The 54,967-nt window shown below is 74.0% G+C and carries 51 protein-coding genes; 31 read left to right on the top strand and 20 right to left on the bottom strand.

The window, feature by feature from the left end; translation table 11 throughout:
• Positions 1 to 88: 88 nt before the first annotated feature.
• A complete protein-coding gene (locus AB0L40_RS04560) occupies positions 89 to 1,075 on the bottom strand; it encodes an NADPH:quinone oxidoreductase family protein (RefSeq protein ID WP_364349848.1) in 987 nt (328 codons plus the stop codon).
• Positions 1,076 to 1,348: 273 nt separating this feature from the next.
• Between AB0L40_RS04560 and AB0L40_RS04555 the strand changes: the two genes are divergently transcribed.
• Positions 1,349 to 1,672, top strand: a complete 324-nt coding sequence (locus tag AB0L40_RS04555; RefSeq protein ID WP_364349845.1) for a hypothetical protein — start codon at positions 1,349 to 1,351, stop codon at positions 1,670 to 1,672.
• A gap of 74 nt (positions 1,673 to 1,746) precedes the next feature.
• Here the strand turns inward: AB0L40_RS04555 and AB0L40_RS04550 are convergent, their stop codons facing one another.
• Positions 1,747 to 3,288: a PQQ-dependent sugar dehydrogenase gene (locus AB0L40_RS04550; RefSeq protein ID WP_364349842.1), complete on the bottom strand. Its 1,542-nt coding sequence runs from the start codon at positions 3,286 to 3,288 to the stop codon at positions 1,747 to 1,749.
• Between the two features lie 119 nt (positions 3,289 to 3,407).
• Positions 3,408 to 3,899 carry a MarR family transcriptional regulator gene (locus tag AB0L40_RS04545; RefSeq protein WP_364349839.1) on the bottom strand — a complete coding sequence of 164 codons (492 nt, stop codon included), beginning with the start codon at positions 3,897 to 3,899 and terminating at the stop codon, positions 3,408 to 3,410.
• 61 nt (positions 3,900 to 3,960) lie between these two features.
• Between AB0L40_RS04545 and AB0L40_RS04540 the strand changes: the two genes are divergently transcribed.
• The 9 genes from AB0L40_RS04540 (at position 3,961) to AB0L40_RS04500 (ending at position 12,315) form a co-directional block, all read left to right on the top strand.
• Entirely contained in the window at positions 3,961 to 4,332 is a 372-nt protein-coding gene (locus AB0L40_RS04540; RefSeq protein WP_364349836.1) for a cupin, read from the top strand.
• 66 nt (positions 4,333 to 4,398) lie between these two features.
• A complete protein-coding gene (locus tag AB0L40_RS04535; RefSeq protein WP_364349833.1) occupies positions 4,399 to 5,142 on the top strand; it encodes an MFS transporter in 744 nt (247 codons plus the stop codon).
• Positions 5,143 to 5,401: 259 nt separating this feature from the next.
• The gene (locus AB0L40_RS04530; protein ID WP_364349830.1) at positions 5,402 to 6,334 is read left to right on the top strand and encodes an ABC transporter ATP-binding protein; all 933 of its coding nucleotides are present in this window, start codon (positions 5,402 to 5,404) and stop codon (positions 6,332 to 6,334) included.
• Between the two features lie 105 nt (positions 6,335 to 6,439).
• Positions 6,440 to 7,213, top strand: a complete 774-nt coding sequence (locus AB0L40_RS04525) for an ABC transporter permease (protein ID WP_364349827.1) — start codon at positions 6,440 to 6,442, stop codon at positions 7,211 to 7,213.
• A 17-nt stretch (positions 7,214 to 7,230) separates the two neighbouring features.
• Entirely contained in the window at positions 7,231 to 8,490 is a 1,260-nt protein-coding gene (locus AB0L40_RS04520) for a histidine kinase (protein ID WP_364349824.1), read from the top strand.
• A complete protein-coding gene (locus tag AB0L40_RS04515) occupies positions 8,487 to 9,092 on the top strand; it encodes a response regulator transcription factor (RefSeq protein WP_364349821.1) in 606 nt (201 codons plus the stop codon). The genes AB0L40_RS04520 and AB0L40_RS04515 overlap by 4 nt, the downstream gene beginning before the upstream one ends.
• A gap of 161 nt (positions 9,093 to 9,253) precedes the next feature.
• Positions 9,254 to 10,579 carry a sensor domain-containing protein gene (locus AB0L40_RS04510; protein ID WP_364349818.1) on the top strand — a complete coding sequence of 442 codons (1,326 nt, stop codon included), beginning with the start codon at positions 9,254 to 9,256 and terminating at the stop codon, positions 10,577 to 10,579.
• 67 nt (positions 10,580 to 10,646) lie between these two features.
• Complete coding sequence (locus tag AB0L40_RS04505; protein ID WP_364349815.1) at positions 10,647 to 11,306, top strand: response regulator transcription factor; 660 nt, start codon at positions 10,647 to 10,649, stop codon at positions 11,304 to 11,306.
• Between the two features lie 52 nt (positions 11,307 to 11,358).
• Positions 11,359 to 12,315 carry a PhnD/SsuA/transferrin family substrate-binding protein gene (locus tag AB0L40_RS04500; RefSeq protein ID WP_364349812.1) on the top strand — a complete coding sequence of 319 codons (957 nt, stop codon included), beginning with the start codon at positions 11,359 to 11,361 and terminating at the stop codon, positions 12,313 to 12,315.
• Between the two features lie 41 nt (positions 12,316 to 12,356).
• Here the strand turns inward: AB0L40_RS04500 and AB0L40_RS04495 are convergent, their stop codons facing one another.
• The 9 genes from AB0L40_RS04495 to AB0L40_RS04455 all read right to left on the bottom strand — a co-directional run bounded on the left by AB0L40_RS04495 (position 12,357) and on the right by AB0L40_RS04455 (position 23,468).
• Complete coding sequence (locus AB0L40_RS04495) at positions 12,357 to 14,669, bottom strand: histidine kinase (protein WP_364349809.1); 2,313 nt, start codon at positions 14,667 to 14,669, stop codon at positions 12,357 to 12,359.
• Positions 14,670 to 14,679: 10 nt separating this feature from the next.
• Complete coding sequence (locus tag AB0L40_RS04490; protein WP_364349806.1) at positions 14,680 to 15,375, bottom strand: response regulator transcription factor; 696 nt, start codon at positions 15,373 to 15,375, stop codon at positions 14,680 to 14,682.
• A 74-nt stretch (positions 15,376 to 15,449) separates the two neighbouring features.
• Positions 15,450 to 16,166 (bottom strand): hypothetical protein, encoded by a 717-nt coding sequence (locus tag AB0L40_RS04485; RefSeq protein ID WP_364349803.1) that lies wholly within the window; start codon positions 16,164 to 16,166, stop codon positions 15,450 to 15,452.
• Positions 16,163 to 17,593 carry a calcium-binding protein gene (locus AB0L40_RS04480; RefSeq protein ID WP_364349800.1) on the bottom strand — a complete coding sequence of 477 codons (1,431 nt, stop codon included), beginning with the start codon at positions 17,591 to 17,593 and terminating at the stop codon, positions 16,163 to 16,165. Before AB0L40_RS04480 ends, AB0L40_RS04485 begins: the two co-directional genes overlap by 4 nt.
• A 77-nt stretch (positions 17,594 to 17,670) precedes the next feature.
• Positions 17,671 to 17,928, bottom strand: coding sequence for a hypothetical protein (locus AB0L40_RS04475; protein WP_364349798.1), 258 nt, complete (start codon positions 17,926 to 17,928; stop codon positions 17,671 to 17,673).
• Positions 17,929 to 18,207: 279 nt separating this feature from the next.
• Positions 18,208 to 19,410 (bottom strand): SGNH/GDSL hydrolase family protein, encoded by a 1,203-nt coding sequence (locus AB0L40_RS04470; protein WP_364349795.1) that lies wholly within the window; start codon positions 19,408 to 19,410, stop codon positions 18,208 to 18,210.
• A gap of 244 nt (positions 19,411 to 19,654) precedes the next feature.
• Positions 19,655 to 20,566 carry a CoB--CoM heterodisulfide reductase iron-sulfur subunit B family protein gene (locus tag AB0L40_RS04465; protein ID WP_364349792.1) on the bottom strand — a complete coding sequence of 304 codons (912 nt, stop codon included), beginning with the start codon at positions 20,564 to 20,566 and terminating at the stop codon, positions 19,655 to 19,657.
• A 2-nt stretch (positions 20,567 to 20,568) separates the two neighbouring features.
• Complete coding sequence (locus AB0L40_RS04460; RefSeq protein WP_364349789.1) at positions 20,569 to 21,765, bottom strand: succinate dehydrogenase/fumarate reductase iron-sulfur subunit; 1,197 nt, start codon at positions 21,763 to 21,765, stop codon at positions 20,569 to 20,571.
• Entirely contained in the window at positions 21,765 to 23,468 is a 1,704-nt protein-coding gene (locus AB0L40_RS04455; protein ID WP_364349786.1) for an FAD-binding protein, read from the bottom strand. The genes AB0L40_RS04460 and AB0L40_RS04455 overlap by 1 nt, the downstream gene beginning before the upstream one ends.
• 687 nt (positions 23,469 to 24,155) lie before the next feature.
• On the opposite strand from AB0L40_RS04455, the gene AB0L40_RS04450 reads away from it, so the two are divergent.
• From AB0L40_RS04450 to AB0L40_RS04440, 3 genes are read left to right on the top strand one after another with little or no spacing between them, the layout of a single operon-like run.
• Positions 24,156 to 24,926, top strand: a complete 771-nt coding sequence (locus AB0L40_RS04450) for a succinate dehydrogenase cytochrome b subunit (protein WP_364349783.1) — start codon at positions 24,156 to 24,158, stop codon at positions 24,924 to 24,926.
• On the top strand, positions 24,923 to 26,848 hold the full coding sequence (locus AB0L40_RS04445; protein WP_364349775.1) for a fumarate reductase/succinate dehydrogenase flavoprotein subunit: 1,926 nt from the start codon (positions 24,923 to 24,925) through the stop codon (positions 26,846 to 26,848). The genes AB0L40_RS04450 and AB0L40_RS04445 overlap by 4 nt, the downstream gene beginning before the upstream one ends.
• Positions 26,845 to 27,618, top strand: coding sequence for a succinate dehydrogenase/fumarate reductase iron-sulfur subunit (locus AB0L40_RS04440; protein WP_364349772.1), 774 nt, complete (start codon positions 26,845 to 26,847; stop codon positions 27,616 to 27,618). The genes AB0L40_RS04445 and AB0L40_RS04440 overlap by 4 nt, the downstream gene beginning before the upstream one ends.
• 109 nt (positions 27,619 to 27,727) lie before the next feature.
• Here AB0L40_RS04440 and AB0L40_RS04435 read toward each other — a convergent pair whose 3' ends face one another.
• A complete protein-coding gene (locus AB0L40_RS04435) occupies positions 27,728 to 28,906 on the bottom strand; it encodes a site-2 protease family protein (RefSeq protein ID WP_364349769.1) in 1,179 nt (392 codons plus the stop codon).
• A gap of 156 nt (positions 28,907 to 29,062) precedes the next feature.
• On the opposite strand from AB0L40_RS04435, the gene AB0L40_RS04430 reads away from it, so the two are divergent.
• Positions 29,063 to 30,052 (top strand): malate dehydrogenase, encoded by a 990-nt coding sequence (locus AB0L40_RS04430; protein WP_364349766.1) that lies wholly within the window; start codon positions 29,063 to 29,065, stop codon positions 30,050 to 30,052.
• A gap of 95 nt (positions 30,053 to 30,147) precedes the next feature.
• Here the strand turns inward: AB0L40_RS04430 and AB0L40_RS04425 are convergent, their stop codons facing one another.
• The 3 genes from AB0L40_RS04425 to AB0L40_RS04415 all read right to left on the bottom strand — a co-directional run bounded on the left by AB0L40_RS04425 (position 30,148) and on the right by AB0L40_RS04415 (position 32,472).
• Entirely contained in the window at positions 30,148 to 30,516 is a 369-nt protein-coding gene (locus AB0L40_RS04425; protein ID WP_364349763.1) for a helix-turn-helix domain-containing protein, read from the bottom strand.
• A 472-nt stretch (positions 30,517 to 30,988) separates the two neighbouring features.
• Positions 30,989 to 31,441 carry an SRPBCC family protein gene (locus tag AB0L40_RS04420; protein ID WP_364349761.1) on the bottom strand — a complete coding sequence of 151 codons (453 nt, stop codon included), beginning with the start codon at positions 31,439 to 31,441 and terminating at the stop codon, positions 30,989 to 30,991.
• A gap of 110 nt (positions 31,442 to 31,551) precedes the next feature.
• On the bottom strand, positions 31,552 to 32,472 hold the full coding sequence (locus tag AB0L40_RS04415) for an NAD(P)H-binding protein (protein ID WP_364349758.1): 921 nt from the start codon (positions 32,470 to 32,472) through the stop codon (positions 31,552 to 31,554).
• A gap of 565 nt (positions 32,473 to 33,037) precedes the next feature.
• Between AB0L40_RS04415 and AB0L40_RS04410 the strand changes: the two genes are divergently transcribed.
• The 8 genes from AB0L40_RS04410 (at position 33,038) to AB0L40_RS04375 (ending at position 42,441) form a co-directional block, all read left to right on the top strand.
• On the top strand, positions 33,038 to 33,292 hold the full coding sequence (locus AB0L40_RS04410) for a hypothetical protein (protein WP_364349755.1): 255 nt from the start codon (positions 33,038 to 33,040) through the stop codon (positions 33,290 to 33,292).
• Between the two features lie 302 nt (positions 33,293 to 33,594).
• Positions 33,595 to 34,812 carry an acetyl-CoA C-acetyltransferase gene (locus AB0L40_RS04405; protein WP_364349752.1) on the top strand — a complete coding sequence of 406 codons (1,218 nt, stop codon included), beginning with the start codon at positions 33,595 to 33,597 and terminating at the stop codon, positions 34,810 to 34,812.
• Positions 34,813 to 34,854: 42 nt separating this feature from the next.
• The gene (locus AB0L40_RS04400) at positions 34,855 to 37,083 is read left to right on the top strand and encodes a 3-hydroxyacyl-CoA dehydrogenase NAD-binding domain-containing protein (protein ID WP_364349749.1); all 2,229 of its coding nucleotides are present in this window, start codon (positions 34,855 to 34,857) and stop codon (positions 37,081 to 37,083) included.
• Between the two features lie 169 nt (positions 37,084 to 37,252).
• Entirely contained in the window at positions 37,253 to 38,044 is a 792-nt protein-coding gene (locus AB0L40_RS04395) for an MBL fold metallo-hydrolase (protein WP_364349746.1), read from the top strand.
• Between the two features lie 34 nt (positions 38,045 to 38,078).
• Positions 38,079 to 38,555 carry an Hsp20/alpha crystallin family protein gene (locus AB0L40_RS04390; protein WP_364349743.1) on the top strand — a complete coding sequence of 159 codons (477 nt, stop codon included), beginning with the start codon at positions 38,079 to 38,081 and terminating at the stop codon, positions 38,553 to 38,555.
• The gene (gene lon / locus AB0L40_RS04385) at positions 38,552 to 41,050 is read left to right on the top strand and encodes an endopeptidase La (RefSeq protein WP_364349740.1); all 2,499 of its coding nucleotides are present in this window, start codon (positions 38,552 to 38,554) and stop codon (positions 41,048 to 41,050) included. Before AB0L40_RS04390 ends, lon begins: the two co-directional genes overlap by 4 nt.
• A gap of 117 nt (positions 41,051 to 41,167) precedes the next feature.
• Positions 41,168 to 41,707, top strand: coding sequence for a hypothetical protein (locus tag AB0L40_RS04380; RefSeq protein ID WP_364349737.1), 540 nt, complete (start codon positions 41,168 to 41,170; stop codon positions 41,705 to 41,707).
• Between the two features lie 125 nt (positions 41,708 to 41,832).
• Positions 41,833 to 42,441: a helix-turn-helix domain-containing protein gene (locus AB0L40_RS04375; RefSeq protein WP_364349734.1), complete on the top strand. Its 609-nt coding sequence runs from the start codon at positions 41,833 to 41,835 to the stop codon at positions 42,439 to 42,441.
• Positions 42,442 to 42,530: 89 nt separating this feature from the next.
• Here the strand turns inward: AB0L40_RS04375 and AB0L40_RS04370 are convergent, their stop codons facing one another.
• Positions 42,531 to 43,181, bottom strand: a complete 651-nt coding sequence (locus AB0L40_RS04370) for a class I SAM-dependent methyltransferase (RefSeq protein ID WP_364349731.1) — start codon at positions 43,179 to 43,181, stop codon at positions 42,531 to 42,533.
• Between the two features lie 150 nt (positions 43,182 to 43,331).
• On the opposite strand from AB0L40_RS04370, the gene AB0L40_RS04365 reads away from it, so the two are divergent.
• Positions 43,332 to 43,787, top strand: a complete 456-nt coding sequence (locus tag AB0L40_RS04365) for a hypothetical protein (protein ID WP_364349728.1) — start codon at positions 43,332 to 43,334, stop codon at positions 43,785 to 43,787.
• 53 nt (positions 43,788 to 43,840) lie between these two features.
• On the opposite strand, the gene AB0L40_RS04360 is transcribed toward AB0L40_RS04365, so the two are convergent.
• Positions 43,841 to 45,211 (bottom strand): glycine--tRNA ligase, encoded by a 1,371-nt coding sequence (locus AB0L40_RS04360; protein ID WP_364349725.1) that lies wholly within the window; start codon positions 45,209 to 45,211, stop codon positions 43,841 to 43,843.
• A gap of 160 nt (positions 45,212 to 45,371) precedes the next feature.
• Between AB0L40_RS04360 and AB0L40_RS04355 the strand changes: the two genes are divergently transcribed.
• The 3 genes from AB0L40_RS04355 to AB0L40_RS04345 all read left to right on the top strand — a co-directional run bounded on the left by AB0L40_RS04355 (position 45,372) and on the right by AB0L40_RS04345 (position 47,427).
• Positions 45,372 to 46,577, top strand: a complete 1,206-nt coding sequence (locus tag AB0L40_RS04355; protein ID WP_364349722.1) for an alpha/beta hydrolase — start codon at positions 45,372 to 45,374, stop codon at positions 46,575 to 46,577.
• Positions 46,578 to 46,669: 92 nt separating this feature from the next.
• Positions 46,670 to 47,101: an FmdB family zinc ribbon protein gene (locus tag AB0L40_RS04350; protein WP_364349719.1), complete on the top strand. Its 432-nt coding sequence runs from the start codon at positions 46,670 to 46,672 to the stop codon at positions 47,099 to 47,101.
• 11 nt (positions 47,102 to 47,112) lie between these two features.
• Positions 47,113 to 47,427 carry a zinc ribbon domain-containing protein gene (locus AB0L40_RS04345; RefSeq protein ID WP_364349716.1) on the top strand — a complete coding sequence of 105 codons (315 nt, stop codon included), beginning with the start codon at positions 47,113 to 47,115 and terminating at the stop codon, positions 47,425 to 47,427.
• Positions 47,428 to 47,511: 84 nt separating this feature from the next.
• Here AB0L40_RS04345 and AB0L40_RS04340 read toward each other — a convergent pair whose 3' ends face one another.
• Entirely contained in the window at positions 47,512 to 48,816 is a 1,305-nt protein-coding gene (locus tag AB0L40_RS04340) for an LCP family protein (RefSeq protein WP_364349713.1), read from the bottom strand.
• 20 nt (positions 48,817 to 48,836) lie between these two features.
• Here AB0L40_RS04340 and AB0L40_RS04335 point away from each other — a divergent pair, with 20 nt between their 5' ends.
• Complete coding sequence (locus AB0L40_RS04335) at positions 48,837 to 49,802, top strand: ROK family protein (RefSeq protein WP_364349710.1); 966 nt, start codon at positions 48,837 to 48,839, stop codon at positions 49,800 to 49,802.
• Positions 49,799 to 50,626: a 16S rRNA (cytidine(1402)-2'-O)-methyltransferase gene (gene rsmI / locus AB0L40_RS04330; protein WP_364349707.1), complete on the top strand. Its 828-nt coding sequence runs from the start codon at positions 49,799 to 49,801 to the stop codon at positions 50,624 to 50,626. Before AB0L40_RS04335 ends, rsmI begins: the two co-directional genes overlap by 4 nt.
• 70 nt (positions 50,627 to 50,696) lie before the next feature.
• Here the strand turns inward: rsmI and AB0L40_RS04325 are convergent, their stop codons facing one another.
• Complete coding sequence (locus AB0L40_RS04325) at positions 50,697 to 51,632, bottom strand: hypothetical protein (protein WP_364349704.1); 936 nt, start codon at positions 51,630 to 51,632, stop codon at positions 50,697 to 50,699.
• Positions 51,633 to 52,064: 432 nt separating this feature from the next.
• On the opposite strand from AB0L40_RS04325, the gene AB0L40_RS04320 reads away from it, so the two are divergent.
• The 3 genes from AB0L40_RS04320 to AB0L40_RS04310 all read left to right on the top strand — a co-directional run bounded on the left by AB0L40_RS04320 (position 52,065) and on the right by AB0L40_RS04310 (position 54,893).
• Positions 52,065 to 52,643, top strand: a complete 579-nt coding sequence (locus tag AB0L40_RS04320) for a TetR/AcrR family transcriptional regulator (protein WP_364349701.1) — start codon at positions 52,065 to 52,067, stop codon at positions 52,641 to 52,643.
• Positions 52,644 to 52,743: 100 nt separating this feature from the next.
• A complete protein-coding gene (locus tag AB0L40_RS04315; protein WP_364349698.1) occupies positions 52,744 to 53,646 on the top strand; it encodes a class I SAM-dependent methyltransferase in 903 nt (300 codons plus the stop codon).
• Between the two features lie 128 nt (positions 53,647 to 53,774).
• Positions 53,775 to 54,893, top strand: coding sequence for a hypothetical protein (locus tag AB0L40_RS04310; protein WP_364349695.1), 1,119 nt, complete (start codon positions 53,775 to 53,777; stop codon positions 54,891 to 54,893).
• Positions 54,894 to 54,967 lie beyond the last annotated feature (74 nt).

Below are 54,967 nucleotides of genomic sequence, written 5' to 3'. Positions count from 1 at the left end.
ACCGAGAGAACCCAGCCCACACACCCCCGACCACGACCGCCACGCGGACGCGACCACCCACGACCTGCTTGACAAACCGACCCCCATATCAGCGCACGTCCAGGACGACCTTGCCGACCGCCCGGCGCTCGTCGAGCGTGATCAGCGCCTGCGCCGCCTGCTCGAGCGGGTAGCGCGGGCCGACGATCGGGCGGACGGCTCCGGACGCGATCAGCGGCTCGATGGCCGCGCCGATCTCGCGGTTGAGGTCGGGGTCCGACAGCGCGGCCTCGCCCCAGCCGGCGCCGACGACCTCGGTGTTCTTCAGCAGCAGGCGGTTGACCTTGACCGTTGGGATGCTGCCGCCGGTGAAGCCGACGACCACGACGCGGCCGCCGCGGCGCAGCGAGCGCAGGCTGTCGGTGAAGCGGTCGCCGCCGACCGGGTCGATGACGACGTCGACGCCGCCGCCGGAGCGCTCGAGGACCTCGTCCTTCCACGCTCCGGTCGAGCGCACGACCTCGTCGGCGCCGGCGTCGCGGGCGACCTGCTCCTTCTCGTCGGTGGAGACGACGGCGATCGTCCGCGCGCCGAGCCCCTTGGCGACCTGCAGGACCGCGGTGCCGACGCCGCCGGCGGCGCCGTGGACGAGGACGGTCTCGCCCGCCGCCAGCCGCCCGCGCGTGACCAGCGAGAAGTAGGCCGTGTGGTAGTTCAGGACGAGCCCGGCGCCCTGCGCGAAGTCGAGCTCGTCGGGCAGCTTGAAGGTGAAGAACGCGGGCGCGACGGCGACCTCGGCCCAGCCGCCGAGCAGGCAGAACCCCGCGACGCGGTCGCCCGCGACGACGGACGCGCCGGCCGGCGCGCTGCGGACGATCCCGCCGACCTCGCTGCCGGGGACGAACGGCAGCGGCGGCTTCATCTGGTACTCGCCGCGGGTCTGCAGCAGCTCCGGGTACGAGACGCCGGCGGCGTGCACGTCGATGACGACGCCCTCGCCGGGGGTCAGCGGGTGCGACGCCTCGGGCTCGGGCAGGTCGACCAGCTGGAGCGCCGTCTCCGGTCCGCTGGTCTCGGTGATCTGGAGCGCCTTCATGGGCACGACGCTACCGGCCGCTCGTCGGGGGGTCGACCTGCGTGCGTGGACGCCGGGGCCGTCGCGTCCCGGTGGGGCTCCTGGTCGTCCTCCGCACGGCGTCGTGCCGGGCCGGGAACGACGGCGCGCGGCTGACCGCGCCCGCGCGTCACTGGACCGCTGCACCACGCGAGGGGCCGCGCGTGCTCCCGCGGGCTCGCGACGCGACCAGACGCCGGGCCTAGGCGCCTCGCGGATCAGCGCCACCGACGAGGTCCGGCTCTTCCACCGCCTGTGGAGCATCCCCCGGCGCGCCACCGGACGTTCGCCCTGGGCCTCCTGCGCTCGATCGTCCCGGCGCAGCGATGGGGGATGCCGAGGGCCGCGCCCCGCGGCTGGCGCGTGACGTTCAAGAGCGGCTGGAACGGCAGCGGCCGCGTCAACCAGGCGATCCGTCTGAACTGCAAGGGCCGCGTGGTCACGGCCTCGGTGCTCGTCGACGGCTCGAGCCACGAGGGATCGATCGCGCTCGTCGAAGGCGCCGGTCGCCGGCTGTTCGCGCCGCTGCGTGCCCGCGGGGCGAAGGCCTGCTCGTCGGTGGTGCGGACCGGCGGCTGACCTGACGAGCGCGGCGGCTGGATCCGGCCCGGCGTCCGGTCGACACCGGGCGGCGGGCCGCCGCGTCCTGCCGCTCAGCGCCGCCGGGCGATCCGTGTCCCGAACGACGTCGTGAACGCCCTCCCGGAGGCCGGCTGGTGCTTGACGACGAGGATCAGCGTCCCGCTCCGGACGGCCCGCAGCCGGCGCCTGCCGGTCGGACCCAGACGCAGCTCGTACCGCTGTTTCGCGACCGACGCCGTCTGCACCTTCGTGCGCACGAGCAGCGTCCCGCGCGGGGAGCGCAGCCGCAGCTCGAACGTCGTGCGGCCGGTCGACGGCCCCGCGAGCCGGACCGACGCGGTGCGGCCGGCCTGCAGGCGCGTGCGGCCGAGCCTCTTGAGCTGCCCCCGCAGCGCCAGGGCGAGCGCACGGGTCCGCGAACGCATCTTGGCGGCGTCCGCGGCCGTGCCGTTGCCGGTGCCCGGACCGGTCCCCGGCAGCGGTGTCGCCGCGTCGCTGCCCCCGGGCGTCGGATCGCTCAGCGGCAGGCGGAAGATCTTCGCGTCGGTCCCGCTGTCCTGGACGACGAGCAGATCCTTGCCGCGGGGCACCGCGAGCCGCAGCCGGCCGAGGTTCGTGAGGTACGTGCCCTGATCGACGACCTTCCCGTCTCGCACGTCGAACCGGTGCAGCTGCTGCCCGATGAGGAAGGGCGCGTAGAGCGAGCCGTCCGCGCCGACGGCGAGGTCGCCCGGTGCCCACGCGGGGGCGTCGCCCGCGACGGCCTTGGGCGGGATCAGGCCCGGACCGGTGTCGGGACCGGACACCAGTGGCCAGCCGTAGTTGCCGCCCTTGACGATGAGGTTCAGCTCGTCGCGGCCGGTCTTGCCGTTGCCGCCCGGATACGTCGGGCCGTGCTGCTCGCCCGTCGGGCCGTGCTCGGTCTCCCAGAGGCGGCCGGCGGCGTCGAAGGCGAGGCCCTGCGGGTGGCGGTGCCCGAGCGACCAGACGTCCTTGGCGCCGCCGCCCTTCGCGACGAACGGGTTGTCCGCGGGCGCGGTCAGGTCGCCGGTCGCCGGCGCCCGGAGGCGCAGGATCTTGCCGTCGAGGTTCGTCGGGTCCTGCGGGCGCGACGGCTGGTGGATGTCGCCGGTCGTGACGTAGAGGTCGCCGTCGGGGCCGAAGATCATCCGGCCGCCGTCGTGGTCGCCGTCGGAGTCGATCCCCCCGAAGACCTTGCCGAGCACCGTCAGCGTGCCGCCGGTCGCCTTCAGCCGCCAGATGCCGTTCTGCCCGGTGGCGGGCCCGGCGCCGTCGGGATCCTGGTCCTGGGCGACGTACAGGTAGGCCAGCCCGCTCTTCGCGAAGTCCGGGGCCAGGGCGAACCCGAGCAGCTTGCGGACGTTCGGGATCGCGCTGCGTGCCATCGCGGGCGTCGCCTGGAGCTGGTCCTGGGCGTTGAGGTAGACGACGTCCCCGTCCCGCTCGACGACGAACGACCCGCCGCCGGGCACGACCGCGAGCTCCCACGGCGTCTTCGTCAGCGAGGCGATCTGCACCGGGTCGCCGGTCGGGACGGCCCGTGCTGGGGGTACGACCGCGAGACCGGCGGCGACGGACGCGAGCGCGGTCACGGCGACGCTCGCGGAGGCGACAGGGCGGCGGCGGGCATGACGGGTGAAGGACCGACGGCGTCGGGCGTGCGACATGCCGCATGCTCTCACGATGGTGCGGCGCCGCAGCCGGGCCCGGATCACCACGCCGGCCGGAACGGCGGGATGTCGTCGGGCGCGAGCTGACGGACCAGTCGGGCGAGGCTGAGCCGCAGGCGCTGGAGCTCCCCGTCGTCGAGGCCCGCGGCGATCTCTGCCTCGAGTGCGGCGAGCGTCTGTCCCGCCACGCCCAGGTGGGCCGCGGCCTGCTCCGTCAGCACGACGAGCTTGCGCCGGCCGCCCTCGGGGTGCGGGCGGCGCTCGACGTATCCGCGGCCCTCGAGGTACTCGACGATCTGGCCCGACGCCTGCTTGGTCACCCCGAGCTGCTCGCCGAGCTCCGTCGAGGTCAGGCCCCCGTTCATCAGGGCCTGGAAGACGAGGCCGTGGATCGGGCGGAGGTCGGTGTATCCGGCCTCGTCGAGCCGATCGACGAACTCCGCGACGATCAGCTGGAAGCCCATTCCGAGCAGGAAGAACAGCTGGACGTCGGCCAGTGGATCGTGTGTCGATTCGGGATCTTCGCTTGACATTCGGCGTGTGGTGTCCTTACCGTCAACGACTGAGTAAAGTCAACTTACACAGGAGAGCACCATGACGACGGTTACCCCGACGGACGACCGCACGACGACCACGCCGGCCGCGACGATGATCGGGCTGGCCGCTCCGAGCGAGGGCAGCACGGAGATCAGCACGTGGCGCGTCGAGATGCAGGCCGACAGCCCGTCGCCGGAGCACAGCATCGATCGTGAGCAGGTCTGGATGCCGATCTCCGGGTCCTTCCTGTTCACGATCGAGGGTATCGAGACCTCCGTCCCGGCCGGCGCCGCGGTCATCGTCCCGGCGGATGCCGTTCGGCGGTTCGTCGCCGACGGCGGGCCGGCCGAGGCACTGGTCTGCATGCCGGCGGGTGGGACGGCGGGCCTCCCCGGCGGCGGTCGCCAGCCCCTGCCCTGGGCTTCCTGAGCACCCAGCACGAACCCGGCGGGAGCCCTCGTGGCTCCCGCCCCACGCCCCGACCCGAGATCCCCCATGCCTGAGACCCCAGAGACGACGCCCGGCCAGCGACGGGCGATCACCGCCCTGCTCGCGATCACCGTGCTGGTCGTCGTGATGGACATCACCATCCTCAACGTCGCGCTCGAGGACATCCAGCGCGGACTCGACGCGACCAACGGCGAGCTCCAATGGTCGCTGAACGCCTACATGATCACGTTCGCGGCCTTCATCTTCACGGGCGGCGTCTGCGGCGACCGCTTCGGACGAAAGCGCACCCTCCTGGCCGGGTTGGTCGTCTTCGGGGTCGGCTCCGCCCTCGCGGCGACGTCCGGCTCCATCGGGCAGCTGATCGCGTGGCGCACCGTGATGGGCGTCGGAGCCGCGGTCGTCCCGACGGTCACCCTCGCGATCATCATCAACGTCTTCCCGCCCCCGGAGCGACCGAAGGCGATCGCCGCCTGGGCGGCGGCGGCCGGCGTCGCGTTCGCGGTCGGTCCGGTGCTCGGCGGCCTGCTCCTCTCGGTCTTCTCGTGGGGCTCGGTGTTCCTGGTCAACGTGCCGCTCGTGGCCGTCGGGGTCGTCCTGATCGCGCGGCTGGTCCCGGAGTCGAAGATGCCCCGGGCGGCACCGCTGGATCCCGCCCGCAGCGGTCGGGCTCGCGAGCGACGCAGGGGGACGCCCCCGGTGGTCGCCCCGTCCTCCCGCACGCCTGCGGACTCCACGTCTCGCTCACGCACGCAGCCGGGCTCTCGGGCGGGCTCGACCGCTGCTGCGTGACCGGTGCCGCGGTGCACCGCGTCACCGACGACGGGTGGTGGGTGGGGGACGTCGGCGTGGGCCGGGCCCACCGTGGCGCGGTGGCCCTGCGTCTGCCCGACGGACCCCAGGAGGTCGTGCTGCGGGTGGCGCACCACGCCCCAGCCGTCGGGCCTGCGACCCGCGTGCGGTCTGGAGCGCACCCGTGACAGACGTCATGCCGAGCACCTGACGGGCGGCTCTACCGGCGAGGACGCGTGCGGCGCAGACTCGGTGCACGATGACCGACTCCCCCGATCCCGCCATGCTCCTCGACCTCCGCGGCGTCACCCAGCGCTACGGCACCACGACCGTCCTGCACGGCATCGACCTGCGGGTCGCGCCCGGCGAGGCCGTCGCGCTGTTGGGCCCCAACGGCGCCGGCAAGTCGACCGCGGTGTCGGTCCTCCTGGGCCTGGCGCGCCCCGCGTCGGGCACGGCCCGGGTCTGCGGCCGCACCCCGGCGGACGCGGTCGCCGCCGGCTGCGTCGGCGCGATGCTGCAGGACGCCGGCCTGCCCGACAACACCCGCGTCGGGCAGCTCGTGTCGCTGTTCGCGGCGCTCTACCCGGCGCCGATGGATCCCCGCCGCGCGCTGGAGCTCGCGGACGCGGCGGACCTCTGGGACCGCTCGTCGAACGCGCTCTCCGGCGGCCAGGCGCAGCGCGTCCGGCTGGCGCTGGCGCTCGTCGCCGACCCCCAGCTGCTCGTGCTCGACGAGCCGACCGCGGCGATGGATCCGCAGGTCCGCCGGACGTTCTGGGACGCGCTGCGCGGCCAGATCGGCGGCGACCGAGGGCTGCTCTTCGCCACCCACCACCTCGACGAGGCGCAGGCCGTCGCCGACCGCGTCGTCGTGCTCGCCGGCGGCCGGATCGTCGCCGACGGGACCCCGGCCGAGGTCGCGGCCCGCGCCGGCGGCACGCTGCTGCGGGTCCGGACCGAGGCCGTCGCCGCCGAGCTGCTCGCGCTCCCCGGCGTCCGCGCCGCGGTCGACGAGCCCGACGGCCGCGCCGCCCTGACCTGCGACGACTCCGACCGCGCGCTCCGGGCGCTGCTGCAGGCGTTCCCCGACGCCCGCGAGATCGAGGTCCGGCCCGCCGGCCTCGAGGACGCCTTCCTGACCATGGCCGCCGAGGGCTGGGCCCCGGCCGGCGACGCGGCGCGGAGCTGACCCGTGCCGACCGTCACCCGCCCCGCCGGCCCGGTCCCCGCCGGCCGCCGCACCGGCTCGACCGCCCCCGCCGTCCCGACCACCACCGCCCCCACGGAGACCCCCATGAGCACCACCACCGCCGTCCCCGCCCGCGCCGCGCGCCGGCGCCGTGCGTCGGGCCCGACCCTCGCCTACGTCCGCCTCGAGCTGCTTCGGACCGTCCGCAACCCGCGCGCCGTGCTCCTCACGGTGATGGTCCCGATCCTGATGCTGCTCGTCTTCTCCGGCGGCACCGACGCGCACGACAAGAAGCAGCTCCTGGCGAGCATGGCCGCGTACGGGGCGATCGGCGGCGGCCTCTTCGCCACCGGCCCGCGGCTGACCGCCGAGCGCGTGTCCGGCTGGCTCCGGCAGCTTCGCGCCACGCCGCTGTCGCCGACCGCCGCGATCCTCGGCAAGGGCGCCGCGGGCCTCCTGCTGGCGCTGATCTCGTCGTTCGTCGTGGGCGCCGTCGGCCGCTTCGGCGGCACCGGGATCACCACGGGGGAGTGGCTGGAGCTCTGCGTGGCGCTGACCCTCTGCGCCACCGTGACCACGGCGCTCGGCCTGCTCGTCGGCGCGTCGTTCCGCTCGCCCGAGACCGCCCAGGGCGCGACGATGCTCTCGTACCTCGGCCTCTCCGCCCTCGGCGGCCTGTGGGTCCCGCCCGACCAGTTCCCCTCGTGGCTGCAGGACGTCGCGCACGTGCTGCCGACCTACCACGTCGGCGAGGTCGCCCGGGCGATCACGACCGGCGGTACCGTCGGGGCCGGGCACTGCGCGATCATCGCCGCATGGGCCGCCGTGCTCGGCGTCGCCGCGACGGTCGCCTGGCGCCGCGGCACCACGGTCCGCTGATCCCTCCCGCCCCGCCCGTGTCGCCCACCGACCCGCCGCGGCGCCCGGCGTGGGCGAGCGCGCTCGGGGGACCGCCGCCGCCCGGCGAGCCCGGCAACGGCCGCTTCGGGATGCTCGTGGGCGGCGTCTGGCTCGTCTACCTCGCCCCGGCCGGCCACCAGGTCGTGAGCGGGGACTGGCCGCTGTGGCAGCACGTCCTCGGCGGTCTGCTGCTGGCCACCTTCGTCGTCGTCTACCTCACGACCCTGATGGTCGTCGTGCCCGCCCGGCGCGCCCGCAGCGAGCGGCAGCGCGGCCTCCGGCCGACCCGTGCGTCGGTCAGCGACCGCAACATGTGGCTGCGGCTCGGCACCCTGCTCGTGGTCGCGCTCGGGACCTCCGTCGGCTTCGGCGGGGAGTGGATCAGCACGATGGCCTTCTCGTCCGCCGTGCTCGCCGTCTGGCTCGACCAGCCGTGGCCGCCGCGGGCGATCCTCGCGACGGCGGTCGTCAGCGAGGGCCTGCTGCTGGCCCGCGGGGCCGACGGCGACTCCACGTCGTACTTCTGGGTCGGCTTCGCGGTGCTGCTCGCCGGCTTCGTCAGCTACGCCGCCCGCCGGCGGGGCGAGCTCGAGGGCGAGCTCGACCGCGTCCGCGAGCAGAACGCGCGCCTCGCCGTCGTCGAGGAGCGGGGCCGGATCGGCCGCGACCTGCACGACCTGCTCGGGCACAGCCTCAGCGTCATCGCCGTGAAGAGCCAGCTGGCCGAGCGCCTGCTGGAGCGCGACGAGCCGGAGCGCGCGGCGACCGAGATCCGTGAGGTCCGCGGGGTCGCCCGCGACGCGCTGCACGAGGTCCGGCAGGTCGTCGACGGCTACCGCCGGCGCCCGCTGGCGGCCGAGGTCGCCTCGTCCGCGGCGGCGCTGCGTTCGGCCGACGTCGCCGTGGCGTCCGAGCTGCCGGAGGAGCCGATCCCGCAGGACGTCGAGGACGTCGTCTCGTTCGTCGTCCGCGAGGGCACCACCAACGTCCTGCGCCACAGTGCCGCGTCGGCCTGCACGCTGGCCGTCCGCAGCGCGGGCGGCGTGGTCGTCGCCACGGTCACCGACGACGGCCCGGCCCCGGTCGCGCACCGCGTCGTGTCGACCGACCCCGCCTCGCCGCGGCCGGGGGCGGGCGACGGGCACGGGCTGCTGGGGCTGGCGGAGCGCCTGGCCACCGTCGGCGGGACGCTCGAGCTCGGCCCCGCCGAGCCGGCCGGCACGGTGCTGCGCGCGACGATCCCGGTGCCCCGATGATCCGCCTGCTGCTCGCCGAGGACCAGGGCATGGTCCGCGGCGCGCTGGTCGCGCTGCTGGAGCTCGAGGACGACTTCGCGGTCGTCGCCCAGGTCGCGCGCGGGGACGAGGTCGTCGCGGCCGCCCGCGCCACCGCCCCGGACGTCGCGCTGCTGGACATCGAGATGCCGGGCCTCGACGGGATCGCCGCCACCGCCGCGCTGCGCGAGGCCCTGCCCGCCTGCCGCGTCGTGATCCTCACCACCTACGGCCGTCCGGGCTACCTGCGCCGCGCGATGGCCGCCGGGGCGTCGGGCTTCCTCGTCAAGGACGGCAACGCCGACGAGCTCGCCGCGGCCGTGCGCCGCGTCGCCGCCGGCGGGCGCAGCGTGGACCCGGAGCTCGCCGCCGCGGCGCTGCAGGCGGGGGAGAGCCCGCTGACGCCGCGCGAGCGCGAGGTCCTCGCCGCCGCCGAGCACGGCGGCGCGATCGCGGCGATCGCCGGGGTGCTGCACCTGTCGGAGGGCACGGTCCGCAACTACCTCTCCGCCGCGATCGGCAAGACCGGGGCGGTCAACCGGGTCGAGGCGGCGCGCACGGCCCGCGACCGCGGCTGGCTGTAGGGGCGCGCCCGCGGACGCCCGCTCGGGGCGTCCGTCACATCACCCGGCTACATCCGTCGTGCGCCCGAGCCCGCGGACCGGCGGCCACAGGGGGTTCTCCCCACCCCGCGCCGGAAGGTCGCCGCATGGTCGGGGCCTGAGAGGATCAGCACGATCACGGCATGAGCACGAGTCCCTCCCCGGCGGCCGACGCCGCCCGTCCCGCCGCCGTCCCGGCGCCTCTCGGCCGCCGCCTGCGCGGCTGGGCGGACCGCGGGGGCCGCGACGTCCTCTACCTCGTCGTGGGTGGCGTCACCGGCACCGCGCTGTTCTCGATCGGGCTGACGCTGATCATCACGGCGAGCACGCTGGCGGTCCTGATCGTCGGCATCCCGGTCGCCATGGTCAGCAGCGAGATCCTGCGCTGGTGCTCCGACGTGGAGCGCCGCCGGGCGCTGCTGGTGGATCCCACGCCGATCCGCGGGAACTACCGGGCGCTGCCCGCGAGCTGGTGGGCGAACGGCCGGCAGCCGCCCGAGGGCTGGTGGGCGCGCGCCCGGGGGATGGCCCAGGATCCGCGCCGCTGGGCCGACGCGCTGTTCTCCGTCCTGCAGTTCCCGTTCACCCTCAGCGCGTTCGTCGTCGCGGTCTCCGCCTGGGGCACGGCGCTCGGGCTCCTGACCCTGCCCGCCTGGTACTGGGCGGTCCCGGGGACCGACGTCGTGGTGGGGCTGTTCGACGCCGACACGCTGCCGAAGGCCCTCGGCGTCGCGCTGATCGGGCTCGCCCTCGTCCCCGTCGCCTGGTGGCTGACCCGCGGCGCGACGATCGTCTGCCTCTACGTCACGCGGCTGCTGCTCGGCGACGACCTGCAGGCCCGCGTCTCGCACCTCGAGGAGACCCGCGCCGGCGCGGTCGACGCGGCCTCGACCGAGCTGCGCCGCATCGAGCGCGACCTCCACGACGGCGCCCAGGCCCGGATGGTCGCGGTGGCGATGGACCTCGGCATGGCGGAGGAGCGCATGGAGCGGGACCCGGAGGGCGCCCGCGAGCTCGTCCGCGGCGCCCGCGACGAGGCCCGCCGCGCGCTGAGCGAGATGCGCGACCTCGTCCGCGGCATCGCGCCGTCGGTGCTGCAGGACCGGGGGCTGGAGGCCGCGCTCGGGTCGCTCGCCGGCCGCGCCCCCGTGCCGGTCGACCTCGACGTCGTCCTGACGCGCCGGCCGCCCGCCACGGCCGAGGCCGGCGCCTACTTCGTCGTCGCCGAGGCGCTCGTCAACGTCGCCCGCCACGCCGCGGCGAGCTCCTGCGCCGTGGACGTCCGCGAGGACGGCCGCGACCTGGTGGTGCGGATCACCGACGACGGCCGGGGCGGCGCCACGGCCGTCCCGGGCGGCGGGCTCGCGGGGCTCCGCGACCGCGTCGCGGCGCTGGACGGCTCCCTGCTCCTGGCCAGCCCGGCCGGCGGCCCGACCGCGATCGAGGTGCGGATCCCGTGCGCGTCGTGAGCGTCCGCCGGCCCGGCGCCGGCGACCCCGCGGGCGCCGTCGGCTCCCACCGCGAAGGGGGCATCCCGTGCGCGTCCTGATCGCCGAGGACCACGCCCTCCTGCGCGACGGTCTGACCCGGCTCTTCCGCGACCACGGCCACGAGGTCGTCGCGGCCGTCGACGCCCCCGACGACGTCGTCCGTCGCGGCACCGCGCTGAAGCCCGACCTCGCGCTGCTGGACGTCCGCCTGCCGCCGACGTTCACGGACGAGGGCGTGCGGGCGGCGCTGGAGCTCCGCGCCGCGATCCCGGGCCAGGCGGTCCTCGTCCTCTCGCAGTACGTCGAGCGCACCTACGCCCGCGAGCTCCTGGCCGACGGCGCCGGAGGCGTCGGCTACCTGCTCAAGGACCGCGTCGCCGAGCCGTCGGAGTTCGTCCGCGCGTGCGAGCGCGTCGCCGCGGGCGGCACCGCGCTGGACTCCGAGGTCGTCGCCCAGCTGCTCGTCCGCGGCCGCGCGGGCGACCAGCGCCTGGACCGCCTGAGCCCGCGCGAGCAGGAGACGCTCGCCCTGATGGCCGAGGGGCGCTCCAACCGCGGCATCGCCGCCGCCCTCGTGGTGACGGAGGGCGCCGTCGAGAAGCACGTCACGAGCATCCTCCAGAAGCTCGACCTGCCCTCGGCGCCGGAGCACCACCGCCGGGTCCTGGCGGTCCTGGCGCTCCTGCGCGCCGCCGAGACCGACTGACGCCGCCGGGGTGCGCGCCGGTCCGGGGCGCCATCCGGCATGCTCCCCTGCAGTGCCGCGCCTCCGCTCCCGCTCCGCCATCGGCTCCGCCGGTCTCGTGCTGGCGTCCCTGCTGCTCGTCGCCGCGCTCGTGCTCCTCGCGCGCCCGGGCGGCGGCGAGGCGGCCACCGCCCCGGCGGGCAAGGACACCGAGCGCTTCGCGGACGACAGCTGCGCCCGCGTCGCGGTCCGCTTCGGGGTCGTCCTGGCGGCGGGCGACGACGCCGGCCGCGCCGCCGCGGACCGCCTGACCACCGACTTCGCCGAGGGCCTCGGCTGCCGCGCGATCGCCGTGCCGTACGCGACCCAGGCGCGCCTGGTCACCGCGCTGGCGATGCACGACGTCGACGTCGCCGAGCTCGATCCCGCCGCGATGGTCGTCGCGGACCGCGTCACCGGCGCCGTTCCGGCCGGCGCCTACGCGGTGGACGCCGACACCCCGGCCCGAAACCGCCCGACCGAGCTCTGGGTCCGCGACGCCTCGCGGGTCCGCGCGCTCGCCGACCTGAAGGACCGGCCGATCGCCTTCGGCCCGCGGATGACCGCCGGCGGCGACCTCGGTCCCCGCGCCGCGCTCCTGGCGGCCGGCGTGGCCCGCGGCGCGCCGGGCGACACCCTGGCGAGGTGGACGGACGACGACGCCTCCGCGCTCGCCGACCTGCGCGCCCGCCGCGTCGACGCGGCCGTGACCCGCGGCACGCCGACGGGCGCGGACGTCCGTGGCCTGCGCCGGGTCTGGAGCACGACCGGCTCGCTGGCCGACGTCCTCGCGATCCGCCCGGGCGTCCCGCGCACCGTCCGCCGGCTGATCCAGGTCGCCGTCCGCGGCCTGTCGGGCGCCGCGCTCGCCCCGCTCGCCGCGCGGCAGGGCATCTCCGAGCCCGCCCCGCTGACCCCGGTCCCGCTGGACCTCTACGCCCCGGTCGCCGCGCGGCTGGACACCCTGGTCGCGGCGGGGCTGCGCCCGTAGCCCGGCAGCGGCGGTCGCCGGTTCCGCGCATCCCGGGTCGGCTAGCCCGACCCTCCGGCCGCCGCGGGGGAGACCTCCGCCGGCACCCGCGCCCGGACGGCGAACCCGCCCCCGGCCTGCGGCCCGGCCTCCAGCCCGCCGTCGCGGCGGCGCAGCTCCGCGCGCAAGCCGTCGAGCCCCCGGCCGCCCGGCGGCGCCCCGGTGCTGCCGGGCGCGTTGTGGACGGTCAGGGTCACGTCCCGGCCGTCCCGGGCGACCTCGACGCGGGTCGCCACGAGCCCCGCGTGGCGCAGGACGTTCGTCAGCGCCTCGCGGGCCACGCGGCGCAGCAGCGCGTCGATCTCCGGGTCGACGCGGTCCAGCGCCCCGAGCCCGCCGACCGCGACGTCGAGCCCCGCCCGTCCGGCCTCCCGCGCGAGGACGCCGACGGGCGGTACCGCCGGCGGCTCGTCCCGCCCCGGCGGCTGCACCAGGCACTCGAGCTCCGTGATCGTCCGGTCCGCCGTCCGCAGGATCGCCGCGACGCCGGTGCTCGCGCGCTCCGCGTCGCCGCCGCGCAGCGCACGTTCGGCGCCCCACGCCTGCACGCTGACGAGCGCCAGGCCGTGCCCGACGAGGTCGTGCAGGTCGCGCGCGACCCGGCGCCGCTCGTCGAGCACCGCCTGCTGCGCGGCGACGAGCTCCTCCTGCTCGGTCGCCCACCGCAGCCCGACGAGGCGCTCGGCCTCCCGCCCCCGCTGCTGGATCGCCGTCCCGACGAGCCACGCGACCACCAGCGGGAAGGCGAGGACCGGCAGGTCGGTCACCGCGACCCGGGACGCCATCCAGCTGCCGCCGACGAGCACCACCGCCCCGACGCCCGCGGCGACCGCGACGGTCCGCCGGGCCCGTCGGTCCGTCAGCCAGAGCGCCGGCAGGAACGCCCCGAGCGCCGCCAGCGGCACGGTCGTGTCGTCGAGGCCCTCGAAGCCGACCGCGAGAGCCCGCAGCGGCGGCAGCAGGGCGAGCACCACCAGGGCGACGACGCCCCGCGTCCACGCGCCGCCGACGACGACGGCGGTGCCCGCCGCCAGCAGCCCACCGACGACCGGGCCGACGTCGCCCGCGCCCGACGCGAGGTCCCCCGCGGTGGTGAGGTCGCCCGCGGTCGCGGCGGCCGCGACGAGACCGGCGACCGCCCCGGCCCGGCCGGGCCACCGGCCGGCGGGCGCGCCGAGGGCGGGGACGACGACGACCACCCGCCGCCCCGCGCGGGCGAGGGGCCGGCGGCGGACCCGCACGTGCCCGCCGTGGAGCCGGACGCGCTCGGCGATCCGCGCGAGCGCCGGTCCGGCGGCACCGCCCGCGGGCCCCGTCAGGGCGGCGACGATCCGCACGCCGTGCCGGTCGCGGCGGACGGTGGTCCGCGTCACGGGCCACGCGCCGGTCGCCACGATCCGCAGGACGCGGGCGCCCGCCAGGGTCGTGGCGCCGTCCGCCGCCGTCCCGTCGTCGTCGAGCACCACGTCCGTCCCGGACGAGCGCAGCTCGGCGACGGCGGTGGCGAGCGGGTCCGCGCCGTCCGTCGTCTCGTCGCCGCCCACCGTCGCGCCCGCGGCGTCCGGCGCTCCGCGGTCGGGCGATCCAGCGGCCCCTTCGGCGTCGAACAGCGCGAGCGCCCGCCGCAGGCGCCGGAGCGCGTCGCCCGTCGCGCCGGCGACGCCCCGCAGCCGCTCGCGCGCACCGTCGGGGTCCGACGCGACGAGCTCCCCCGCCCGGGCGGCGTCGATCCTCAGCGCGCGCGTCGCCCGGAGCACCGCGCCGTCGATCTCGGCGGCGAGCCGCCGGCGTTCGGCGGCGAGCTCCGCGTCCCGGCGGGAGCCCGCGTCGTCCCGGGCCGCGTCCAGGCGGCGCTCGGCCGCGGCGCGGCGCCGGCGGGCGCGGGTCGTGAAGACCGCTCCCGCCCAGCCGAGCAGCACCCAGGCGGCCACGCCGAGCGGCGGCAGGTCGTCGACGCGGCCGACGGCGACGGTGACCACGACCGCGCCGGCGCCGAGCCCGACCGTCCGGCCGAGGGTCCCGCCGGACGCCCCCGCGAGCCAGCCGACGATGACGATGCCCTGCAGCGGGGTGACGGCCTCGGCGTTGGAGAGCAGCTGCTCCGCGCAGTTGACGAGCAGCCCCGCGAGCAGGACGACGGCGACGAGGAGCGGCCGCCGCCCGGCCAGCACGAGCGGGCCGAAGAGCAGCACGACGAACGCGATCCGGGCGGCGACCGGCCCGCTCCCGGCCAGCGTCAGCGCCTCCAGGAGCCCCCAGCCGAGCAGCGCCAGGGCGAGGAGGACGAGGCGGGGGTCCGGGCGCTCCGCGGCCACCGTCTGGTCCTCAGCCGGCCGCGCGGGTCCCGCGACCGGCGCGCACGAGCCCGCACTCGTAGGCCAGGACGACCGCCTGCGTCCGGCTGCGCAGCCCGAGCTTGGCCAGCACGCGGGTGAGGTGCGTCTTCACGGTCCCCTCGCTCAGGAACGCCTCGGCGGCGATCTCGGCGTTCGACAGGCCGCGGGCGACGAGCAGCAGGACCTCGCGCTCGCGCTCCGTCAGCTCCGCGAGCCGGGCGGTGAGCTCCTCGTCGGGCGACGGTCGCGCGACGTAGTGCTCGACGAGCCGGCGCGTGACCGGCGGGGCGAACAGCGCCTCCCCGCCCGCGACGGTCCGGACGGCGCCGGCCAGCCGGTCCGGGTCGGTGTCCTTCAGCAGGAACCCGGCCGCTCCGGCCCGCAGCGCCGCGAAGACGTGCTCGTCGAGGTCGAACGTCGTGACGACGAGGACGCGGGTGGGCAGCCCGTCGGCGACGATCCGGGCGGTCGCGGCGATCCCGTCCATGCCGGGCATCCGCAGGTCCATCAGGACGACGTCCGGGCGCTTGAGCCGGACGAGCTCGAGTGCGTCTCGCCCGGACGGGGCCTCGCCGACGACCACCAGGTCCGGCTCGCCCTCGAGCATGCTGCGCAGGCCGCCCCGGATCAGCGCCTCGTCGTCGGCGATCGCGACGCTGATCGTGTCCCCCGGGGCCGTCGGCATCCCCGCAGGGTACGTGGTGGGGGCGGGCCGTTCGTACGACCTTCGTCGCGTCAGCGGCGGGGTCCCCCCGCCGCTCAGGCCTGCGCGCCGGCGTCCGCCCGCGCGGGCCCGGCCGGGGCCCGCGGCCGGCGGTCGCGCCGCGGCAGGGACTCCTCGGGCGTCCGCCACAGCCGGGCGGCGAGGAGCGCGTAGGCCGCGACCAGGACGAGCCCGCCGGCGACGATCAGCGTCGGGTCGAACCCGGCCATCGGCACGAGCCACCCCAGCAGCACGAGCGCGGGCACCACGGCGGGGACCTCGCCGACCCGCCACAGCGCGACGACCAGCAGGATGCCGCCGAGCACGAAGCCGACCAGCGCCGGCAGGAAGATGATCGTGCTCATCGCCAGCTCCCCGACCGCGTCGCTGACCTCGACCGCCGTGTCGCGGGGCAGCTCGCGGGCGAGCGCGAGGTCGTAGGCGTCGGTGACGAGCAGGCCGGGCATCGTCGTCGCGCCCAGCAGCGTCAGCACGCCGCCGATCACCCCGATCCGCCCGCCGCGGCGGCCAAGCACCGCGAGCAGCCCGAAGGCGCCGGCCGCGAGCAGGAGGTACCCGACGTGCAGCAGCACGGCCGAGACCTGTGCCCGCGTCGCGCTCTCGGCGAGGGCGCCGAGGTACGCGCGGGTCGTCTGCTCGTCCTCCCACGGCGTCGCGACGAAGCCGGCCGCGGTGACGCAGGCGCCGGAGAGGAGGAGGCCCGCCGTCGTGCGGCGGGAGAGGAAGCGGGAGCTCGTGTCCACGGTGCTCACCGGCGCCCGCGGGAGACCTGGATGGTGACGACGGCGCTCGTCCGCCGCCCCTTCTTGACGGTGACGTTCCGCTTCCCCGAGCGGACGGTCAGCGACACGACGCGGCCCTTGCGGACGCGCTTGGAACGGACCTTCCGGACCTTGGTGGCGGTCCGGCAGCGCGCCTTCTTCAGGGCCTTCCGGGTGGACGTCGTCGTGGCGCCGGAGCGGACCTTCGGGACGGTGCAGGCCTTGGGCTTCGGCTGCGGCTTGCCGCTACCGCCGGGCGGGGTGCCCCCGGGCGCCGTGCCGCTCGGCAGCTGGATCTGCTCGCAGCCCGTGAGGACGTCGGCGGCGTCGGCGACGACGCTGTCGTTGCCCGGACCGCAGTCGATCGTGTCCTGCTCGCCGTCGCGGGCGTTGATGACGTCGTTGCCGTACACCCCGCGGCACTCGATGAAGTTGCAGGAGTTCGGGCCGGCGTCGGCGATGACGCTGTCGCGGCCGGGCCCGGGGTCGATGGTGTCGTGGCCGTTGCCGGCCTCGATCGAGTCGTCGCCCGCGCCCGCCTGGATCGTGTCGTCGTAGTCGAAGGACCGCAGCCGGTCGGCACCGGGGCTGCCGATCAGCGTCGTCGTCCCCGCACCCGTGCCCGTGACGTCGAAGACGACCGCGTAGCCGGCGGCGACGAGCCGGGCGGCCTGCCGGGTCTTGATCGTCTCGACGTTCACGACGTTGTCGCGCTCCCCGGGCCGGCCGTCGTCGGCGACGCCGTCGAGCGTGACGGTGACGTTGTTGGTCGGCGCGTTGTTGTCGTACCAGTCGGCGTCGATCGTGTCGTTGCCCGCTCCGCCGTCGAGCACGTCGCTGCTGATCTGCTGCCCGCCGGCGAGCGTGTCGTCCCCGTCGTCGCCGAGGACCTGGTCGTCGCCGCGGCCGCCGTCCATCCGGTCGTTCCCGCCGCCGCCGCGGAGCACGTCGGCCCCGTACCCGCCGGCGACCAGGTCGTCGCCGTCGCCGCCGAGCAGCGTCACGGCCCGGTCGTCCCCGGGGCCCTCCAGGTCGTCGTTGCCGGCGCCGCCGTCGACGGTCACCGCGCCGGTGAACGGCAGGAAGGAACCGAGGCGCACCTTGTCGTCGGCGTCGCCGGTCTCGACGCGGATGGCGTTCACGCCCGGCAGGGCGCAGGCGGCGAAGTTCCAGCCGCCGGCGGTGCTCAGCTCGCAGTCCAGCCCGGCGCCGACGGTGAGCGGCGCGACGTCGCTGAACTGGACCATCGTGCCGCTCCAGTCGTCGGGGCGGACGGACACGCTGTTGCGCTCGCCGGGGGCGGCGGCCAGGACGACGGTGGTGCCGTCGAGCCGGAGCTCGGCGGCACTCGCCGGCGCCGCCCAGAGGAGCGTGCCGGCGAGGACCGCGAGCGGGGGGAGGAGAGATCGGGGGTGCATGGGCCGGAAGCTAGGCCGGGCGCCGCCCCGCCCACATCCGTCGAACGTCGCCGGTGCGGCGACGAAGGTCGCAGCCCTCAGCGGACGCGCTTGACGTCCAGCTCGATCCGGGTCCGGGCGCAGGCCTTCATCCCCACGACCGGGTCGGTCGCCTTGCGGCAGTCGTCGTCGACGTCGGTCCCGGTGGCGAACTCCCGCCGGCCGGTCGAGAACCTCTCGCTCCGTCCGCGCTTCAGACGCGCGAGCTTGCTGACCGGGACGAGGAGCGCGGCGGGCTGGGTCAGCGGCAGGCCCTCGCCGCGCTCGAAGGGGAGACAGCGGCCCGACTGCTGCACGTCGTCCTGGTACCGCAGCTCCGCCAGACCACGACTTCGCGATGCGGGGCGGGACCCAGGTGACGTCGTCCGGAGCCGCCGGCAGCGGGATCTTCCGGCGCGTCGGGGCCGGCGTCGTCTCGGCCACGCTGTCCCCGGTGCGCTTCGCGGTCACGTCGCAGGCGACGTGGTCGGTCGAGCGGGCCGGCCGGACTGCAGCCTCGCCCTGCCGGCGGCCGGGCGTGCTGCTCGCGAGCGGGCCCCGGGGACCCCGCGGCCGGCGCGGGCGACGCCCCCAGCTCAGCGCGCCCGAGCGGGGATCCGCGCCACGACCCGGCGCGACGCGCGGGGCCCGGTCCGGGGCGTGGCCGACACCGTCACCCGGTAGCGGCCCGCCGCGAGCCGCGCGATGCGGACGCGCCGGGTCCGTGCCCCGGCGAACGTGACGGTCCGCCGGCGGACCGTCCGCCACGCCGATCCGTCGCGGCGGGCGACGGCGATCCGGACGCGCGCGGGCGCGGAGACGTGCACGGTCGCCCTCGTCGGCGTCAGGCGCAAGCCGGAGATCCGCACGCGCGCCGGCGCGGGCGCCGGGGACGCCGGCGTCGGCGTCGTCGGCCGGGCGCGTCCCAGCTGCTCGATCACGGCGCTCGCCATCCGCTGCTCGCCGAGCTCGTTGGGGTGTGCGAACAGGCTGAGGCCGTTGGTCGGCACGATCACCGTGAACCCCGCCTGCGCGTCGCCCCGGCAGACGTCGTTGCCCGTCGTCGCCCGGAACGTGTCGACGAACTCGACGTCGTTGGCGGCGGCCTGCGTCGCGATCATCCGGTTGATCCGCTGCAGCATGTCGGCGAAGTACGGGACGTCCCCGGCGCTGAACGGGAGCGGCAGCGGCCAGCAGGTGCGACCGTCCGCCGGCACGACCGCGGGATACCCCACCGCGAGCACGCGGGCGTTCGGCGAGCGCGCGTGGATCCCGCGGAACACGGCCGCCATCTTCGGCGCCGCGGCGTCGATCCTCGCGGTCAGGCGGTCGACGCCGCCGACCAGGTTGGCGTCCTTGCACGGGGATCCCAGCGGCTGCAGCAGCCCGAGGGCGATGCACTGGTAGCCGGCGCTCACGAGTCCGGCGTCGTTGCCGCCGATCCCGACGGTGACGAGCGTCGTATCGCGGCGTAGGGCGTCGAACTGCGGCGGGTTGGGGCCGAACAGGAGCTTCAGCACCGCGCCGTCGACGTTCTCGTCCAGGAGCGACGGCGTCTGCGCCTCCGTCATGTCCTTCGTCAGCGCCCCGGAGCAGCTGGCGTCGCGGAAGTACGACGCCGACACCGCGATCGCTACGAGCCGCGGGTAGTTGTGGTCCGACCGCGCGCACGACAGCGGCGGGTCGGTGATCAGGCCCGGGACCAGCGGCGCGGCGGTGTACGAGTCGCCGAGCGAGACGTAGCGCTCGCTCGCCCCGGCGACGGGCGCCGCGGCCGCGACGCCCACGATCGCGGACACGACGAGCAACGATGCCGGGCGCCTGCGAGTGCGCGTGCGCAGCGCGGCGACGACATCGCCAAGAACGTGTGATGGACGCCACATAGGCCGACCCTACCACCCGTAGGAACTGCCGCTCCGGCCCCCGCGGTCGGACCCCGAGGCGGGCACGGTCGCGCCGCGCCTGGCTGCCGCCCGGAACGACGAAGGGCCGGCGAAGCGCCGGCCCTTCGTGTCTCATGGATCCCGATGCCCGAGCGTGCCCTCAGGCGGCCAAGGCCCCCACCACCGACGTCGACCAGTCGATGACCGCGGTCGGCTTGACGACGTGGCGCCCGAGGCCCAGGGCCTTGGGGTCCATGCCGAGCGCCAGACCGACCATCTGCGGCAGGTGCAGCACCGGCATCTGCAGGTTGCGCCCGACGACCTTGTTCACGCGCGGCTGCTGCATGTCGAGGTTCAGGTGGCAGAGCGGGCACGGGGTCACGAGGCAGTCCGCCTGCGCGTCCTTCGCGTCGCCGAGGTGCCGTCCGGCCTGCCGGAACGACGTCTCGGCGTTCATCAGCGCGACGGGGAAGCCGCAGCACTTCTGCGAGCCCGCGTACTCGACGACGGTGCCGCCGAGCGCCTCGATGACCTTCTCGAGGTACGTGTCGCGCGGGTGCGCGTCGTCGATGCCGATGCGGTCGTTGGGCCGCACGATGTAGCAGCCGTAGAACGGGCCGACCCGCAGGTCGGTCAACGGCCGCTTGACCTTCGACGCGAGCGCGTCGAGGCCGAGCTCCTCCACGAGCACCCAGAGGAAGTTCTTGTTGACGATCCCCGCGGCGTACTCCAGCCCCTCGGGCGTGAGGTGCTTGTTGACCTCGTCCCGGTACTCGGCGCTGGCGTCCAGGCGCTGCTGGCACTCGCTCTGCGCGCCCTGGCAGGTCGAGCAGATGTTCATCATCAGGTCCGCGCCCTGCGCGATCTCCTGCTGGGCGAGCGCGAAGGTGCGGGCGTTCAGCGTGTCCGCGAGCTCCTGCGAGTGCTCGGCGATGACGCCGGCGCCGCAGCAGTTCGCGCGGTTGAGCTCGACGAGCTCGATGTCCAGCGCGGGGGCGACCAGCCCCATCGCGCCGTGCAGCTCCGGGGTGAAGCCGCGGCTCACGCAGCCGGGCCAGTAGGCGACCTTCATGACTACGCCTCCCTGTTGGTGACGGGCTTGGTGACGGCGGACTGGTCGCCCGTCGTCTCGACCTGCGACTCGTGCGACGCGTTCGCGTCGTCGGGGGCCTCGGGCTCGTCCGGCTGCGTGATGTACAGGTTCAGCTCGAGCCGCTCGTCGCGGCCGCCGATCTCCTGGTAGATCCGCTTGATCTCGGACTGGTTCGGGTTCTTGTGGTGGATCAGCGCCGACTTCGGCGTGACCTTGCGCCGCAGCAGCGCCGTGGCGATCACCGAGATCGAGCTGACCATCTCGCGCGCCGTCCGCGGGTGGAACTTGCCGCCCTTGGAGTCCGGCACGAGCTGCGCCTCGTTCAGCGTGCCCCACTTCTTGACGTGGTCGACCAGCGCGTGCTCGTGGCGCGAGCCGTCGTTGCGGTCCTCGATGTGGTGATCCGCGGACGCGATCCGCCGCAGCCGCATGATCTGGTTCATCGGCGCGACGCCCTTCGGGCACGCCTCGATGCACTTGAAGCAGTGGGTGCAGTCGTAGATCCCGTGCGGGTCGTTCGCCAGGTCGTCCAGCCGCTGCTGGTGCTTGCTGTCGCGCGGGTCCCCGACGAAGCGGTACGCCTTGGCGAGCGCCGCCGGCCCGATGAACAGCGGGTCGACCTCCATCGACAGGCAGTCCGACACGCACGCGCCACACTGGATGCAGGCCATCGACTGGGTGACGTCGACCATCGCCTCGCGCGGGACGATGTGCTCCTTCTCCGGGAGCGGCAGCTGGGGCAGCAGCCACGGGGTCACCCGCTGCTGCTTCTTCCAGTGGACCTGGTCCATGTCGACGATCAGGTCCTTGATGACGGGCATGTTGCCCATCGGCTCGACCGTGATCTTGCCGTCCTTGGACCGCTTCAGCGCGTCGCTGAGGTGCGTGTGGCAGGCGAGGCCGGGCTGGTCGTTGATCCGCGTCCCGCACGACCCGCAGATCGCGGCGCGACAGGAGCAGCGGATGCCGATCGAGCCGTCCTCGTCGGCCTTGGCCAGGAGGATCGCGTCGAGGACGGAGCGGTGCGGCTCCATCTCGACGACGAACTCCTCGAAGTACGGCGGCTGGCCGGACTCGGGGTCGAAGCGGCGCAGGCGCAGCGTGAACTCCTGGAGGCCCTCGGCACCACCGTGCCAGGCCTCCTCGGGCGTGGTGGTCTGCTCTTCGGTGGTCGACATCAGTACGTGCGCTCCATCGGCTCCCACTGGGTGAACGTGATCGGCGCCTTGTCGAGCTTCGCCGGCGCGTCGGCTCCTTCACCGTCCTGGGAGACGGTCAGGTGGAAGAGCCAGTCCTCGTCGTTGCGTTCCGTGAAGTCGGTGCGGGAGTGCGCGCCGCGCGACTCCTTGCGCTCGAGCGCCGCCGTGACGATCGCCTCGGAGCAGTCGAGCATGAAGCCGAGTTCCAGGGCTCCGAGCACGTCCTGGTTGAAGACCGTGCCGGCGTCGTCGATGTAGGCCGTCTTGGCCTCCTCCTGCAGGCGGGAGACGATCTCCTTGCCCTTCGTCATCCCCTCCTCGTCGCGGAAGACGGCGCAGTACTGGTTCATCGAGACGCCGAGCTCCTCCTTGATCTCGGAGATGCGGCGGCCGGTCTTCGGGCGGTCGATGATCGCCTTGATGTGGCGCGTGTCGTCCTGCAGCTGCGCGTCGGAGACCTTCGGCATCTGCATCTCGCCGGCGACCGCCGCGGCGTGCTGGCCGGAGCGCTTGCCGAAGATCAGCGTGTCGAGCAGCGAGTTGGCGCCGAGGCGGTTGCCGCCGTGGACCGACACGCAGGCCACCTCGCCCGCGGCGTAGAGCCCGGGCACGTCGGTCTCGCCGTTGACGTCGGTCTTGACGCCGCCCATCGTGTAGTGCTGCCCCGGGCGGACCGGGATCGGCTCCTTCGTGATGTCGATCCCGGCGAAGTCGCGGCCGAGGTTGACGATCTCGCGGAGCGCCTCGAGCACGCGGTTCTTCGGGACGACGGTGACGTCGAGGAGGACCGAGTCCTTCAGCGGCCCGGTGCCGCGGCCCTCGTTGATCTCGCGCTGCTCGGCGCGGGAGACGACGTCGCGGGAGGCGAGCTCCATCTTGTTCGGCGCGTCCTTCTCCATGAACCGCTCGCCGGCGGCGTTGAGCAGGTGCGCGCCCTCGCCGCGGGCCCCCTCGGTGATGAGGAAGCCGTTGGCCGTCATCGTCGTGGGGTGGTACTGGATCATCTCCATGTCCATGAGCCGCGCACCGGCGCGGTAGGCCAGGGACATGCCGTCGCCCGTACAGATCAGGCCGTTGGTCGTCGGCTTGAACGCCTGGCCGACGCCGCCGGTGGCGAGGATCGTGGACTTCGCGTTGAAGGTCCGCATCTCGCCGGTGCGGATGTTCCGCGCGACGCAGCCGACGCAGCGCCCGGAGTCGTCCTTCAGCAGCGAGGTGTTGAACCACTCCTCGTACCGGTCGACCCGGTCCGAGTACTTCATGAGCTGCTCGTACAGCACGTGCAGGATCGCCTGGCCCGTGATGTCCGCGACGTAGGCGGTGCGCTTCATCGACGCGCCGCCGAAGGCGCGGAGGTCGAGGTGCCCGGTGTCGTTGCGGTGGAACGTGACCCCGATGTGCTCGAGGTGCATGATCTCGCCGGGCGCCTCCGAGCACATGATCTCGATCGCGTCCTGGTCGCCCAGGTAGTCCGACCCCTTGACGGTGTCGAAGGCGTGTGACCGCCAGTCGTCCTCGGGGTTGATGGCGGCGTTGATGCCGCCGGCCGCGGCGACCGAGTGCGAGCGGACCGGGTGGACCTTGCTCAGGATCGCGACCGTGGCGCCGGCGTCGGCTGCGGCGAGCGCTGCGCGCTGACCGGCCAATCCGGCCCCGATGATGAGGACGTCGTGTGCAGGCATGGGCCTCCTCGGGCCTACTGGGGAACCGGTGGCGGATGCTACACCCGAGTCCCGTCGTGGGGGTTGCAGTGGTCCCCCGACAGCACGCTCGTGGGTCGATGTTTCGGGTACCCTTCCGCCGATTCCCGGGGGTGCGCGGGGAGCGCTCGGGACGACCCGGCGAGGCGCGCCGACAACGCCGTTCGCACGGTACTTCTGCGCGATCCGCCGTCCGGCGGCGACGGCGTCGGTCCGGCCGGTCGAACGGCGTGTGGTCCGCGGCGCGTGGGTCGTACGCGTTCGTGTGCTCGTGGGGTGGAACGCGGTGGGTCGATGCCTTCGGTGTGCTGCCGTACGTATGGAACGCCAAACGTTGGCGATCACGGTGGTTATATAGATGGTGTTTGTATTGGTTCGAGTGTCGACGGCGGCGGACGGCGTCGAGGGCGAGCGCGCCCCATGCACGATCGGGCCTCGATCGACGTGATCGCCAGCACACAAGCCGATCTCGTCGCGCTGTCACCCGGCCGCCCGGCACCGGCCGCGGCGCGACCCGCCGAAATGGCGGGATACCTAATAGATGCAGTAGGATCCGACGGTCGCGCCGCGACGCCGAATTCCTGAGGCCACGCTTATGTGACGGGTGGCACGGATTACGGGCAGGGAGACCACCCTCTTCCGTGCACGGCGCGTAACATCGGCCGCGCTGTGGCGACCCAAGAGCTAAGACGACGCAGGCGCACGTGGATCGGGGAGGCGTGGGACTCCAACGTCGGCAAGAAGGTCATCGTCGCGGTGACCGGTCTCGTGCTCGTCGGCTACGTCGTCCTGCACATGATCGGCAACCTGACGACGCTGCTCGGCGCCGACGGCGGTGATCACGGAGGCGCCCAGGTCGACGACTACGGCCACTGGCTCCGGGAGTTCGGCACGCCGCTGCTGCCGTACTCGTTCATCCTCTGGGTGATCCGCGTCGCCCTGCTCGGCGCCCTGATCGTCCACATCGTCGGCGTCTACCAGCTGACGATGCGCAGCCGGGCCGCCCGGCCCGCGGGCTTTCCCGCCAAGCGCATCGGCCGCAGCTGGGCCGCTCGCACGATGCGACTGTCCGGCCCGCTGCTGCTGGTCTTCATCATCTTCCACATCCTGCAGTTCACGCTGCTGACGGTGGACGTGACGCCGCTGAAGGAGGGCGAGATCTACTCGAACCTCTACGGCGCCTTCCACAAGTGGTACTTCGTCGTCATCTACATCGCGGCGCTGGCCTCGCTCGCCTACCACCTGCGCCACGGCGTCTGGAGCCTCTTCCAGACGCTCGGCCTCGACAGCTCGTCGCGCAACGCGACGCTGCGCCACGGGGCCACCGCGCTGGCCGCGGTCGTCGCGATCGGCTTCGCGCTCGTGCCGCTCGGCTTCGCCACCGGCATCCTGCCCGAGCCCGTCACCGGGCCGAACGCCCCCACGGAGGTCTCGAAGTGACCACGCTGGACGCCCGCATCCCCGAAGGCCCGATCGCCGGCAAGTGGCGCAAGTGGCTGGACGACCACAAGCTCGTCGGCCCGCGCAACCGCGCGCACCACAACATCATCGTCGTCGGCACCGGCCTGGCCGGCGCCAGCGCCGCGGCAAGCCTCGGCGCGCAGGGCTTCAAGGTCAAGAGCTTCTGCTTCCAGGACACCCCGCGGCGCGCCCACTCGATCGCCGCTCAGGGCGGCATCAACGCGGCGAAGGACTACGCCAACGAGGGCGACGCCGTCCAGCGGCTGTTCTACGACACGATCAAGGGCGGCGACTTCCGCTCCCGCGAGGCCAACGTCTGGCGGCTCGCGCAGGTCTCGACGAACATCATCGACCAGGCCACGGCCCAGGGCGTGCCGTTCAACCGCGAGTACGGCGGCCAGCTGGCCACCCGCTCGTTTGGCGGCGTGCTCGTCAAGCGCACCTTCTACACGCGCGGCCAGACCGGCCAGCAGCTCCTGCTCGGCGCCTACCAGGCGCTCCAGCACCAGGTCGCCGAGGGCAACGTGGAGGTCCACCACCGTCACGAGATGCTCGAGGTCGTCCTCGTCGACGGCGTCGCGCGCGGGATCATCGCCCGCAACCTGATCACGGGCGAGATCGAGCGCCACGCGGCCGACGTCGTCGTGCTCGCGTCCGGCGGCTACTCCAACGCCTTCTACCTGTCGACCAACGCGATGGGCAGCAACGTCACCGCGGCGTGGCGGGCGACGAAGAAGGGCGCCTTCTTCGCGAACCCCTGTTACACGCAGATCCACCCGACCTGCATCCCGCAGTCGGGCGAGTACCAGTCGAAGCTGACGCTGATGTCGGAGTCGCTGCGCAACGACGGCCGCATCTGGGTCCCGCGCGACCCGGACGAGCAGCGCGAGCCGCAGGACATCCCCGAGGAGGAGCGCTACTACTTCCTCGAGGAGCGCTACCCGGCCTTCGGCAACCTCGCCCCGCGCGACATCGCCTCCCGCGCCGCCAAGGTCGCGTGCGACCAGGGCCTCGGCGTCGGCGGCACCAAGCGCGGCGTCTACCTCGACTTCCGCGACGAGATCGAGGCGCAGGGCCGGGACGCGATCGAGGGCAAGTACCTCAACCTGTTCCAGATGTACCAGCGCATCACCGGCGACGACCCGTTCGAGAAGCCGATGATGATCTACCCGGCGCCGCACTACACGATGGGCGGGCTCTGGGTCGACTACGAGCTGCAGACGACCATCAAGGGCCTGTTCGCGATCGGCGAGGCCAACTTCTCCGACCACGGCGCCAACCGCCTCGGCGCCTCGGCGCTGATGCAGGCGCTGGCCGACGGCTACTTCATCGCGCCGCACACGGTCATGCACTACCTCGCCTCGCAGCGCCAGACGGCGCTCGACGAGACGCACGAGGCGTTCGTCGAGGCCGAGGCCGCGGCGACCGCCCAGATCGACCGGCTGATGTCGATCCAGGGCACGAAGTCGCCCCAGGCGATCCACCGCGAGCTCGGCCACATCATGCTCGACAAGTGCGGCATGCTCCGCACGAAGGAGAGCCTGACCGAGGCGATCGAGGAGATCCGCGAGATCCGGAAGATGTTCTGGACGGACCTCCGCGTCGACGGCTCGGCGGACGAGTTCAACCCGACGCTCGAGTACGCCGGCCGCCTGGCCGACTTCATCGAGCTCGCCGAGCTCATGTGCGAGGACGCGCTGCGCCGCGAGGAGTCCTGCGGCGGCCACTTCCGCGGGGAGCACGAGACCGAGGACGGCGAGGCGCTGCGCGACGACGAGAACTTCGCCGTCGTCACCGCCTGGGAGTACCCGGAAGAGGGGCTCGACGCGGGCGGCTTCGAGCCGCACGACGAGCCCCTCGTCTTCAACGAGGTCAAGCTCGCGACGAGGAGCTACAAGTGAACTTCCAGCTCGAGATCTGGCGGCAGGACGACCGGGAGAGCGAGGGCCACTTCGAGACCAAGCACGTCTCGGACGTCGACCCCGAGGCCTCGTTCCTCGAGATGCTCGACACGCTGAACGAGGACCTGGTCGCCAAGGGCGGCCGCACGGTCGCGTTCGACAGCGACTGCCGCGAGGGCATCTGCGGCATGTGCTCGCTGGTCGTCAACGGCATCCCGCACGGGCCCAACCAGGTCACGACCTGCCAGACCTACATGCGCGACTTCGACGACGGGTCGACGATCTACGTCGAGCCGTTCCGCAACAACGCGTTCCCGGTCGTCCGCGACCTCGCGGTCGACCGCTCCTCCCTGGACCGCATCATCCAGGCCGGCGGCTACATCTCGGTGACGACGGGCCCGCAGCCGGACCCGAACTCCCAGCCGGTGACCCCCGAGGTCCACCAGACGGTGATGGACGCCGCGATCTGCATCGGCTGCGGCGCCTGCGTGGCCGCGTGCCCCAACGGCGCGGCGATGCTCTTCACCGGCGCGAAGCTCACGCACCTCAACAACCTGCCGCAGGGCCAGCCGGAGCGCGACGAGCGCTCCCGCAACATGGTCCTGCAGATGGACGAGGAGGGCTTCGGCGGCTGCACCAACTTCGGCGAGTGCTCGCGCGTCTGCCCGCAGAACATCGGCATCGACGTCATCGGCATGCTCAACCGCGAGTACCGCCGCTCGTCGCGCACGAAGAAGCAGACGCACCCGAAGAAGATGGTCGCGCAGTAGTCGCCCGGTCCGCGCACGGCGCGGACCGCTCGACGCTCGCAACACCGCGCCCCGGGTCACCACCCGGGGCGTTCTGCGTCCGGGGGCCCCGGGGGTGGATGGCGCGCCGCTAGGCGCGGACCTCGGCGCCCGGGAGCGCCTGGGCCAGGGCCTCGCGCACCTGCGCGAAGGTCACGAGGCCGACCATGATCCGCTGGTCGTCGATGACCGGCAGCGCGCCGAGGCGCCGCAGGGGCTCGCTCTGGAGCAGGTCCTCGAGCGCGGCGTCCGGCGGCACGAGCGGGGGCTCGCCGTCCTCGATCAGCTCGCCGACGAGGACGCCGGGCCGGCCGGCGCCGAGCTCCTCGCGCACGCGCTGCGCCGTGACGATGCCGCGGTAGTAGCCGTCGGCGTCGAGCACGGCGGCCCACGGCGCGTCGAACGGGCGCAGGGTCTCGTGCTCGGCGTCGAGCACGGTCACGCTGTCGGGCAGCCACGGCGGCTGGGGATCCATGATGTCCGTGGCGGTGACCTCGTGCAGCTGCTCGCTGATCGCGCTGGTCATCACGGCGGCCTTCGCGGCGCTGGCGATGAACCAGGCGAGGATCAGGTACCAGAGCCCGCCGACCGAGTCGCCCTCCATCAGCTCGTAGACGCCGAAGGCGGCGAGCAGCACCGCGAAGCCGCGGCCCAGGAAGCCGGCGGCGACGGTCGCGCGCTGCCGGTTGCCCGTGATCTTCCAGGCGACGGCGCGCGCCAAGCGGCCGCCGTCGAGCGGGAAGGCGGGGATGATGTTGAAGACGAAGAGCGCGCCGTTGATGAACGTCAGCCAGCCGACGATCGCCATCGGGGCGGAGATCCGCACGTCGCTGTCGGGGACCCAGACGGCGTCGGCCAGCTCGCTCGGGCTGCCGATCAGCAGGCCGATGCCGGCGCCGATGCCGAAGAGGAGCAGCGTGACGAGGGGGCCGGCGCCGGCGACGACGAACTCCTCGCGCGGCGTGCGCGAGTCGCGGCTGAGGCGCGCGACGCCGCCGAGCAGCCACAGTTCGATGCCCTGCGTCTGGATCCCGAAGCGCCGGGCCGCGAGCGCGTGGCCGAGCTCGTGGGCGATCAGCGAGACGAAGAACAGCAGCGCGGCGGCGACGGCGAGCGCGTACGCCGTGGTCTGGGAGGCGTCCGGCAGGACGACGTCGAAGCGGCCGCCGACGAGCACGATCATCAGCAGGAGCGCGAAGAACCAGCTCGGGTTCACTCCGATGCGGATGCCGAAGAGCGTTGCGAGCGGCACGGTGCGCGTGGTGGGCATGCGGGACCCATCGTCGCAGGTCGGGGCGCTGCGACCGCCCGCTGTCACCGGCGGTGGACGCGTCCACGCGGGCGCAAGCACTAGCATCGGCCGCACCGGGGCCCGCGCCACCGCCGACCCGGACCGCATCGTCCTCGCAAGCACGCAGGAGAGAACATGACCCAGTCGCCCGTCAACGTCACCGTCACCGGGGCCGCCGGACAGATCGGCTACGCGCTGCTCTTCCGGATCGCCAGTGGTCATCTGCTGGGTCCCGACACCCCCGTGAACCTCCGTCTGCTGGAGATCACGCCGGCCGTGAAGGCCGCCGAGGGCACCGCGATGGAGCTCGACGACTGCGCGTTCCCGCTGCTGAACTCGATCGAGGTCACCGACGACGCCAACAAGGCGTTCGACGGCGCGAACGTCGCGCTGCTCGTCGGCGCCCGCCCGCGCGGTCCCGGCATGGAGCGCGGCGACCTGCTCGAGGCCAACGGCGGCATCTTCAAGCCCCAGGGCGAGGCCATCAACAAGGGCGCCGCGGACGACATCCGCGTCCTCGTCGTCGGCAACCCGGCGAACACCAACGCCCTGATCGCCCAGGCCCACGCGCCGGACGTCCCGGCCGGCCGCTTCACCGCGATGACGCGCCTGGACCACAACCGCGCGATCTCGCAGCTGGCCCAGAAGCTCTCCGTGCCGGTCACCGAGATCAAGAAGCTGACGATCTGGGGCAACCACTCCGCCACGCAGTACCCGGACCTCTTCCACGCCGAGGTCGGCGGGAAGAACGCCGCCGAGGCCGTCGGCGACCAGGACTGGCTCGAGAACACCTTCATCCCGACGGTCGCCAAGCGCGGTGCCGCGATCATCGAGGCCCGCGGCTCCTCGTCGGCCGCCTCGGCCGCCAACGCGGCGATCGACCACATCCACACGTGGGTCAACGGCACGGCCGAGGGCGACTGGACCTCCATGGCGATCCCGTCGGACGGCTCCTACGGCGTCCCCGAGGGCCTGATCTCCTCGTTCCCCGTCACGGTCACGAACGGCGAGTACTCGATCGTCCAGGGCCTCGAGATCGACGCGTTCTCGCAGTCGAAGATCGACGCGACGGTCAAGGAGCTCACCGAGGAGCGCGACACCGTCAAGCAGCTCGGTCTCATCTAGGAAGCAGGTCCGCGGCGCGACCGCGGACCCCGAGAACGACGAAGGGCCGGCGAGATCGCCGGCCCTTCGTCGTTCAGCGGGTCACGTCCGCCCGGTCACGCGGCCTCTTTCGGGTACCAGAGGCGCTCCTTCTTCTCCACGAGGCCCTGCTCCTCGAGGCCCGGGAGGATCCGGTAGGCGTAGTTGGGGTGCACGCCGATGCGGCGGGCGACCTCGGCGGCGCCGAGGCCGGGCTCCTGGCGCAGGAGCGCCAGCGCCTGGCGGGAGCGCTCGCCGCTGCCGCGCGGGCGGCCGGCGCCGCGTGAGCCGCTCTTCTCCGCGGAGCGGCCGCCCGAGCCCGAGTTGTCGACGCCGTCGAGGGCGTCGAGGGCGCGCTGGAGGCGGTCGTGCTCGGCGATCAGGGGGGCGAGCTCGTCCAGGCGGGCCTGGATCTCGTCGCGCTTCTCGGTGAGGAAGTCGGACATCAGGGGAACCTCGTGGTGATGTGGGAGGCGGTGTACACGGCGGGACCCCACGGGTTCCGCAACACGACACCGAAGCGGGAGTAGCCTAGCCGATGCCGCGGACGAGAGGTTTGTGGATGGGTGGGGGCCGTGGGTGTGCGCGGCCGGCGTGGGCCGGGCCGGGCGACGGTGAACGCGGTTCACCACGCGAGTGGCGGCCGGACCGCCGCGCCGTGTGTGGGCCACGAGGCCCGGGAGGGACGGTGTGGGGGGAGTCGGGGCCGGGCCGGCGGCGGGGGTGACGGGCCGGCGGGCACGTCGCCGTGTGTGGACACGGTCGACGGGAGGGCGGGTCGTGGCGCCGGCGGCTCCCACCGCCCCGGAAGCGCCGCGCGGGCCGGGTGCGCGGTGCCGGCGGCCCGGACGTGCCCGCGCCCGGTGTGCTGTGCCCCGCCGCCGGGGAACGCTGTCGCGTCCGGGGCGGGGCACGGCCTCAGACTGCGTCCTCGGCGAGCAGCTCGCGCAGGCGCTCCAGCGAGGCCTTCGCCTCGCGGTCGGGGACCCCACCCATCAGGGCCCGGGAGGCCACACGCCCGAGGATCCCCATCGGGGGCTGGAAGTCGTTGGTGTAGTTGAACCGCGTCCCGCCGTCGATCTCCTCGAGGGCGTACTCGATGAACGCGGTGGACCGGGCGGGGCCCGAACCCTGCCACGTCGCCCGGAGGGGTGGCTCGAACTCGTCGATCTTCCACGACACCGTCACCGGGGCCCCACGGATGGACATCCGCTGCTCCATCGAGAACCCCGGGTGCGGGGGCCCCTCGTCGGCGGAGAGGAGTTCGCGGTGGATCGTCACCCACCGTTCCAGCAGGTGGGGATCCATGACCACGTCCCATACGCGTTGGGGAGGGGCGGGGAGGTCGATCGTGGCCCGGACGGCGCTCATGACCCCCAGACTAGTCGGCGGTGTGGGGCGTGCATCCGCGAACCCCCCGCCCGGAGCACCGCCGCTCCGGGACCCGTTGCGTGCCCGGGAGACGGGCCGTCCTCCGGGCCTCAGCGCGCCCGGAGCGGCTCGTGGCGCTCCCACTGCAGGAGCGCGTAGTTGACGGCGCGGTCGAACCCGTGGGGCCGGACGCCCAGCGCGGTCGTCCAGGAGTCGTCGCGGGCGAGCAGGTCGCCGGAGAGCCCGCCCATCAGGGGCAGGATCAGCTCGGGGTCCTCGCCCGCGAGCACGGACGCGACGCGGCCGAAGATCGGGGTGGAGCTGATGGGCACCCCGATGCTGGGGCGGCGGACCATCATCAGGTCGCGGATGCGCTCGAGGATCTCGCCGTAGCTGACGACGTCGGGCCCGGCGACGTCGAGCGACAGGCGCGCGTCGTCGGCCGCCGTGGTCGTCGCCGCGGCCAGCAGCGCGGCCGTGACGTCGCGCTCGTCGATCGGCTGGGTCCGGAAGCGCCGCCAGGGCGGGAGGGGCAGCACGGGCAGTCGTTCGACGAGGCGCACGAGGAACCGGAAGGAGCGCGACGCCGGGCCGATCGCGATCGACGCCCGCAGCGCGACGCACTCCGGCGTGGCGGCGGAGACCGCGTGCTCGACCGCCAGGCGGCTCTCCAGGTGCGGGGAGAGCGCCCGGGTCTCGTCGACCATCACGCCGAGGTAGACGCTCCTGCGGACCCCGGCCGCGGTGGCCGCGGCGGCGAACCGCTCGGCGGAGCGGCGCTCCCGGACCTCGAACGGCACGCCGTCGGCGGAGGGCTCCATCGAGTGGACGAGGTAGTAGGCCACGTCCACGCCGTCGAGCGCGGCGTCGAGGCCGGCCCCGGTCGTCAGGTCGCCGCGGAAGGCGGCCACGCCGTGCCCGACCTTCGCGGGGTCGCGGGCGAACGCGCGGACGTCGTGCCCGGCGGCCAGCAGCGGCGGCAGGAGCGCGGATCCCGCGAACCCGGTGGCACCGGTGACGAGGATGCGCATGCGCCCATGATGGCGGACCGGCACGGCGCGGCCCTGCGGTCCGGGTGTCGGGCGTCGCGCTGGTGTCCGTGGCGACGACAGGTCGTGTCAGGGACCCGCCGCCGCCGATCTACGTCGCCAGGTCGGGCGCATCGGCGCCGGCGCGCCGTAAGTCGGACGACTCCGCATCCGCGATCGAGCCCGACCGCACCCAGGGCCACTGACACGGACCGTCGCAACCACTGACACGGAAGCGACGCCCGACGACAGTCCGGGTCCACCGTCCGGCCACCCGCAGGGCCCGACGGTGCACGTTCTCCGCCGAATGCGACGAACCTGCAACGGACTGTGAACGAAAAGTGACCAACTAGCGGGAACAAGGGTCGCGCTGGGGGAGCCGGTGTGGTTCTATGGCCCTCGTGCCGCAGGACGCTCGTCCGCGGCACACCAGAGCACCTGCCTCGGCGTCCGTCGCACCGCTCCCAGCGGGGTCGGCGACGCTTCATCGATCGGTCGTCGGGCCTCCGCCGCGGAGGCCTGCGTCCTCCCCTGTCCGCACCCCGAACCAGCACCTCGGAACCACTTCGTGACCCCTCGTCCAGACGCCCGCACCCGCTCGCGCAGCGCCGCCGCAGCCCCCAGCTGCGACGACTGCTTCTTCCGTCGCCACATGCTGTGTGCGCTGGACCGCTCCGAGCCGTGTGCGACGTTCCGGCCGGACCGGGAGCAGGGGCTGCACCCGCCGCGCCAGATGGCGTTCGCGTTCCGTCCCGAGCGCGCGGCGGGCACTCCGTTCGCGTTCCCCACGGCCGCCGAGCAGGCGCGCCGCTACGCGGCCTGAGCCGCTGGCGCCGGGACGTCCCGGCGCCTGATCAGCGACGGCCGCAGGGGCGCCGCGGGCGTCGCCCCTGGCGGTCCGGCCGCCGGCCGTTCCGCGGCCCGCCCGGTGGGCGTACGCCCGTGCGGGATCGTCGGAGGAACCGGGTCGCGCCGCGACAGCGGCCGTCGACTGGCCGGTTGGCCAGCCAGCCAGGTAGTATTGCGTGAGTCACCGTCGGTCCGTGCGGCGTCCGCGTCGCGGACGACGAGGTCTCTCCCCGGGGCCCGGTGGCAGTCGAGCACAGGCGAGCACAGGAGTTCCACATGGGCAGCACCGAGGCGCTGGTCTTCGAGGCCATTCGCACCCCCCGCGGCAAGGGCAAGAGCAACGGCTCCCTGCACGGGACCAAGCCGATCGACCTCGTCGTGGGCCTGATCCACGAGACGCTGGGTCGCCACGAGCAGCTCGATCCCAACACGATCGACGACCTCGTCCTCGGCGTCGTGTCGCCGGTGGGCGACCAGGGCGCCGACATCGCGAAGACCGCCGCCATCAAGGCCGGTCTCCCGAACACGGTCGCGGGCGTGCAGCTCAACCGCTTCTGCGCCTCGGGCCTCGAGGCCGTCAACATCGCCGCGCAGAAGGTCGCGTCCGGCTGGGAGGACCTCGTCCTCGCCGGCGGCGTCGAGTCGATGTCGCGCGTGCCGATGGGCTCCGACGGCGGCGCCTGGGCCATGGACCCGGAGACGAACTACCACACCCAGTTCGTCCCGCAGGGCATCGGCGCCGACCTCATCGCCACGATCGAGGGCTACTCGCGCGAGGACGTCGACGCGTTCGCCGCCCGCTCGCAGGAGCGCGCCGGCGCCGCCGAGGACGCCGGGTACTTCAAGAACTCCGTCGTCGCGGTCAAGGACCTCAACGAGCAGGTCGTCCTCGACACCGACGAGTTCATCCGCCGTGGCACGACCGTCGAGAGCCTCTCGAAGCTCAAGCCGTCCTTCGCGCTGATGGGTGACGCCGGCGGCTTCGACGCCGTCGCGCTGCAGAAGTACCACTGGGTCGACGAGATCGACCACGTCCACCACGCCGGCAACTCGTCCGGCATCGTCGACGGCGCCTCGCTGCTGGCCATCGGCAACGCCGAGAGCGGCGAGCGCAACGGGCTGAAGGCGAAGGGCCGCATCCTCGCGACCGCCGTCTCCGGCGCGGACCCGACGATCATGCTGACCGCCCCGGGCCCCGCGTCCCTGAAGGCGCTCAAGAAGGCCGGCCTCAAGGCGTCCGACCTCGACCTCGTCGAGATCAACGAGGCCTTCGCGGCCGTCGCCCTGCGCCTGATCAAGGATCTCGACATCGATCCCGAGATCACGAACGTCAACGGCGGCTCGATCGCCATGGGCCACCCGCTCGGCGCGACCGGCGGCATGATCCTCGGCACCCTGATCGACGAGCTCCAGCGCCGTGGCAAGAAGTACGGCCTGGCCACGCTCTGCGTCGGTGGCGGCATGGGCATCGCGACCGTCGTCGAGGCGTTCTGAGCCCCGCTCGGATCCGACGAACCCCGTAGCGAGGAACACCACATGAGCTTCACGAACACCATCCGCTGGGAAGACGCCGGCGACGGCGTCGTCAACCTGGTGCTCGACGACCCGAACCAGTCGGCGAACACCATGAACGACGACTACAAGGCGTCGATGTCCGCGGCCATCGACCGCCTCGAGGCCGAGAAGGACCAGATCTCGGGCGTCGTCATCACCTCCGCGAAGAAGACCTTCTTCGCCGGCGGCGACCTCAACGACCTGAAGAAGGCCACCCGCGCCGACGCGCCGGAGATCGCCGCGAACGTCCGCGCGATCAAGGCCGACCTGCGCCGGCTGGAGCAGCTGGGCAAGCCGGTCGTCTCCGCGATCAACGGCGCCGCCCTGGGCGGCGGCCTCGAGATCGCGCTGGCCACGCACCACCGCATCGTCGTCGACAGCCCGAAGATCGTCGTCGGCCTGCCCGAGGTCTCCCTCGGCCTGCTCCCGGGCGGCGGCGGCGTCACCCGCACGATCCGCCTGCTCGGCATCGCCAACGGCCTGATGCAGGTCCTGCTCCAGGGCCAGCGCCTGCGCCCGTCCAAGGCGCTCGAGATCGGCATCGTGTCCGAGCTCGTCGCGACCCCGGACGACCTGCTGCCGGCCGCCAAGGCCTGGATCGCCGCGAACCCCGAGGCCGTCCAGCCCTGGGACGTCAAGGGCTACAAGATCCCGGGCGGCACCCCGAGCAACCCGAAGCTCGCCGCGAACCTGCCGGCGTTCCCCTCGAACCTGCGCAAGCAGCTCAAGGGCGCGAACATGCCGGCGCCGGTCAACATCATGTCGGCCGCCGTCGAGGGCGCGCAGGTCGACTTCGACACCGCGATCGAGATCGAGGGCCGCTACTTCGTGGACCTCGTCACCGGCCAGGTGGCGAAGAACATGATCCAGGCGTTCTTCTTCGACATGCAGGCCGTAGGTGGCCTCCGCGGTCGCTCGAAGGACCGCGTGCCCGTGAAGTTCGAGAAGGTCGTCGTGCTCGGCGCCGGCATGATGGGCGCGGGCATCGCGTACCAGGCCGCCAAGTCCGGCATCGAGGTCGTCCTCAAGGACGTCTCGCAGGAGGCGGCGGACCGCGGCAAGGGCTACTCCGAGAAGCTCGTCGCCAAGGGCGTCGAGCGCGGGAAGCTCTCGCAGGAGAAGGGCGACGCCCTCCTCGCGCGGATCACCGCGACCGACAAGCCGGAGCTCGCGCAGGGCGCCGACATCGTCATCGAGGCCGTCTTCGAGGACCCGAAGGTCAAGGCGCAGGTCTTCGCCGAGATCGAGCCGTTCCTCAAGCCCGACGCGCTGCTGGGCTCCAACACGTCCACGCTGCCGATCACGGACCTCGCCGAGGGCGTCTCGCGCCCCGAGGACTTCATCGGCCTGCACTTCTTCTCGCCCGTCGACAAGATGCCGCTCGTCGAGATCATCAAGGGCGACAAGACGTCGGACGAGACGCTCTCCCGCGCGCTCGACCTCGTCAAGCAGATCAGCAAGACCCCGATCGTCGTCAACGACTCGCGCGGCTTCTTCACCTCGCGCGTCATCGGCACGTTCATCCACGAGGGCATCTCGCTGTTGAACGAGGGCGTCCCGGCGCGCTCGATCGAGCAGGCCAGCTCGCAGGCCGGCTACCCGGCCCCGGTGCTCCAGCTCTCCGACGAGCTGAACCTCAACCTCATGAAGAAGATCCGTGAGGAGACGAAGGCCGCGGCGTCCGAGAACAACGGCGCCTGGTCCAGCCACCCGGCGTTCGACGTGATCGACTTCATGATCGACCAGGGCCGCGCGGGTCGCCTCGCCGGCGCCGGCTTCTACGACTACGCGGACGGCAAGCGCGTGGGCCTCTGGAAGGGCCTGAAGGAGCGGTTCGGCGCGAAGGACGTCCCGGGCAACACCGACCCGAAGACGCTCTCGCTCGTCGACTACGAGGAGCGGATGCTCTTCGCCGAGGCGCTCGAGACCGTCAAGTGTCTCGACGAGGGCGTGCTGGAGACGGTCTCCGACGCGAACATCGGCTCGATCCTCGGCATCGGCTTCCCGGCCTGGACCGGTGGCGTGCTGCAGTACATCAACGGCTACACGCCGGCGGGCGCGAAGGAGGCCACGGGCCTCCCGGGCTTCGTCGAGCGCGCGAACGAGCTCGCCGAGAAGTACGGCGAGCGCTTCACGCCGCCGGCGTCGCTGGTCGCCAAGGCCGAGGCCGGCGAGACGTACACCGACGAGAGCGTCCTCGCCAAGGCGTAGGCGGACGACGCCACCTCCGAGGTGCCCGACGGCCCGCCTCACGGCGGGCCGTCGTCGTTCCGGGGCAAGGCGTTCGACACCGCGTCAACGGGCCGTCGCACAGCGGGACGCACCCGTCCCGTCCGCGTCCCTAGACTGGATCGATCTTGGTGAGGGAGCTCATGTGCGCGTGAGGATTCTGGGGAAGTCCCCGGCATGGCAGGACGTCGACGGCGCCTGCAGCGGCTACCTCCTCGACGAGGACGGCTACACGCTGCTGCTCGAGTGCGGCAACGGCGTGTTCGGCAAGCTGCGAGCCCACATGGACTACGTCGACCTCGACGCCTGCGTCATCTCGCACTGCCACGCGGACCACACGCTGGACCTCGTCCCGTACAGCTACGCGCTGTCGTTCGCGCCGCGCCAGCAGCCGGTCCCGGTGCCGCCGTGGCCGGGCACCGACCACCCCGCGCGCCCGCAGCTGCACCTGCCGCCGGGCGGCGAGAAGGTCATGCGCACCGTGATGACGGCGTGGGGGATGCCCGCGCTCGTCGAGCAGGCCTTCGCGTCGAAGGAGTACGACCCCGAGGCCACCCTCCGGCTCGGCCCGTTCGAGGTCCGCTTCCGCGCCGTCCCGCACTTCGTCCCCGCCTACGCGGTCGAGGTCGTCTCCACCGTCTCGGGCGGCCGCTTCGTCTACGGCTCGGACTGCGCGCCGAACGAGGACCTCATCGAGTTCGCGACCGGCGCCGACCTGTTCTTCGTCGAGGCGACGCTGCCGCGCCCGGAGCGCGCCGGCCCGCGCGGCCACCTCACCGCCGCCGAGGCGGGCGAGGCCGTCTTCCGCGCCGGCGTCAAGCGCGCGGTGCTGACCCACATCTCCGACGAGGAGGACCCCGGCGTGGCGCTGCGGCGCGCGACGGAGACCGCCGGCGGGATCCCGGTCGAGGTCGCGGTGGCCGACGCCGTCTACGACGTGTAGGGACGGCGTCGGGGCGCAGGGGTAGATTGCCCCCATGCGTTCTCGCGAGGGCGACCTGTTCGCCAACTTCGAGCGCGTGCGCCGCGAGATGGACGAGCTCTTCGGCGGTGTGCTCGACCGCGGCCTGCACGGCCGCACCCACCGCGCCGGCTTCGAGCCGGCCGTCGACGTCTTCTGCGAGACGCCGGAGGGCGGGGAGCCCCGGGTCGTCGTCCACGCCGAGCTGGCGGGGATCGACCCCGACCGCGTCGCGCTCGAGATCCGCGGCCGGGAGCTCGTGCTCGCCGGCTGCCGCGAGGCCGGCGAGGCCGAGGGCCGCGCCTACCAGCAGGTCGAGATCGGCACCGGCGCGTTCCGCCGCACCGTGCCGCTGGGGGCCGAGGTCCACGCCGACCGCGCTCGGGCGACCTACCGCGACGGGATCCTCCGCGTCGAGCTGCCGCTCCGCGAGGACGGCGACGACACCACGCCCGCGGGCTCGTCCGCCGCGCAGGGCCGGGAGGGCTCGTGATCGAGATCGTCTCCGACCCGGGCGCCGCCCAGGAGGTCGCGATCCAGGGCGAGGGCGACGGCGGCATCGGGGGTCCACTGCCCGTCCTGCCGCTGCGCGACGTCGTCGCGGTGCCCGACACCATGCTGCCGCTGGCGGTCGGCCAGGAGCGCTCGGTGACGCTCGTCGACGACGTGTTGGCCGGCGACCGCCGGCTCGTCCTCGCGACCTCGCGCGACGCGGCCGTCGAGGCCCCGGGCCCCGAGGGCGTGCACGACGTCGGCGTGATCGGGCACATCGTCCGCATGCTCAAGGTCCCCGACGGCACGCTGCGGCTGCTCGTCCAGGGGACGCAGCGGGTCCGGCTCACGCGCTTCACGAGCAGCGACCCGTACCTCGTGGCGGAGATCGAGGAGCTGCCCGACCTGCTCGACGGCAAGCCCGTCGAGGCGGGCTCGTCGGCGGATCCGGAGGGCGACCTGTCGCCCGAGCTGACCGCCCTGCACCGCAGCGTCCAGGAGACGTTCTCCAAGATCGTCGAGGCCGTCCCGTACCTGCCCGAGGAGCTGCAGGTCGCGGTCGCCAACATCGACGACCCGGTCGCGCTGTCGCAGCTGATCACCGGGTCGCTGCGGATCGGCACCGACGAGAAGCAGGCGCTGCTGGAGCAGGTCGACGTCCAGGCCCGCCTGCGGCGCCTGATGGCGATCCTCGCCCGCGAGCTCGAGGTCATCTCGATCGGGTCGGAGATCCAGTCGCAGGTCCAGTCGGAGCTCGACAAGGGCCAGCGCGAGTACGTCCTGCGCCAGCAGCTCAAGGCGATCCGCGAGGAGCTGGGGGAGGACGACCCGCTCGAGGCCGAGCTCGCCGAGCTGCGCGAGCAGCTGGACGCCTTGGAGCTGCCCGAGGTCGTCGAGACGCAGGCCGACCGCGAGCTGCACCGCCTGGAGTCGATCCCGCAGGCGTCGGCGGAGCACGGCGTGGTCCGCACCTACCTGGAGTGGATCGTCTCGCTCCCGTGGAACGACCGCACGCGGGACGACCTCGACCTGCACCGCGCCCGCGAGGTCCTCGACGCCGACCACTTCGGGCTCGACGACATCAAGGACCGGATCCTCGAGTTCCTCGCCGTCCGGCAGCTGAAGCCCGACGCGCGCGGCTCGATCCTCTGCCTCGTCGGCCCGCCCGGCGTCGGCAAGACGTCGCTGGGCAAGTCGATCGCCCGCGCCATGGGCCGCAACTTCGAGCGGATCTCCGCCGGCGGGGTGCGCGACGAGGCCGAGATCCGCGGCCACCGCCGCACGTACATCGGCGCGATGCCCGGCACCATCATCCGCGCGATGCGCGACGCGGGGTCGAGCAACCCGCTGCTCATGATCGACGAGATCGACAAGATGGGCTCGATGGGCACTGGCGGCGGTCCGGAGTCCGCGATGCTCGAGGTGCTGGACCCGGAGCAGAACGACACGTTCCGCGACCACTATCTCGACGTGCCGTTCGACCTCTCGCGCGTCATGTTCGTGACGACCGCCAACACGCTGGACACGATCCCCGGGCCGCTGCGCGACCGCATGGAGATCATCCGGCTCGCGGGCTACACGGCGCAGGAGAAGCTCGAGATCGCCAAGCGCTACCTCGTCCCGCGGCAGCTCGAGCGCCACGGCCTGCGGCGCTCGTGGGTCGGCTTCGGGGACCCGGCGCTGCGCACCCTGATCGAGGACTACACCCGCGAGTCCGGCGTCCGCAACCTCGAGCGCGAGATCGGTCGCGTCGTGCGCAAGATCGCGCGGGAGATCGTCGAGCAGGAGCAGAACACCCCGGACGACGTGGCGCTGGAGAAGCCCAAGCGCGTGACGGTGTCGAAGGCGCGCGTCGAGGAGCTGCTCGGCCGCGGCACGTGGGCGGGGTCCAGCGAGGCGCTGCGCCGCCGCACGCGCCGCGCCGGCGTGGCGACGGGCCTGGCGTGGACGCCGGTCGGCGGCGACGTCCTGTTCGTCGAGGCCGCGGCGATGCCGAAGTCCGGCTCGCAGCCGACGCTGACGACGACCGGCCAGCTCGGTGACGTGATGCAGGAGTCGGTCCGCGCGGCCCTGACCTGGGTCCGCGGCAACCTCGCCGTCGTCGCCCCGGACGTCCCGCAGGACTGGTTCTCCCAGCACGACCTCCACGTCCACGTGCCCGCCGGCGCGACCCCGAAGGACGGGCCGTCGGCGGGCATCACGATCGCCACCGCGATCGCGTCGCTGCTGACGGGCCGGGAGGTCGCCCAGCACGTCGCGATGACCGGCGAGATCACGCTGACGGGCGAGGTCCTGCCGATCGGCGGTCTGAAGGAGAAGGCGCTCGCGGCGCAGCGCAACGGGGTCCGCTGCGTGATCGCCCCGCGCGAGAACGAGCGTGACGCCGAGGACGTCCCGGAGCCGCTGCGCTCCCGCATCGACTTCGTCTGGGTCGACCGCGTCGAGCAGGTCCTGGAGGCCGCGCTGGGCGGTTTGCCCGAACGCGACGCCGGGTAGCGAACCGTCCAGGAACCACCGAGTTCCCGTGGTCGCCCGGCGTGCAACGTCGGTGGCCGCGGGCCCGGAGCGATAGGCTCTCGGGCGTTCGGCCTCACCACCCCGAGACGGAGGACCATGGCGTTGAAGACGCAGTCCAAGAAGCAGCTCAAGTCGCAGGCGAAGGCCCAGGCCAAGTCCGCGCGCAAGACCGCCAAGAAGGCCGGCCGCAGGGCGTCCAAGCAGGTCGCCGCCCGTGAGGACGCGGTCCGCAACCTGATCGAGAACCAGGACCTCCACGAGGACCTGCGGAACCTCGCCGACGCCGCGAAGGCCGCCTACGCGCGCGTCTCCGCGAACCCGGGCGCGCTCCTGCAGGACAAGAAGGTCCACAGCGACGTCCGCGCCGGCACGAGCGCCCTGCTCGACGCCAAGGGCCAGCTCGGCGGCAAGAAGGCCAAGAAGAAGAAGGGCAAGTTCGGCCTCTTCTTCCTGACGATCGTCGGCTCCAGCATCGCGGTCGTCACGGTCCCGGCGCTGCGCACGAAGGCGCTCGACCTCGTCTTCGGCCCGGAGGAGGAGCTCGACTACTCCGTCGGCGCCGCCGCCGGCACGGCCTCCACCAACGGCAACGGCGCGGTCGCCGGCACGCCGACCACCCCGGTCTCCGGCAGCTGAGCCCGGTCGTCCTGCCGCCCGCGGGCGGCACGACGACCAGGCACCCGCGGTTCCCGACGGCGGCCTCAGGGCCGCCGTCGACTGTTCCTCCGTCGGCTGGCCAGCCAGCCAGGTAACCTGTGGCCGTGGCCACGGAGGAGACGAAGCGACAGCTCGCGACCGACAAGGCGCTGCGCATCGTCGACGCGATGCGCTCGAGCGTCGCCCGTCGCGGCGTGGCCGGCTCGACCTTCGACCACGTCGCCCGCGAGGCCGGCGTCTCACGCGGCCTGCTGCACTACTACTTCGGCTCGAAGGAGCGGCTGCTCGTCGAGGTCGCCAAGCGCGACTCCGAGGTCCGCTTCGCCGCGATGGCCGCGCAGCTCGGCCGGGCGCGCAACGCCGACGAGCTCGTCGGCCAGTGGGTCCGCTCGCTCCAGGCGACCGTCCGGCACGAGCCGCAGTTCGTGACGATGCTGCTCGAGCTCTACACGCTCGCGCAGCGCAACCCCGAGATCGCCGACGAGCTGACGTCGCTGATGCAGGGCATGAGCGACGCGATCGCCACCCGCAGCCGCGAGCTCCAGGCCGAGGGCGTCATCGAGCTCGTCGCGGACCCCGAGACGGTCGCCGACGTCATGCTCGGCTTCGGCTACGGCATGGCGCTGCGCCTGCTGGCCGACCCGGGTCGCGACATGGACGCCTCGATCGAGGTCGCGGCCACCGCGGCCCGCGGGCTCTACCGGGACCTCTGAGCGGGCTCCGGGGCCCGGCCGCCGACGGAGGCGGGCCCGCCGGTGGCCGGACGCGGACCGCGTCCGGCGGCGGTGTGCCGGGGCGCGCGTCAGTCCGCGCGACGGGCGACGCCGAGCGCGATCGGCGCGATCGGGACCGGCGCCCAGCGCGGGGCCATGCGCACGTCGCGATGGCGGACGGGCTCGAAGCCGGCGCCGTGGATCGCCCCGACCGTGTCGCGGTGCGTGTGGCAGCCGCCGAACGCGCGCGGCCAGAAGGTCGCGTCGACGGCGCGCTGCACGCCGCCGAGCCAGCCGTCCGTGGCGACGTGCTCGTAGTACCGCAGCTCGCCGCCGGGACGCAGCGCGTCGTGCGCCGCGGCCAGCGACGCGGGGACGTCGGCCACCGAGCAGAGCACCAGCGCGCAGACGACCGCGTCGAAGGGTCCGGCCGCGTCGTCGGGCAGCGCCTCGAACGTGCCGTCGACGACGCGGATGCGCGTCTCCGGGTGGGCGGTCTCGCACTTGGCGGCCGCGACTGCGGCCTCCTCGCGCAGCACGCGGTCGGGCTCGACGGCGACCACTTCGCGCACCGTCGCGGGGTAGTGGGGGAAGTTGGAGCCGGTGCCCGCGCCGACCTCCAGGACCCGGCCGGAGAGGCCCTCGAGCAGCTCGATCCGGCCGCGGACGACGTCGCCGGGCTCGTGGCGCATCGCCCACGACCAGACGCGGGAGAACAGCGGGTGCTCGACGGGCGGCATGCGCGCACCGTAGCGGCCGGTGTACGGGTCGGGCGTGTGACGAGGCCCCCGATCTCCAGGGTGTCCACCCCGATGTGGTGGGGGCCGGCCGACCCGTATGGTGATGCGCGGCCCGCGTTCGCGGGTCTTCACAACGGGGAGAACCACCACATGCGCACCCACCTCTTCGCGGCGCCACTCATCGGCGCCGTACTCATCTTCGCCGGCTGCGGCGGGGACGACGACAAGGGCCTGAGCAAGGCCGACTTCATCACCCAGGCCGACGCGATCTGCCAGAAGGCCAACGACCAGCTCGACAAGGACGCGACGGCGGCCGTCACGGCGCTGGGCACCGACAGCCCGACGCCGGAGCAGCTGAAGACGATCGCGACCGACGTCGCCCTGCCGAACCTCGACAAGCAGGTGACGGACCTGAAGGCGCTCGACGCCCCGAAGGACGACAAGGACACCGTCGACGCCCTCGTCGCCTCGTTGCAGGACGGGATCACCAAGGCCAAGACCGACCCGACGGTGCTCCTGAACAACGACAGCGGCGCGCCCAGCCCGTTCGCCGACGCGAACACGAAGGCGAACGCCTACGGCCTGAAGGTCTGCGGCAAGGGCTGAGCCCCGGCGGGGCAACCGGCGCGCGCTTCCCCGGTCGCGCGCCGGTCTCCCGGTCAGTCCTGCGGCTTCGGTGAGACCCAGTCCTCGGCCAGCCGCCCGGCGAACAGCGCGACCAGGTCGTCGATCGCCACGCGCGTCTGCTCGAGCGAGTCGCGGTCGCGCACCGTGACGGTGCGGTCCTCGAGCGTCTGGTGGTCGACCGTCACGCACCACGGCGTGCCGATCTCGTCCTGGCGGCGGTAGCGCTTGCCGATCGCGCCGGACTCGTCGTACTCCGTCGTGCCGATGCGGCGCAGCGCGTCGCGGATCTCCTTGGCGAGCTCCGGCTGGCCGTCCTTCTTCACGAGCGGGAAGACCGCGACCTTGATCGGCGCGAGGCGCGGGTGCAGGCGCAGGACGGTGCGGACGTCGCCGTCGATGTCCTCCTCGTCGTAGGCGTCGACGAGGAACGCGAGCGTCGCGCGGGCCACGCCGGCGGCGGGCTCGATGACGTGCGGGACGTAGCGCTCCTTCGAGGCCTCGTCGTAGACCTCGATCTTCGTCTTCGCGCCCTTGGCGTGCGCGGTCAGGTCGAAGTCGCCGCGGTCCGCGACGCCCTCGAGCTCGGACCAGCCGATCGGGAAGAGGTACTCCACGTCGGCGGTGCGGGAGGAGTAGTGCGACAGCTCGTCCTCGTCGTGCGGGCGCAGGCGCAGGTGGTCGGCGCGGACGCCGAGGCCGGTGTACCAGTCGAAGCGCGTCTGCTTCCAGTGCTCGTACCACTCGGTCGACTCCGCGGGCGGGACGAAGAACTCCATCTCCATCTGCTCGAACTCGAGGGTGCGGAAGATGAAGTTGCCCGGCGTGATCTCGTTGCGGAACGACTTGCCGATCTGTGCGATGCCGAACGGCGGCTTCTTGCGTGAGATCGCGAGGACCTGCTTGAAGTCGACGAAGATGCCCTGGGCCGTCTCGGGCCGCAGGTAGACCGTCGAGGACGACTCCTCGACGGTGCCGATCTGGGTCTTGAACATCAGGTTGAACTCGCGGGGCTCGGAGAGCTCGCCGCCGCAGTTCGGGCACACGACCAGGGCCGGGTCCTCGCCGGCCTCGACGGCGGCCTCCTGCAGGTGGTCCAGGCGGAAGCGCTTCTTGCACTTGCCCAGGCACTGGACGAGCGGGTCGGAGAAGCCGTCGAGGTGGCCCGAGGACTGCCAGACCTTCGGGTGCTGGATGATCGCCGAGTCCAGGGCGACGATGTCGTCGCGATCCTGGAGCATCGCCTTCCACCACTCGGCCTTGACGTTCTGCACGAGCAGCACGCCGTAGTGGCCGTAGTCGTAGGTGTTGGCGATGCCGCCGTAGATCTCCGATGCCGGGAACACGAAGCCGCGGCGTTTGCAGAGGGCGACGATCTTGTCCATCGTTACGACGTCGGAGGCCATGGCGAGAGGGTACGGGCTCGCCCGCAGGGGCCGTGGTCCGGGGCCGCGGGCGTCCGCGACCATGAGCGCCCCGTCGCCGCGGCGGCCCGGCGGAGACGCACCGGATACGGATCCGTAGCTTCGATCGACAGCCGACTCCGACCGGCGGTAGGATTCCTCCATGCCGCTGCGCCGACCCACACGCCAGGCCCCGCCCCCGAAGCTCGAGCTGCGCGGGCGCCTCGAGCGCCAGGCGCTGCGCGGGCTGGGCGCCACCGGCGGGCCCAACCGCCGGGTCGGTCTCGTCCCCGCCCTGCGACGCGACGGGCAGACGCTCGACCCCGCGACGCGGGCGATGCTCGCGCTGCGCGACCGCCTCGGCTACCCCGCGTGGCACGAGCAGCCGGTCGCCGACGCGCGGCGCACGCTGCGCCACGAGGCGCTCGTCGCCGCCGGCCGCCCGATCGCCGTCGCGGCCGCGGACGACCTCGAGATCGACGGCGCGACCGGCCCGCTCCAGGCGCGGCTCTACCGCCCCGGCGGCGTCCGCAACCCGGCCCTGACCTGGCAGCCGCAGCAGGAGCGCCTGCCGCTGCTCGTGTTCTTCCACGGCGGCGGCTTCGTCCTCGGCGACCGCGACTCCCACGACGCCGTGTGTCGGCTGCTCTGCGCCGGCGCGGGGATCCTCGTGCTCTCGGTCGAGTACCGGCTCGCGCCCGAGCACCCGTGGCCGGCCGCCCCCGACGACGCCGCGGCGGCGTGGTGGTGGACCGTCGACCACGCCGCGGAGCTCGGCGCCGACCCCGAGCGCCTGGCGATCGGCGGCGACAGCGCCGGCGGCAACCTCACCGCGATCACCGCCCAGGCGGCGGCCGCCGGCCGCGGCCGGGACGACGACGCCCGTCCGGCCGCGCAGCTGCTGCTCTACCCGGCGGTCGACTGGACGCGCGAGTATGCGTCGCGCGACCTCTTCGGGCACGGCTTCTACCTCGAGGACGACTCGATGGACTGGTGCGAGCGGCACTACCTCGGGGCGCCGGGGGCGGTCGACCTCGCCGACCCGCGCGTCTCGCCGATCACCGGCGACCTGCGGGGCCTGGCGCCCGCGCTGGTGGTGACGGCCGGCTTCGACCCGCTGCGCGACCAGGGCGAGGCCTACGCCGCGGCGCTGCGGGACGCCGGCACGACCGCGGTGGCCCGGCGCATGCCGGACCTGATCCACGGCTTCGCGAACACGCCGGGCGTCGGCCGCCGCTCGCGCGAGGCGATGCTGGAGGTCGCGTCGCTGCTGCGCGGGATGCTCGAGATCGAGCCCGCCGTGCGGGCCCGCGGGGGCGCGGAGGCCGGGCGCGAGCGGGCGGGCGACGAGGCACGCGCGACGGCCTGATCGGCGACGGGGCCGCCCGTCTTGGCACTCTCACGCGTGGAGTGCCAAGGGGCGGTTGCGAGCGATGCCTCCCGGCCTATACTCCGAGACCCATGCCCATCTACGAGTACCGCCGCCCCGACGGGACGACCTTCGACGTCCTGCAGAAGTTCACGGACGACGCGCTCACGCACGACCCGGACACGGGCGTCCCGGTCCGCAAGGTCCTGAGCGCGCCGGCGATCCACTTCAAGGGCGCGGGCTTCCACAACACGGACTACGGCACGAAGAAGCGGCCGGTCGGCGGCGGGGGCGACGGGTCGTCCTCGTCCTCCTCCGACGGCGGGTCGTCGTCCGAGGGCTCCTCGTCGTCGTCGGACTCCTCCGGCGGCTCGTCCTCGGACAGCTCCTCCTCGTCGTCGTCCTCGTCCGACGGCGGCTCGTCCTCGTCGAGCGACTCCGGCTCGTCGAAGGCCTCGACGTCCGCCGCGTCCTCGGGCTCCTCCGGTGGCGGCTCGTCGTCCTCGTCCTCCAAGGCCGACTGAAGGAGCACGCCGTGCCGACGTACGAGTACCGCCGTCCCGACGGGACGACGTTCGAGATCATCCAGAAGTTCTCCGACGACGCGCTGACGCACGACCCGGAGACCGGCGTCCCGGTCCAGCGCGTGCTCTTCGCGCCCGCGGTCCACTACAAGGGCAGCGGCTTCTACGCGAACGACTACGGCTCGCGGAAGGGCAACCAGCAGCTCGAGCAGGCCGCGTCCGACGGCGCCGACGCGCACGACGACAAGTTCCGCAAGCAGCGGGCCGAGCGCAAGAAGACCGAGGCCGCCAAGCCGGCCCCGAAGCCCGCGCCCAAGACGCCGTAGGGCGCGGCCGGGCAGCGGACGGCGGCCGCCGCCCGGCCCCTCCGGGCGGACGGAGTCGCGGCGCGAGGCCGCGCCCCGAGCCGCCTACTTGTCGAAGCGCTTGCGGGCCCGGTTCACGGCGTCCTGCGACACCGTCAGCGCCTGGCCACCGCCGGGGATGACCTCGGAGCCGGTCGGCTTGAGGACCGAGCTGGAGCCGCCGCCGGGTAGCAGCTGCGCGATCGCGACGCCGAGCAGGCTGAAGCCGCCCATGTCCGTCTTCACGGCCTGCGGGGCCTTCCAGGCGATGAACGGCAGGCGCATGAAGCCGGCGGGGGAGAGGATGCGCCGCTTCATCGCGCCGACGATCTCCTGCTGGCGGCCCGCGCGGTTGACGTCGTCCTGCGCGGCGTCGCACCGGTTCTTGCGCACCCGCGCCAGCGCCAGGGCCGCGGAGCCCTTCAGCGTGTAGGTCTGGCCCTTCTTCAGGCGGAACGACGTGCCGCCCAGGAACTTGTCGTAGCCGATCGTGACGCCGGAGCGGGGCCGCTTGGCCCCGCCGGAGACGTCGGCCGTGAGGCAGGTCTTCGCGGTGTAGCGGACGCCGCCCATCGCGTCGATCAGGCCCGGGAAGTTCTGGAAGTCGATCGTCGCGACGTGGTTGACCTTGATGTCGGTCAGGTTCTCGACCGCGGCGACCGACCCGCGCTCCTTGCCGAACGCGTACGCGGCGTTGATCTTCTGCCGGCCGTGGCCGGGGATGTCGACCGCGGTGTCGCGGGGGACCGAGAGCTTCGCGTTCTTGAAGCCGCCGGTGCGCATCAGGAGCAGCGTGTCGGTGCGCGTCGCACCGTCGGTGCCCTCGGCGCCCGGCTCCTTGGAGCCCGGCGGCCGGGCGTCGGTGCCGAGGACCAGGACGTTCGTCGGCGAGAACGGCGCGCCGCCGCCGCCCAGCAGCTGGTCGACGTCGCCGCTCTGCTGATGGACGGTCGCGGAGACGAGGAAGAGCACGACGGACAGCAGGATCCAGACGGCGACGGCCGTCGAGACCCACTTGAGGATCCGGCGGGGCATGCTCCGCGGCCGACCGGTGCGGCGGCGCCGGAAGCGTCGGCGGCCCGGCTCGGGCGCGTCTGGGTCGGCCGGGCCGGCCGGGCCGCCGCGCCGCGGCCCGCGGCGGGCGTCGTAGACCGTGTAGCCCGGGCCGGAGGGGTCGGGGATCAGGCCGTCGCGGTCCTCGCGTGACGGCCCGCGGTCGTCCTCGGGGTCGGGTGCGGGCGGCTCGCGGCGCGCGTCCTGGGGGCGGGGCGGGCGCGGCTTGCGGCCGGAGCGACCGCCGTAGACCGTGTAGGGCGCGTCGTCCGGGCCGGGTCGTCGGCCACCCTGGGCCTCGTCGTCGGGTCCCTGCATCAGGGGATATGGTGCCGCGCGTGCCGGGAGACTGCGTCATCGGGGTGGATCTCGGGGGGACCAAGCTCCTCGCCGGCCTCGTCCGGCGGGACCTGACGGTCCTGCAGCGGGTGTACCGGCTAGCCCCGGCGTCCGACGATCCGGAGGACCTGCTGCAGCTCGTCGTCGACGACGTCCGCGAGCTCCTGGCGAGCGGGATCGTCGCCCCTCAGGACGTTCGCGGCGTCGGCGTCGGGATCCCGTCGCTCGTCGACCGCGCCCACGGCGTCGCGGTCTCGACCGTCCACCAGCCCTTCGACGGCGTGCCCGTCCGCGACGAGCTGCAGGATCGCCTGCAGCTGCCCGTCGCGCTCGACAACGACGCCAACTGCGCCGTCCTGGCGGAGTGGCGCGGGGGAGCGGCGGTCGGCTGCGACGACGTCGTGCTGCTGACCGTCGGCACCGGGATCGGCTCCGGCGTCGTCTCCGGCGGTCAGCTGGTCCGCGGGTCCACGGGCGCGGCCACCGAGCTCGGCCACATGGTCGTCGACTTCGACGGGCCGCTCTGCCAGGGCGCGTGCACCAATCGCGGCTGCCTCGAGGCGCTGGCGTCGGGCAGCGCGCTGGGGCGCGAGGGCGCGCGCCTGGCCGGGCAGCGGCCGGGGTCCGCGCTGGCGCGCCTGGCCGGCGAGGGGCACACGATCACCGGCGTCACCGTGACCGAGCAGGCGCGCCTCGGTGACCGCGCGGCCGTCGAGGCGCTCGAGCGGGTCGGCACCCTGCTGGGCGTGGGGATCGCCAACGCCATGAACATCTTCAACCCCGAGCTCGTGCTGATCGGCGGCGGGGTCTCCGACGCCGGCGAGCTGCTGCTGGCGTCCGCCCGCACCGAGGCCCGTCGGCGCGCGCGGCCGCCGTCCAACGGGGCGCGGGTGGAGACCGCCCGCTTCGGCGCGGTGGCCGGCATGGTCGGCGGCGCCGTGCTCGCGCTCGAGGAGCTCGCGTGAGCACCGTCCCCGGACGCCTCGTCGTCTGCGCCACCCCGATCGGCAACCTCGAGGACGTCACGCCCCGCGTCCTGCGGGCGCTGACGGACGCCACGGTCGTCGCCTGCGAGGACACCCGCCACACGCGCCGGCTGCTCGACCGCCACGGGATCCGGGCGCACACGATCAGCCTGCACGAGCACAACGAGGCCGTGCGCTCGGCCGAGCTCCTGGACCGCGTGCGCGCCGGGGACCTCGTGGCGCTGGTCAGCGACGCGGGGATGCCGGTCGTCAGCGACCCCGGCGGGCGGCTCGTGGCCGCGGCGCGCGACGCCGGCCTGGGCGTCGAGGTCCTGCCGGGCGCGAGCGCGCCGGTCACCGCGATCGCGACCGCGGGGATCGTGGCGGACCGCTGGCGCTTCGTGGGCTTCCTGCCGCGCCGCGGAGACGACGTCGTGGCGCTGCTCTCGCACCCCGAGACGACGGTCGCGTTCGAGTCGCCCAACCGGCTGGTCGCGACCCTCCGGGCGCTGGCGGCGCAGGACGCCACGCGGGTCGTCGCGGTCTGCCGCGAGCTCACGAAGCTCCACGAGGAGGTCGTGCGCGGCCCGGCCGCCGAGGTCGCCGAGCGCTTCCACGAGAGCGGCGTCCGCGGCGAGGTCACCCTCGTCGTCGCGGGCGTCCCGGTCGAGGCGGCCGGCGAGGCGGACCAGGCCGCGGCGCTGGCGGCCGTGGCGGAGCTCGTCGACGCCGGCGCCCGGGCGAAGTCCGCCGCGCGCGTGGTGGCGGGCCTCACCGGGCTGTCCGCGAACGAGCTCTACCGGGCGCTGCACGAGCGGGGTTGAGCGCGGGCCGTGGGCCGGGCCGTCAGGCGTCGTCGTCTCGCCGCGGACGCTCGACCGGCGCCCGGGCGGGTCACCCGGCCGGTGCTGCGGGTGGCGTCGTGGGCGGCACGTCCTGGGCCGTCAGGCGGACCCCGGGCTCGGGCGGCGAGAGCGCGATGCCGTCCTCGCTGCCCATCTTGTCGAGCAGGCGCTTCGGGATGTGGGCGAAGACGGTCTGGCCGTTGGGGTGCTCCGGCGTGGGCTTCGTCGAGAAGCGGAAGACCGTCCCGCCGTAGCCGGCCTGCCACGGCTGCAGCTCGTTGGTGGTGGGCGGGGGCGGCCAGCGCGTCATCCGGGCGCGCAGCACGCCCTCCGGCTCGGTGATCCAGTACTCCGGCTTGGTGTCCCACGTCGGCGGGGTGCGGTCGATGCGCAGCTGCGGACCCGCGGCACGGACCTCGGCGATCGTCCGGCTGCCGCGGCGCAGCACGATCGAGAGGCGGTAGCGGCCGTCGTGGGCGATCCGGGAGACGTGCGCCTTCGTCGCCACCCGCCGCCCGCCGCACGACGACGAGCAGCGCAGGGGCTCGTCGGCGAGCACGACGCGACGGGTGGGCGTCCCCGGCTCGACGAATCCCTTCAGCGGCTGCGCGACGAGCACCACGCGGTCGACGCGGCGGCCTCCGGTCCCGGGCAGCCGCAGCTTCGTGGCCAGGGCCTGCCGGTAGTTGGTCCACGATCCGAGCACGCCCCCGAGCTCGCCCGAGACCCGGCCGCGGGTACGCCGGGGCGGTCCGTCGCCCGCCGCCGCCGGCGCGCCGGCGGACGCTGTGGGGGCGTCGGCGGCCCGCGGGGCGATCGCCCGCGATGCCGCGCCGTCGGCTCCGTCCACCGACGCGACGGGGGTCACCGCGACGGGGGCGGGAGCGCCCGGCGGTCGACCTGCGGCCGGCGCGGCGCCCGCGGTCAACAGGGCCGCGGCCGCGGCGAGCGTGGAGGAGACGATGCTGGTCCGGGACGGAGACATCCGCCGAGGGTATCCGGTGGTGGACGGCATCCTCCGTCGCGGCGTCGCGGCGTCCTCCGGTGGGTCAGGCCGGGCCGGACGCGAAGGCGGACCAGGACGGCGATGCCGAGCGCTCCGCCGCTCTGCTGCATCGTCTGCAGCGCCCCGGACGCGGCGCCGGAGTCCCGCGGCTCCACGGCGCCGACGCCCTGGACGGCCATCAGCTGGCAGGTGACGATGACGAGGAGCGCCCAGGCGGCGCGCCGCTCGGAGTCTGCCGACGGTGCGGCGGCCACTGGTGGCGAGGAGGGGGTCATGAGGGGATACCGTGGGTTGCGGGGAGGGGATCGATCCGCGAAGATGAACAAGCGGAGGCGAACTCCGGTTTCACCGAGTTACACGGAGGCGGCCTCCGTTTGGCAAGCCGCTTCGTCGTCGACCCTGCGCACGCCCATGACCGAGACCACCACCCCCAAGCCCCTCCGCGCCGACGCCCGGCGCAACCGCGAGGCCCTGATCTGCGCGGCGACGCGGACGTTCGCCGAGCAGGGCGTCGACGGGTCGCTGGAGGAGGTCGCCCGCCGCGCCGGCGTCGGGGTCGGCACGCTCTACCGCCACTTCCCGACGCGCGACGCGCTGCTCACCGAGCTCCTCTCGGCGAGCTTCGACCGGCTCCGCGAACTCTCCCGCGAGGGTCTCGAGGCCGACGACCCGGCGCAGGCCCTCGCCGAGTACCTGCGCCAGATGGCCTTCCACTCGCGGACGTTCCGCGGCGTGCCGAGCTCGGTGAAGCTCGCGCTGGCGGAGAGCGACAACCCGCTGGCCGCGTCGTGCACGGCGACGCACGCCGGGTGGGCGGAGCTGCTCGAGCGCGCCCAGGACGCCGGCGTCGTGCGCCGCGACGCGGAGCCCGGCGACGTGCTGCGGCTCGTCTACGGCATCGCCTGGGCGACGGACAACGCCGGCGACGACACGGCGCTGGTCGACCGCATGCTCGGCCTCGTGCTCGACGGGCTGCGGCCCGCCGGCTGACCCGCGGTCCGTCCCGGATCCGCGCGCGCTCCCGGCCCGGGGAAGCCGCGGAACCGCCCGTCGACAGGGACCGCGCCCGGCCCGTCGATAGCGTCGGCGCATGGCGGACGCAGCCGACCTCGACTTCACCTACTCGCTGATCGACCGGATCTTCCGGGCGAGTCTCGGGGAGCAGGCAGACTTCAGCGGCGCGCGGTTCCTGGGGGACTTCTCGCTGACGCTGGAGGAGGCGCAGGCCCGCAAGCACGCGTTCATCGCGGAGGAGATCGGCATCGAGGCGGGCCGTCGCGTCCTGGACCTCGGCTGCGGCTGGGGGCCGCTCCTCGCGGACGTCCGCCGGCGGGGCGCGGACGGCGTCGGGGTCACGCTGTCGTCCGCTCAGGCCGCGGCCTGCCGCCGCAACGGGCTCCACGTCGAGCTCCGCGACGCGCTGACCGTCACCCGCGACACGTTCGGGGGCTTCGACGCCGTGGCGAGCCTCGGCGCGTTCGAGCACTTCTGCTCGCCGGAGGACCACGAGGCCGGCCGGCAGGAGGAGATCTACCGCGACCTGTTCGCCAACGTCGCCGGCCTGCTGCCCGAGAGCGGGCGCTTCTACCTGCAGACGATGGTCTTCGGCCGCAACATGATCGACCCCGCCGAGGTGAGCATCGACGCGCCCCGGGACTCCGACGCGTGGTACCTCGCGCTCATGGGGCGGCAGTTCCCGGGTTCGTACCTCCCGTCGGGCCTCGACCAGATCGTGGACTGCGCGGCGCCGCACTTCCGCGTCGTGTCGGAGACCAGCGGCCGGCTGGACTACATCGAGACGATCGCGCGCTGGCGCCAGCGCTTCGGCGAGCCGAGCCTGCGCAAGCTCCTGATCAAGGCGTCGCTGATCCCGCGCTGGCTGACGAGCGCGGACTTCCGGCTGGCGTTCACGTCGGGCGTCAGCGCGAACACGGTCTGCTTCGAGCGCGAGCTGATGGACCACCACCGGATCGTGTTCGAGCGCGTGGCGTAGACGACGTCTCCCCTGCGCGGGACGCCCGGGGCGGGGCCCGGTCCCTCCCGGGTGCCCCGGGCCTCGCCGCCGCGCCCGTACCCGGGACGCTCGGGGCGGGGCCCGGTCGCTTCTCTAGGCTGCGCGACGTGTCCCGTCCCGTGCCGTCCTCGTCCATCCACCGTCGGAGGGGCCGCCTGCTGCGGCCCGGCCTCGTCGCGCTGGCGACCGGCGCCGGCCTCGTCGTGCCCGCCGGCGCCGGCGCGGCCCACGACCTGCGGATCGCCACGTCGCCGTCGCACCACTACGCGGTCTTCGTCCATCCGACGAACGTCGGCCCGTACCTCGCCGCCCGCTTCCTCGGCCCGCAGGGGTTCGGGTTCGGCAACGACCAGTCCCTGGACCGGCCCGTGGTCGGCGACCCCCAGCAGGTGCTGGGCAACCTGACGCTCGTCGAGAACAGCGCGCCGGAGGCCAGTGTCGTCGTCGCGGTCGTCCCGCCGTCGGCGACCACCGTCGAGGTCTGGGGGACGGGCGGCCTGCACGAGACGGTCCCCGTCGGGCCCGCGCCGGCCGGGCTGCCGGCGAGCGCGCAGCCGAGCGCGTTCGCGTTCGCCGAGTTCCCGGGCGAGCACCGCACCTACCGGGCCGTCGTCCGCGACGCGGCCGGGACGACGGTGGCCGCGACCGAGCGCAACCCGCCGCCGGCCGGTCCGTCGCTCCTGGTCGGCAAGGGCGGGCGGGGCGACCGGGCGTGGCGCGTCGGGGTCTCCGGCGCGGACGCGATGCGCACGTCGAACCCGATCGACGGCTCGACCGAGCGGCGCGTCTGCGTCTCCGACAAGCGCCCCACCCGGGACACGCCCGTGGTCCTGTCCGGCTGCTCGGTGCCCGTGGCCGGGACGGGCTCGGCGTTCTCGCGCGTGCTGTGCCGCGACGGCCGCCCGACCGGCGCCGTGGCCGCGGCGAGCGTCGGCGACGTCGGCTCGGTCGTGCTGCACCTCACGAACGGGAAGACGGTCCGGCCGAGGATCCGTCCGGCCGCCGGCGACCGCTGGTGGACGCTGAAGCTCGGGCGGACCGTCGGCGTGACGTCCATGGACCTGCTGCGCCCGGACGGCTCGCTGCGACGCGCCGTCCCCGCCGGCTGGAAGGCCGCGAGCACCGCCGGCCGGACGTGCCGCGCGGCGCGCAAGGAGCTCTTCCGCGGCGTCGTCTCGCCGGAGCGCCGGGCCGGGGACGCGTTCCTGTACCGGCTGGACCAGTGAGGTCGGCGGGTCGGCGGTCGGCCGCGTGGTCGGCGGCCGTCCCGGGTGTGGGGCGCGGCGGGCCGCGGCCCTCG

This window comes from Patulibacter sp. NPDC049589, assembly GCF_040675535.1.
Lineage (GTDB): Bacteria > Actinomycetota > Thermoleophilia > Solirubrobacterales > Solirubrobacteraceae > Patulibacter.
This window is presented reverse-complemented; position numbering and strand designations above follow the sequence as displayed.

Coding starts and splice junctions, on each gene's coding strand:
- AB0L40_RS04560 (WP_364349848.1), bottom strand. CDS start 1,075: ATGAAGGCGCTCCAGATCACCGAGACCAGCGGACCGGAGACGGCGCTC.
- AB0L40_RS04545 (WP_364349839.1), bottom strand. CDS start 3,899: ATGTCAAGCGAAGATCCCGAATCGACACACGATCCACTGGCCGACGTC.
- AB0L40_RS04540 (WP_364349836.1), top strand. CDS start 3,961: ATGACGACGGTTACCCCGACGGACGACCGCACGACGACCACGCCGGCC.
- AB0L40_RS04535 (WP_364349833.1), top strand. CDS start 4,399: ATGCCTGAGACCCCAGAGACGACGCCCGGCCAGCGACGGGCGATCACC.
- AB0L40_RS04530 (WP_364349830.1), top strand. CDS start 5,402: ATGACCGACTCCCCCGATCCCGCCATGCTCCTCGACCTCCGCGGCGTC.
- AB0L40_RS04525 (WP_364349827.1), top strand. CDS start 6,440: ATGAGCACCACCACCGCCGTCCCCGCCCGCGCCGCGCGCCGGCGCCGT.
- AB0L40_RS04515 (WP_364349821.1), top strand. CDS start 8,487: ATGATCCGCCTGCTGCTCGCCGAGGACCAGGGCATGGTCCGCGGCGCG.
- AB0L40_RS04510 (WP_364349818.1), top strand. CDS start 9,254: ATGAGCACGAGTCCCTCCCCGGCGGCCGACGCCGCCCGTCCCGCCGCC.
- AB0L40_RS04490 (WP_364349806.1), bottom strand. CDS start 15,375: ATGCCGACGGCCCCGGGGGACACGATCAGCGTCGCGATCGCCGACGAC.
- AB0L40_RS04480 (WP_364349800.1), bottom strand. CDS start 17,593: ATGCACCCCCGATCTCTCCTCCCCCCGCTCGCGGTCCTCGCCGGCACG.
- AB0L40_RS04465 (WP_364349792.1), bottom strand. CDS start 20,566: ATGAAGGTCGCCTACTGGCCCGGCTGCGTGAGCCGCGGCTTCACCCCG.
- AB0L40_RS04460 (WP_364349789.1), bottom strand. CDS start 21,765: ATGTCGACCACCGAAGAGCAGACCACCACGCCCGAGGAGGCCTGGCAC.
- AB0L40_RS04455 (WP_364349786.1), bottom strand. CDS start 23,468: ATGCCTGCACACGACGTCCTCATCATCGGGGCCGGATTGGCCGGTCAG.
- AB0L40_RS04435 (WP_364349769.1), bottom strand. CDS start 28,906: ATGCCCACCACGCGCACCGTGCCGCTCGCAACGCTCTTCGGCATCCGC.
- AB0L40_RS04430 (WP_364349766.1), top strand. CDS start 29,063: ATGACCCAGTCGCCCGTCAACGTCACCGTCACCGGGGCCGCCGGACAG.
- AB0L40_RS04425 (WP_364349763.1), bottom strand. CDS start 30,516: ATGTCCGACTTCCTCACCGAGAAGCGCGACGAGATCCAGGCCCGCCTG.
- AB0L40_RS04420 (WP_364349761.1), bottom strand. CDS start 31,441: ATGAGCGCCGTCCGGGCCACGATCGACCTCCCCGCCCCTCCCCAACGC.
- AB0L40_RS04415 (WP_364349758.1), bottom strand. CDS start 32,472: ATGCGCATCCTCGTCACCGGTGCCACCGGGTTCGCGGGATCCGCGCTC.
- AB0L40_RS04405 (WP_364349752.1), top strand. CDS start 33,595: ATGGGCAGCACCGAGGCGCTGGTCTTCGAGGCCATTCGCACCCCCCGC.
- AB0L40_RS04400 (WP_364349749.1), top strand. CDS start 34,855: ATGAGCTTCACGAACACCATCCGCTGGGAAGACGCCGGCGACGGCGTC.
- AB0L40_RS04390 (WP_364349743.1), top strand. CDS start 38,079: ATGCGTTCTCGCGAGGGCGACCTGTTCGCCAACTTCGAGCGCGTGCGC.
- AB0L40_RS04380 (WP_364349737.1), top strand. CDS start 41,168: ATGGCGTTGAAGACGCAGTCCAAGAAGCAGCTCAAGTCGCAGGCGAAG.
- AB0L40_RS04370 (WP_364349731.1), bottom strand. CDS start 43,181: ATGCCGCCCGTCGAGCACCCGCTGTTCTCCCGCGTCTGGTCGTGGGCG.
- AB0L40_RS04365 (WP_364349728.1), top strand. CDS start 43,332: ATGCGCACCCACCTCTTCGCGGCGCCACTCATCGGCGCCGTACTCATC.
- AB0L40_RS04360 (WP_364349725.1), bottom strand. CDS start 45,211: ATGGCCTCCGACGTCGTAACGATGGACAAGATCGTCGCCCTCTGCAAA.
- AB0L40_RS04355 (WP_364349722.1), top strand. CDS start 45,372: ATGCCGCTGCGCCGACCCACACGCCAGGCCCCGCCCCCGAAGCTCGAG.
- AB0L40_RS04350 (WP_364349719.1), top strand. CDS start 46,670: ATGCCCATCTACGAGTACCGCCGCCCCGACGGGACGACCTTCGACGTC.
- AB0L40_RS04340 (WP_364349713.1), bottom strand. CDS start 48,816: ATGCAGGGACCCGACGACGAGGCCCAGGGTGGCCGACGACCCGGCCCG.
- AB0L40_RS04325 (WP_364349704.1), bottom strand. CDS start 51,632: ATGTCTCCGTCCCGGACCAGCATCGTCTCCTCCACGCTCGCCGCGGCC.
- AB0L40_RS04320 (WP_364349701.1), top strand. CDS start 52,065: ATGACCGAGACCACCACCCCCAAGCCCCTCCGCGCCGACGCCCGGCGC.
- AB0L40_RS04315 (WP_364349698.1), top strand. CDS start 52,744: ATGGCGGACGCAGCCGACCTCGACTTCACCTACTCGCTGATCGACCGG.